53 protein-coding genes and 1 riboswitch (2 of these 54 running past the window's edge) are annotated in these 54,803 nt (G+C 66.3%); of the genes, 26 read left to right on the forward strand and 27 right to left on the reverse strand.

Annotation, left to right across the window (positions count from 1 at the left end; all coding sequences use genetic code 11):
- The 7 genes from ACYQ4T_RS20475 to ACYQ4T_RS20505 form a co-directional block, all read right to left on the reverse strand.
- Positions 1-423, reverse strand: the start of a protein-coding gene (locus ACYQ4T_RS20475; RefSeq protein WP_459858210.1) for an NAD(P)/FAD-dependent oxidoreductase. Its footprint begins 687 nt before the window's first position; the window shows 423 of its 1,110 coding nt (coding positions 1-423); the start codon lies at positions 421-423; its stop codon lies beyond the left edge, outside the window.
- Entirely contained in the window at positions 420-1,784 is a 1,365-nt protein-coding gene (locus ACYQ4T_RS20480) for an FAD/NAD(P)-dependent oxidoreductase (RefSeq protein WP_459858212.1), read from the reverse strand. Before ACYQ4T_RS20480 ends, ACYQ4T_RS20475 begins: the two co-directional genes overlap by 4 nt.
- Complete coding sequence (locus tag ACYQ4T_RS20485; protein WP_459858214.1) at positions 1,781-2,071, reverse strand: (2Fe-2S)-binding protein; 291 nt, start codon at positions 2,069-2,071, stop codon at positions 1,781-1,783. The genes ACYQ4T_RS20480 and ACYQ4T_RS20485 overlap by 4 nt, the downstream gene beginning before the upstream one ends.
- Entirely contained in the window at positions 2,068-2,778 is a 711-nt protein-coding gene (locus ACYQ4T_RS20490; RefSeq protein ID WP_459858216.1) for a gamma-glutamylcyclotransferase, read from the reverse strand. Before ACYQ4T_RS20490 ends, ACYQ4T_RS20485 begins: the two co-directional genes overlap by 4 nt.
- Before the next feature lie 73 nt (positions 2,779-2,851).
- Positions 2,852-3,853, reverse strand: coding sequence for a GNAT family acetyltransferase (locus ACYQ4T_RS20495; protein WP_459858218.1), 1,002 nt, complete (start codon positions 3,851-3,853; stop codon positions 2,852-2,854).
- The gene (gene sseA, locus ACYQ4T_RS20500; RefSeq protein ID WP_459858220.1) at positions 3,850-4,707 is read right to left on the reverse strand and encodes a 3-mercaptopyruvate sulfurtransferase; all 858 of its coding nucleotides are present in this window, start codon (positions 4,705-4,707) and stop codon (positions 3,850-3,852) included. Before sseA ends, ACYQ4T_RS20495 begins: the two co-directional genes overlap by 4 nt.
- A gap of 4 nt (positions 4,708-4,711) precedes the next feature.
- Positions 4,712-5,428, reverse strand: coding sequence for an alanyl-tRNA editing protein (locus ACYQ4T_RS20505; RefSeq protein ID WP_459858223.1), 717 nt, complete (start codon positions 5,426-5,428; stop codon positions 4,712-4,714).
- A 94-nt stretch (positions 5,429-5,522) separates the two neighbouring features.
- On the opposite strand from ACYQ4T_RS20505, the gene ACYQ4T_RS20510 reads away from it, so the two are divergent.
- Positions 5,523-6,158, forward strand: coding sequence for a glutathione S-transferase family protein (locus ACYQ4T_RS20510; RefSeq protein WP_459858226.1), 636 nt, complete (start codon positions 5,523-5,525; stop codon positions 6,156-6,158).
- Between the two features lie 212 nt (positions 6,159-6,370).
- Here ACYQ4T_RS20510 and ACYQ4T_RS20515 read toward each other — a convergent pair whose 3' ends face one another.
- The 3 genes from ACYQ4T_RS20515 to ACYQ4T_RS20525 form a co-directional block, all read right to left on the reverse strand.
- Entirely contained in the window at positions 6,371-7,369 is a 999-nt protein-coding gene (locus ACYQ4T_RS20515) for a cysteine synthase A (protein WP_459858229.1), read from the reverse strand.
- A 98-nt stretch (positions 7,370-7,467) separates the two neighbouring features.
- Complete coding sequence (locus ACYQ4T_RS20520; protein ID WP_459858232.1) at positions 7,468-8,937, reverse strand: M81 family metallopeptidase; 1,470 nt, start codon at positions 8,935-8,937, stop codon at positions 7,468-7,470.
- A gap of 10 nt (positions 8,938-8,947) precedes the next feature.
- Positions 8,948-9,544, reverse strand: coding sequence for an NUDIX domain-containing protein (locus ACYQ4T_RS20525; protein ID WP_459858235.1), 597 nt, complete (start codon positions 9,542-9,544; stop codon positions 8,948-8,950).
- Between the two features lie 85 nt (positions 9,545-9,629).
- On the opposite strand from ACYQ4T_RS20525, the gene ACYQ4T_RS20530 reads away from it, so the two are divergent.
- The 5 genes from ACYQ4T_RS20530 (at position 9,630) to ACYQ4T_RS20550 (ending at position 17,470) form a co-directional block, all read left to right on the forward strand.
- The gene (locus ACYQ4T_RS20530) at positions 9,630-11,696 is read left to right on the forward strand and encodes an oxidoreductase (protein ID WP_459858238.1); all 2,067 of its coding nucleotides are present in this window, start codon (positions 9,630-9,632) and stop codon (positions 11,694-11,696) included.
- A gap of 27 nt (positions 11,697-11,723) precedes the next feature.
- Positions 11,724-12,377 carry a pyridoxamine 5'-phosphate oxidase family protein gene (locus ACYQ4T_RS20535; RefSeq protein WP_459858241.1) on the forward strand — a complete coding sequence of 218 codons (654 nt, stop codon included), beginning with the start codon at positions 11,724-11,726 and terminating at the stop codon, positions 12,375-12,377.
- 109 nt (positions 12,378-12,486) lie between these two features.
- Positions 12,487-16,350 carry a PAS-domain containing protein gene (locus ACYQ4T_RS20540; protein WP_459858244.1) on the forward strand — a complete coding sequence of 1,288 codons (3,864 nt, stop codon included), beginning with the start codon at positions 12,487-12,489 and terminating at the stop codon, positions 16,348-16,350.
- Between the two features lie 92 nt (positions 16,351-16,442).
- The gene (locus ACYQ4T_RS20545) at positions 16,443-17,057 is read left to right on the forward strand and encodes a carbonic anhydrase (protein WP_459858247.1); all 615 of its coding nucleotides are present in this window, start codon (positions 16,443-16,445) and stop codon (positions 17,055-17,057) included.
- A 26-nt stretch (positions 17,058-17,083) separates the two neighbouring features.
- Positions 17,084-17,470 (forward strand): YciI family protein, encoded by a 387-nt coding sequence (locus tag ACYQ4T_RS20550; RefSeq protein WP_459858249.1) that lies wholly within the window; start codon positions 17,084-17,086, stop codon positions 17,468-17,470.
- Positions 17,471-17,473: 3 nt separating this feature from the next.
- Here ACYQ4T_RS20550 and ACYQ4T_RS20555 read toward each other — a convergent pair whose 3' ends face one another.
- From ACYQ4T_RS20555 to betI, 4 genes are all read right to left on the reverse strand, one after another.
- Complete coding sequence (locus ACYQ4T_RS20555) at positions 17,474-18,751, reverse strand: MFS transporter (protein ID WP_459858251.1); 1,278 nt, start codon at positions 18,749-18,751, stop codon at positions 17,474-17,476.
- A gap of 171 nt (positions 18,752-18,922) precedes the next feature.
- On the reverse strand, positions 18,923-20,101 hold the full coding sequence (locus ACYQ4T_RS20560) for an acyl-CoA dehydrogenase family protein (RefSeq protein WP_459858253.1): 1,179 nt from the start codon (positions 20,099-20,101) through the stop codon (positions 18,923-18,925).
- An 11-nt stretch (positions 20,102-20,112) separates the two neighbouring features.
- Entirely contained in the window at positions 20,113-21,288 is a 1,176-nt protein-coding gene (locus tag ACYQ4T_RS20565; RefSeq protein ID WP_459858255.1) for an aromatic ring-hydroxylating oxygenase subunit alpha, read from the reverse strand.
- Between the two features lie 11 nt (positions 21,289-21,299).
- Complete coding sequence (betI, locus tag ACYQ4T_RS20570; protein ID WP_459858258.1) at positions 21,300-21,920, reverse strand: transcriptional regulator BetI; 621 nt, start codon at positions 21,918-21,920, stop codon at positions 21,300-21,302.
- Positions 21,921-22,068: 148 nt separating this feature from the next.
- Between betI and ACYQ4T_RS20575 the strand changes: the two genes are divergently transcribed.
- A complete protein-coding gene (locus tag ACYQ4T_RS20575) occupies positions 22,069-23,235 on the forward strand; it encodes an acyl-CoA dehydrogenase family protein (RefSeq protein ID WP_459858260.1) in 1,167 nt (388 codons plus the stop codon).
- A 176-nt stretch (positions 23,236-23,411) separates the two neighbouring features.
- On the forward strand, positions 23,412-24,239 hold the full coding sequence (locus ACYQ4T_RS20580; protein ID WP_459858263.1) for an SDR family oxidoreductase: 828 nt from the start codon (positions 23,412-23,414) through the stop codon (positions 24,237-24,239).
- On the opposite strand, the gene ACYQ4T_RS20585 is transcribed toward ACYQ4T_RS20580, so the two are convergent.
- Positions 24,236-24,718: a hypothetical protein gene (locus ACYQ4T_RS20585; RefSeq protein ID WP_459858266.1), complete on the reverse strand. Its 483-nt coding sequence runs from the start codon at positions 24,716-24,718 to the stop codon at positions 24,236-24,238. The genes ACYQ4T_RS20580 and ACYQ4T_RS20585 overlap by 4 nt on opposite strands.
- A 133-nt stretch (positions 24,719-24,851) precedes the next feature.
- Positions 24,852-25,754 carry a diguanylate cyclase domain-containing protein gene (locus ACYQ4T_RS20590; RefSeq protein ID WP_459858269.1) on the reverse strand — a complete coding sequence of 301 codons (903 nt, stop codon included), beginning with the start codon at positions 25,752-25,754 and terminating at the stop codon, positions 24,852-24,854.
- 78 nt (positions 25,755-25,832) lie between these two features.
- Between ACYQ4T_RS20590 and ACYQ4T_RS20595 the strand changes: the two genes are divergently transcribed.
- Positions 25,833-26,714, forward strand: a complete 882-nt coding sequence (locus tag ACYQ4T_RS20595; RefSeq protein ID WP_459858271.1) for a choline/ethanolamine kinase family protein — start codon at positions 25,833-25,835, stop codon at positions 26,712-26,714.
- On the opposite strand, the gene ACYQ4T_RS20600 is transcribed toward ACYQ4T_RS20595, so the two are convergent.
- Entirely contained in the window at positions 26,711-27,292 is a 582-nt protein-coding gene (locus ACYQ4T_RS20600) for a histidine phosphatase family protein (protein ID WP_459858273.1), read from the reverse strand. The two genes, ACYQ4T_RS20595 and ACYQ4T_RS20600, sit on opposite strands and share 4 nt — an antisense overlap.
- A 125-nt stretch (positions 27,293-27,417) precedes the next feature.
- Positions 27,418-27,529, forward strand: a riboswitch (TPP riboswitch).
- A 52-nt stretch (positions 27,530-27,581) separates the two neighbouring features.
- Between ACYQ4T_RS20600 and thiB the strand changes: the two genes are divergently transcribed.
- The 3 genes from thiB to thiQ all read left to right on the forward strand — a co-directional run bounded on the left by thiB (position 27,582) and on the right by thiQ (position 30,973).
- Positions 27,582-28,586: a thiamine ABC transporter substrate binding subunit gene (gene thiB / locus ACYQ4T_RS20605; RefSeq protein ID WP_459858275.1), complete on the forward strand. Its 1,005-nt coding sequence runs from the start codon at positions 27,582-27,584 to the stop codon at positions 28,584-28,586.
- A 130-nt stretch (positions 28,587-28,716) separates the two neighbouring features.
- Positions 28,717-30,285: an ABC transporter permease family protein gene (locus tag ACYQ4T_RS20610; RefSeq protein ID WP_459858277.1), complete on the forward strand. Its 1,569-nt coding sequence runs from the start codon at positions 28,717-28,719 to the stop codon at positions 30,283-30,285.
- Entirely contained in the window at positions 30,272-30,973 is a 702-nt protein-coding gene (gene thiQ / locus ACYQ4T_RS20615; RefSeq protein ID WP_459858279.1) for a thiamine ABC transporter ATP-binding protein, read from the forward strand. Before ACYQ4T_RS20610 ends, thiQ begins: the two co-directional genes overlap by 14 nt.
- Positions 30,974-30,981: 8 nt before the next feature.
- On the opposite strand, the gene ACYQ4T_RS20620 is transcribed toward thiQ, so the two are convergent.
- Positions 30,982-32,424 carry an aldehyde dehydrogenase family protein gene (locus ACYQ4T_RS20620; protein WP_459858281.1) on the reverse strand — a complete coding sequence of 481 codons (1,443 nt, stop codon included), beginning with the start codon at positions 32,422-32,424 and terminating at the stop codon, positions 30,982-30,984.
- Positions 32,425-32,448: 24 nt separating this feature from the next.
- The gene (locus ACYQ4T_RS20625) at positions 32,449-33,450 is read right to left on the reverse strand and encodes an ABC transporter substrate-binding protein (RefSeq protein ID WP_459858283.1); all 1,002 of its coding nucleotides are present in this window, start codon (positions 33,448-33,450) and stop codon (positions 32,449-32,451) included.
- Positions 33,451-33,610: 160 nt separating this feature from the next.
- Here ACYQ4T_RS20625 and ACYQ4T_RS20630 point away from each other — a divergent pair, with 160 nt between their 5' ends.
- The gene (locus ACYQ4T_RS20630) at positions 33,611-34,798 is read left to right on the forward strand and encodes an acetyl-CoA C-acyltransferase (protein WP_459858286.1); all 1,188 of its coding nucleotides are present in this window, start codon (positions 33,611-33,613) and stop codon (positions 34,796-34,798) included.
- On the opposite strand, the gene ACYQ4T_RS20635 is transcribed toward ACYQ4T_RS20630, so the two are convergent.
- The 7 genes from ACYQ4T_RS20635 to ACYQ4T_RS20665 all read right to left on the reverse strand — a co-directional run bounded on the left by ACYQ4T_RS20635 (position 34,795) and on the right by ACYQ4T_RS20665 (position 37,849).
- On the reverse strand, positions 34,795-35,067 hold the full coding sequence (locus ACYQ4T_RS20635; RefSeq protein WP_459858288.1) for a DUF5985 family protein: 273 nt from the start codon (positions 35,065-35,067) through the stop codon (positions 34,795-34,797). The two genes, ACYQ4T_RS20630 and ACYQ4T_RS20635, sit on opposite strands and share 4 nt — an antisense overlap.
- Complete coding sequence (locus ACYQ4T_RS20640) at positions 35,064-35,324, reverse strand: DUF5985 family protein (protein ID WP_459858290.1); 261 nt, start codon at positions 35,322-35,324, stop codon at positions 35,064-35,066. Before ACYQ4T_RS20640 ends, ACYQ4T_RS20635 begins: the two co-directional genes overlap by 4 nt.
- The gene (locus ACYQ4T_RS20645; RefSeq protein ID WP_459858292.1) at positions 35,324-35,698 is read right to left on the reverse strand and encodes a hypothetical protein; all 375 of its coding nucleotides are present in this window, start codon (positions 35,696-35,698) and stop codon (positions 35,324-35,326) included. Before ACYQ4T_RS20645 ends, ACYQ4T_RS20640 begins: the two co-directional genes overlap by 1 nt.
- A gap of 102 nt (positions 35,699-35,800) precedes the next feature.
- Positions 35,801-36,169 carry a DUF3175 domain-containing protein gene (locus ACYQ4T_RS20650; RefSeq protein WP_459858294.1) on the reverse strand — a complete coding sequence of 123 codons (369 nt, stop codon included), beginning with the start codon at positions 36,167-36,169 and terminating at the stop codon, positions 35,801-35,803.
- Between the two features lie 55 nt (positions 36,170-36,224).
- Complete coding sequence (locus ACYQ4T_RS20655; protein ID WP_459858296.1) at positions 36,225-36,608, reverse strand: thiol-disulfide oxidoreductase DCC family protein; 384 nt, start codon at positions 36,606-36,608, stop codon at positions 36,225-36,227.
- Entirely contained in the window at positions 36,609-37,514 is a 906-nt protein-coding gene (locus tag ACYQ4T_RS20660) for an alpha/beta hydrolase (RefSeq protein WP_459858298.1), read from the reverse strand.
- Positions 37,511-37,849, reverse strand: coding sequence for a VOC family protein (locus tag ACYQ4T_RS20665; RefSeq protein WP_459858300.1), 339 nt, complete (start codon positions 37,847-37,849; stop codon positions 37,511-37,513). Before ACYQ4T_RS20665 ends, ACYQ4T_RS20660 begins: the two co-directional genes overlap by 4 nt.
- Before the next feature lie 233 nt (positions 37,850-38,082).
- Here ACYQ4T_RS20665 and ACYQ4T_RS20670 point away from each other — a divergent pair, with 233 nt between their 5' ends.
- The 8 genes from ACYQ4T_RS20670 to ACYQ4T_RS20705 all read left to right on the forward strand — a co-directional run bounded on the left by ACYQ4T_RS20670 (position 38,083) and on the right by ACYQ4T_RS20705 (position 48,807).
- Positions 38,083-39,696 carry a peptide ABC transporter substrate-binding protein gene (locus tag ACYQ4T_RS20670; protein WP_459858302.1) on the forward strand — a complete coding sequence of 538 codons (1,614 nt, stop codon included), beginning with the start codon at positions 38,083-38,085 and terminating at the stop codon, positions 39,694-39,696.
- Positions 39,697-39,758: 62 nt separating this feature from the next.
- Positions 39,759-40,679, forward strand: a complete 921-nt coding sequence (locus ACYQ4T_RS20675) for an ABC transporter permease (protein ID WP_459858304.1) — start codon at positions 39,759-39,761, stop codon at positions 40,677-40,679.
- Positions 40,672-41,631 (forward strand): ABC transporter permease, encoded by a 960-nt coding sequence (locus tag ACYQ4T_RS20680; protein WP_459858306.1) that lies wholly within the window; start codon positions 40,672-40,674, stop codon positions 41,629-41,631. Before ACYQ4T_RS20675 ends, ACYQ4T_RS20680 begins: the two co-directional genes overlap by 8 nt.
- A complete protein-coding gene (locus ACYQ4T_RS20685) occupies positions 41,621-42,613 on the forward strand; it encodes an ABC transporter ATP-binding protein (RefSeq protein WP_459858308.1) in 993 nt (330 codons plus the stop codon). The genes ACYQ4T_RS20680 and ACYQ4T_RS20685 overlap by 11 nt, the downstream gene beginning before the upstream one ends.
- A 1-nt stretch (position 42,614) precedes the next feature.
- Entirely contained in the window at positions 42,615-43,613 is a 999-nt protein-coding gene (locus ACYQ4T_RS20690) for an ABC transporter ATP-binding protein (RefSeq protein WP_459858310.1), read from the forward strand.
- A gap of 114 nt (positions 43,614-43,727) precedes the next feature.
- Positions 43,728-45,569, forward strand: coding sequence for a S9 family peptidase (locus ACYQ4T_RS20695; protein WP_459858312.1), 1,842 nt, complete (start codon positions 43,728-43,730; stop codon positions 45,567-45,569).
- Complete coding sequence (locus ACYQ4T_RS20700; protein ID WP_459858314.1) at positions 45,566-47,383, forward strand: S9 family peptidase; 1,818 nt, start codon at positions 45,566-45,568, stop codon at positions 47,381-47,383. Before ACYQ4T_RS20695 ends, ACYQ4T_RS20700 begins: the two co-directional genes overlap by 4 nt.
- Positions 47,384-47,385: 2 nt before the next feature.
- The gene (locus ACYQ4T_RS20705; protein WP_459858316.1) at positions 47,386-48,807 is read left to right on the forward strand and encodes a M20 family metallopeptidase; all 1,422 of its coding nucleotides are present in this window, start codon (positions 47,386-47,388) and stop codon (positions 48,805-48,807) included.
- On the opposite strand, the gene ACYQ4T_RS20710 is transcribed toward ACYQ4T_RS20705, so the two are convergent.
- Positions 48,804-50,033, reverse strand: coding sequence for an aminotransferase class V-fold PLP-dependent enzyme (locus tag ACYQ4T_RS20710; protein WP_459858318.1), 1,230 nt, complete (start codon positions 50,031-50,033; stop codon positions 48,804-48,806). The genes ACYQ4T_RS20705 and ACYQ4T_RS20710 overlap by 4 nt on opposite strands.
- Before the next feature lie 158 nt (positions 50,034-50,191).
- Here ACYQ4T_RS20710 and ACYQ4T_RS20715 point away from each other — a divergent pair, with 158 nt between their 5' ends.
- The 5 genes from ACYQ4T_RS20715 to ACYQ4T_RS20735 all read left to right on the forward strand — a co-directional run.
- Positions 50,192-51,301 (forward strand): ABC transporter substrate-binding protein, encoded by a 1,110-nt coding sequence (locus tag ACYQ4T_RS20715; RefSeq protein WP_459858320.1) that lies wholly within the window; start codon positions 50,192-50,194, stop codon positions 51,299-51,301.
- Between the two features lie 187 nt (positions 51,302-51,488).
- Positions 51,489-52,352 carry an ABC transporter permease gene (locus tag ACYQ4T_RS20720; protein WP_459858322.1) on the forward strand — a complete coding sequence of 288 codons (864 nt, stop codon included), beginning with the start codon at positions 51,489-51,491 and terminating at the stop codon, positions 52,350-52,352.
- Positions 52,349-53,155, forward strand: a complete 807-nt coding sequence (locus ACYQ4T_RS20725) for an ABC transporter permease (RefSeq protein ID WP_459858324.1) — start codon at positions 52,349-52,351, stop codon at positions 53,153-53,155. The genes ACYQ4T_RS20720 and ACYQ4T_RS20725 overlap by 4 nt, the downstream gene beginning before the upstream one ends.
- On the forward strand, positions 53,152-54,216 hold the full coding sequence (locus ACYQ4T_RS20730) for an ABC transporter ATP-binding protein (protein ID WP_459858326.1): 1,065 nt from the start codon (positions 53,152-53,154) through the stop codon (positions 54,214-54,216). Before ACYQ4T_RS20725 ends, ACYQ4T_RS20730 begins: the two co-directional genes overlap by 4 nt.
- 39 nt (positions 54,217-54,255) lie before the next feature.
- Positions 54,256-54,803, forward strand: partial view of a cysteine hydrolase family protein gene (locus tag ACYQ4T_RS20735; protein ID WP_459858328.1) — the 5' portion only. 37 nt of this gene lie beyond the right edge of the window; the window shows 548 of its 585 coding nt (coding positions 1-548); its start codon is at positions 54,256-54,258; its stop codon lies beyond the right edge, outside the window.

The raw sequence follows: 54,803 nt of genomic DNA on the forward strand, positions 1-54,803 counted from the left end.
GTCGCTCGGGCAATGGGTGCCGGCGATGATATGGGGGCCGAGCCAGGGGAAGCGGCGGTCGAGATCGGCCCGGTCGAGGAATTCGAGCTGCAATCCGTAGAGCGAGACCGCCTGCAAATGCAGCTGCAGCAGGTTGATGTCGGATTCCTTGCGGGCGAGGCGGAGATGGCCGGTTTGGGTGAACTCGCCGTCGGTGCCGATCAGGCTGGCGAGCTCGCTCCAGATCGCGCGCGAGCGGAAGGAGAGCGGAATCTCGGCGAGCGCCCGGCCATGCTGACGCACGCCGCCGAAATTGACGCCGCTGGCGCGGATCCCCGCCTGGTCGCGCTCCAGCAGGATGACGCTCTTGCCCTTGCGGGCGATGTGCAGGGCGGTCGAGCAGCCGACGATGCCGCCGCCGATGACGATCACGTCGGCTTTCAAGACGCGTCTCCGGCGAGTGCCTCGATCGGCACCGGCTTGACCGGCGGCTGGGCGCGCAGCCTCCCGACGGAATCGACGCTGACGCCGAGCCGTGCCGCCAGCACTTCCGCGCCGGCGATGCCGCAGACGCGGCCCTGGCAGCGGCCCATGCCGAGCCTTGTCGCGGCCTTCGCCCGGTTGATCTCGCGCAGGCCCTGGTCGGCGGCGGCGCGCAGTTCGCCCGCGGTCACGTTCTCGCAGCGGCAGAGGATGGTCGCGTCCGGCAGATCCTTGGCGAGATGCGACGGGAAAGGCATCGCCTGTTCCAGTGCCACGCGGAAGCGGTGCCAGCGCTTGAGGGCGGGGAGGTCTTCCGCATCCTGCAAGGCGATCCCCATGTCCTGAAGCAAGGCGCCCGCCGCGAGCCGGCCGCGCAGCTCGGCGGCATCGGCGCCCTGGATGCCGGCGCCGTCGCCGGCGAGGTAGAGGCCGGCGCGGCCGATCGCGCGGCCGTGTTCGTCGGTCTCCGGCAGCCACTGGTTCTGCACGCGGTCGAAGACGAAACGCGCGCCGGCGAGCTCGGCCAGCTGGCTCTCCGATTTGAGGCCGTAGCCGAGGGCGACGGCGTCGCAATCGATGTGGCGCAGCCGGCCATCGACCAGGACTTCGAGCCCGGCGACGCTGTCGCGGCCGAGGATGCGCGCCGGTGTCGCCGCGGCGATCAGCGGCACGCGCCAGGATTTGAGCTTGCCGAGATAGTAGGCGCCCTTCGCGGCGGTTCCGGTCTGCGCCGTGAGCCCGAACAGATTGGCGCCGAGGCCGAGCCAGGAGGCCGTGGTCACCACCGCGGCGACCGTGGCGCCGGCCTTGGCGTATTGATAGGCGGCGAGATAGAGCAGGGGACCGCTGCCGAGGAAGGCGACGCGATGGCCGATGGCGCAGCCCTGGTGCTTCAGCGCGATCTGCGCCCCGCCCAGGGTGGTGACGCCGGGCAGGGTCCAGCCGGGCAGCGGCATGACGCGGTCCATCGCACCGGTGGCAAGGATCAGGCGGTCGAAGCCGACCTCCTCGCGCTTGCCGTCGCACAGCAGGATCAGGCGATTGTCGCTGATGTCGAAGACGGTGCTGCCGGGGCGGTAATCGATCTCACCTTGGATCTGTTCGAAGGCGGCGTACAAGGTCTCCGCCTTCTTGGCCTCGAAGCCGAACAGCGTTTCGGCCTTGCGCCGAAAGCCGGGCACCGGGGGCGGCTGCTGGTAGATGCGGCCGCCGATGCGCGGCGCCTCATCCAGCAGGATGGGCGCGATGCCGTGCCGGACCAGGCGCTCGGCGGCGCGAATGCCGGCGGGACCGCCGCCGACGATGACGACACGCGTGTTCATCGCCGGGTCACGATCGCCATGCCTTCGGCGAGCGGGGTGGTGCAGGCGCGCAAGGATGCGCCGTCGGCGGTCGTAACCCAGCAATCCTGGCAGGCGCCCATCAGGCAGAAGCCGGCGCGTGGGCTTTCCGTGAACTCGGCGAGGCGGAGATGGCCGCGCTGGGTCAGGATCGCGGTCAGCACGCTGTCGCCTTCCAGCGCCTCCGTTTCCACGCCGTCGAGGATGAAGGCGATGCGGCGGCGCTCCCGCTCGGCGATGCGCCGGAACTGGCCTTGGTTGCGGGTCACGGTTTCGGCGGGGTCCGGTGCAGGCGCTGGATTTCCTCGGCGACCAGATGCTGCAGGCGCCAGAGATTGCGGTCGCGGATGCCGTGCTCCTCGAGCTTGGTGACGGTGTGGAACAGATACTCGGCGCCGGAGCCGGCATGGCCGCAGGCGCGGGCCAGGACCGCGGCGACCCGTTCGTGATCCTGCTTCTCGACCCGGAGCGGGCCCTTGATGCCGGCCCAGAAGGTCAGCGCCTGGACCTTGCCGTGCGGTGTTTCCACATGGATCCAGCGCGCGGCCTCCAGGCCTTCGCGGGAGGCGCTCTCGCGTTTCAGCAGCCGCACCATCTGCTCGTGGTGATCGGCATCGGGCAGGCGATAGGCGACGCCGATGCAGCAGCCGCCGGGCTCCAACACCATCATCAGGCCGGGCTGCTCCGGCGTGCCGCGCCAGCGCGGCAAATGCATGGTGAAGGCGCGGTGCCAGCCATGCGCCGCCGCGCGGCAATGCTCGACCGCGTCGTAAGCCGGCTTCCAAATCAGGGAACCGTAAGCAAACAGCCAGAGCGGGCCGGGTGCGCGCCGCTGCAGCAGGTCGGCGGCGAAATGCTCATAGTCCTGGTCGCGGATTTCGGTCAGGTAATCGGGCAGGCCGCGATCAGGCTCGTTGCGGTGGCAGAGGGCGACCAGTTCGGCGGTCAGCGCCATCTTGGATTGAGGTTTGGACAAACGCCACGACTCCGCCGTGTTCAGGCGGAACTCACCTTATCAAAGGCGGTGTCATTTCCGCCAGTGAGCATGATCACCCGGCGGAAACCTCCGGCAGGCGCGGGATGACGTGCATCGGCGCATAGCCTTCCAGCCGCGGGTCGAGCATCCGCTTGCTGACCTGTTTCACCGGGCGGAATCCGGCGCGCTGGTACTCGCCCATGGCGCGCGGGTGATCCAGCGAACAGGTATCGACGGTCAGGCGCTGCGGGCCGTAGGACCAGGCCTGATCGACCGCCCAGTTGAGGAGATACTTGCCCAGGCCCCGGCCGATGAACTCGTCCAGCAGGCCGAAATAGGCGAAGTTGATGTCGGGCATCGGCCGGCGGTCGAGCTCGACGAAGCCGGAAGGCTGCCCGCCAGTATAGAGCGCGTAGAGCTCGACCTCCGGGTGGTCGACCTGGGCGAGCAGCTGTTCGTCGGACATGCGGCGGCGGTCGGTCCAGAGCCATTGCTCGCCGACCGTATTGTAGAGGAAGCGGTAGAAGGAAATGGTCGGGTTCTCCACCCGGAGCAGCGCGTGCTTGCCCGGCGGCAGCGGCACGGTCGGGCGGGTGGGCGGCGCGGTCATCTCCATATAGGTGACGACCACGTCGATCTCCGCCGAGGCGAGGTCGACATCGCCCTTGTCAATCCAGCGGCCGAGCACCGCATGCCCCGCATTCTCGTAGCCGAGGTGATGGTAGAAATCCTGTGCCGCCGGATTCTCGGCGCGCACCATCAGATTGCATTTCGGCATGCCGCGGGCGACCAGCCAGGCTTCGGCGAATTGCACCAGCTTGCGGCCATAGCCCTTGCCGCGCAGATCTTCGGCAACTGCCAGCTTGTAGATCCAGCCGCGATAGCCGTCATGGCCGACCAGGACGCTGGCGGCGACGCGGTCATCTTCGCGGCCGACATAGAGCAGGCAGTTGTTGTTCTTCTGGATCCGTGCGATCTCGGCCTTCGGCTCGTTGTAGGGCTTGAAGATGCCGGTCTCGCGCCAGAGTGCGACGACCCCATCGAAGTCGCCCTCGGAATAAGGAAGGATGATCATGATTTCGGTTCGACCGGTGTATCGCCAGGCAGGCCCCATTCGGCCCAGGACCCGTCATAGACCGCGACATCGCGATGGCCGATCAGGTCGAGGCCGAGTGCCAGCACCGAAGCGGTGATGCCGGAGCCGCAGCTGGTCACCACCGGCTTCTTGGGGTCGACACCGGCGGCGGCGAACTTGGCGCGGAGCTGGTCGACCGGCAGGAACGTACCGTCGGGCCGCAGCAATTGCGTATAGGGCAAGTTCAGCGACCCTGGGATATGCCCGGCGCGGCGCCCGGGCCAGAGTTCGGGCTCGGTCGCGTTGAAGCGGCCGGCGGCGCGGGCATCCAGCACCTGCTCCCGTTTCGTTTCGATATTGGCGAGCAGCTGCGCCTTCGAGCGCACCATCGTGTTGTCGAAGCGCGGGGTGAAATGCCGCTCGCGGGGCGAGGGCGGCAAGTCCTCGAGCGGCCGATCTTCCGCCATCCATTTCATCAGCCCGCCGTCCAGCACCGCGACGTCGCGATGGCCGAAGATGCGGAAGGTCCACCAGACCCGGGGGGCGGCGATCCCGCCGTTGCCGTCATAGACCACGATCCGCGAGCCGTCGCCGATCCCGAGCTTCTTCATCCGCGAGCCGAACTTGTCGGCGGGGGGCAGCATATGCGGGAGGTCGGTTGTCCTGTCGCTGATCTCATCGACGTCGAAGAACACCGCGCCCGGGATGTGGCGCTGGTCGTATTCGGCCCGCGCACTCTTCTGCTGCATCGGCAGATAGTAGGTGGCATCGACGATCCTGAGATCGGGCTGGCCGAGATGGGCTTCCAGCCATTCGGTGCTGACCAGCGACTTGGTTTCCGCGTCGACTGCCATGTTCTCAAGCCTTGAATGCGAGGTTGATTCTGCGATTCATCTTGCCCTTGTTCTCGATCTTCACGCATTCAACCGCGCCGATCTCGGACGTCCGCGCGACATGGGTGCCGCCGCAGGGCTGCAGGTCGACGCCCTCGATCTCCAGCAGCCGCACGCGCCCGGCGCCCATGGGCGGCTTCACCGACATGGTGCGCACCAGTTCCGGCCGGGCCGTCATTTCTTCGTCGGTGATCCACTTGGTGCCGGTCGGATGGTCCTCGGTCACCAGGCGATTGAGTTCAGCGGTGATGTGATCTTTGTCCGGTGCGCCGTCGGGCAGGTTGAAATCGAGCCGGCCTTTGCCGTCGCTGACCTGGCCGCCGGTCACCTCGCCGGTGACGATCGAGGAGAGCAGGTGCAGGCAGGTGTGCATGCGCATGAGGCGATGCCGGCGCTCCCAGTCGAGCTCCGCGGTCACCTTCGTGCCGGCGGCCACGGCCGGCGCGCCTTCGGCCGGCACATGGACGATCTCACCCGGCGCCGCACCCTTCACCGTGTCGCGGATCTCGACGATCGTGCCGTCGGCGGCGCGCAGGCGCCCGATATCGCCGGGCTGGCCGCCGCCGGTCGGATAGAACACGGTGCGGTCGAGCCGGATGCCTTTCTCATCGACCGCGGTCACGACCGCCTCGCAGCTTTTCAGATAGGCGTCTTCGCGGAACAACTCGCCGGTCTTGTCCATGCACTTTTCTCCCTGGCCGGCATCATAATGGGGCGACCTTGATTTTCAAGGATGGCCCTCCTACCGTTTCCGCAGGAAAAACCGGGGAAATTCCATGGGTAAGCCGATCCTCTACGGCCCGAGTTACAGCGTCTACACGCGCGCGGTGCGGATGGCGCTGATCGAGAAGAAGGTCGCCTATGACCAGGTCCATGTCGAGATGGACGATGCGGAGCATCGTGCGCCGGCACATCTGCAGCGGCATCCCTTCGGCATGCTGCCGGCTTTCGAGCATAACGGCTTCATGATTTACGAGACCCTGCCGATCCTGATCTACATCGACGATGCCTTTCCCGGCACGCGGCTGATGCCCGGGGACATCCATCGCCGCACCCGCGCGCTGCAGATCCTGAGCGTGATCAATTCATACGCCTATCGGCCGCTGGTCTGGGGCATCTTCGTGCCGCGCACCTTCTCGAAGCCGGACCGCGTGGTGGACGAGGCGGCGATCGCCGAGGCGGTAAAGACCGGCGAGCATGCGCTGAAGGCAATCGAAGACTTGATGATGAACCCGGACCCGTTCCTGGTCGGGCGGCAGATCAGCCCGGCCGATCTGCTCTTGGAATCCGTGGTGCACTATCTCGCGACCACGGCGGAAGGGAAGGCGATGCTGGGACGCCTGCCGAAGATCGCCGCCTGGCACGCGGCGATGCAGGGGAGGCAGAGCGTGAAGGAGACGGTGCCGGTGTAGGAAAGCGGAGCGCTGGATCTTGAGCGCTCAGGCTGCATCAACCCCCTCCTAGCCTCCTCCCATCTTGGGAGGAGGGACTCTTATGAAGAGGCTGCAGGAGCAGATGGCTCTATCCATCTTCCCGCCCCCAAGATGGGGGCGGGTGAGGGTGGGGGTTGATGCAGCCGTGATGTTGCCGTTTGCGCGCCGATGCAAGATCCAGCGCTCTGCAACTAAAGCCAATCCGGCGCCGGCAAACCCTTGGACTTCAGGAATTCCGGGTTGAACAGCTTGCTCTGGTAGCGGGTGCCGAAGTCGCAGAGCAGCGTGACGATGGTGTGGCCGGGGCCGAGCTCCTTCGCCAGGCGGATGGCACCCGCGACGTTGATGCCGGTCGAGCCGCCGAGGCAGAGGCCTTCATGCTTCAGCAGGTCGAACACGATCGGCAGCGCTTCGCTGTCCGGGATCTGGAACGGAAAATCGATCGGCGTGCCCTCGACATTCTTGGTGATGCGGCCCTGGCCGATGCCTTCGGTAATCGAGCTGCCGGAGGACTTCAACTCGCCGGTCTTGAAATAGGAGTAGAGCGCGGCGCCTTCGGGATCGGCGAGGGCGATCTTCACCTTCGGGTTCTGCTCTTTCAGGAAAATCGCGCAGCCGGAAAGCGTGCCGCCGGTGCCGACCGCGCTGACGAAGCCGTCGACCTTGCCGTCGGTTTGTTTCCAGATTTCGGGGCCGGTGGTCATGTAGTGGCCCTGGCGATTGGCGACGTTGTCGAACTGGTTGGCCCAGATCACGCCGTTCGGGTTGCTGTCCTTGAGCTCATTGGCGATGCGCTCGGAGACCCGCACGTAGTTACCGGGATCCTTGTACGGGAGAGCCGGGACCTCCTTCAGCTCCGCGCCGGCGAGGCGGAGCATGTCTTTCTTTTCCTGGCTCTGCGTCTCCGGAATGACGATCAGCGTCTTGTAGCCGCGCGCATTGCCGACCAGCGCCAGGCCGATACCGGTGTTGCCGGCGGTGCCTTCGACGATCAGGCCGCCAGGCTTGATCTGCCCCTTCTTCTCCGCATCGGTGATGATGGCGAGCGCCGCACGGTCCTTGACCGAGCCGCCGGGGTTGAGGAATTCCGCCTTGCCGAGAATGGTGCAGCCGGTCAGCTCCGACGCCTTCTTGAGCTTGATCAGCGGCGTGTTGCCGATCGTGTCGATGAAACCCTGGCGAAAATCCATAATTGCTTCCGGCGGTGTGAAATTCAGAGGGGCTTAGGGTAGGGCAGCGCTTGCTTCCCAATCAACCCCTTCTCCATGGGGCCAGAATACGAAAAAGCCTACTGATTCAGAGGATATAGCGACTTTGGCGCATGCTTGAACCGGTAGTGGCGGAGATTCGAGGCCGCCGGCCCCGGGCAATCGACATCGACGATCGCACGCGTCAGCGGCGTAAAACCCGCACGGAAGTGGTTCTTCGCCTTCACGCAGAGCAGCCCGACCTTGTCGAGGTCGATCCCGTGCAGTGCGAAATAGCCGGGATCGTTCGGCGTCTGGCAGCGCTCGGTGACGATCAGCTGGATCCCTTTCACCTCGAGCAAGGCGGTCTGGCCGATATCGACCGGCAGGTTGTGCTCCATCGGCCCGAGGTTGCGGAACTTGCCGTCGGTGAGCTTCAGGACGCGTGCCTTCACGGGAATGGCCGGGCCGAATGCATCCGTGATGCGACCGCCGAGCTTGGCATCGAGCGTGGCGCCTTCGCCCTCGCGATGGGCGCGGGCGACCAGGGCGGGATCGAAGAAGAAGCCGAACACGGTCGGCACCTTCGGCTTGGCATCGAGCAAAGCGCGGAAGAGCGCGGGTGTATCGCCGATGCCGCCGGAGAGCGGATTGTCCGCCGGATCGACCACGGCGGCGGGGCCGTGGCCCGGTGCGGCCAGCGCTTTGGCGATGCCTTCCGCGGCCGATGGAAGTGTCACCGTGAAGCGGTCGCGGCGCGCGGCGATCTCGCGCGCGAGTTCCTGTGCGGCGTCCTCAGCGAGTGCGCGTTCGCCGTCGGCGGTGACCAGCGCGCTGGCCCCGGCGAAGGGGGAGTCGCCATAGGCGAAGCCGCCGAACACCGAGGCGTCGAGAATGCCGTCGCGGCGGCGCCATTCGCCGGCGAGCTCCGCCAGTTCCTGCATCGGGCCATCGGTGGTGCGCATGTTGAAGCTGGTGAGGATCGCCGGCACCTTGGCCAGCGCGCAGACCGGCCGGATCCGGCCTTCGACCGTCTCGACCGCCAGCGCCACCGCGCGCGCGCCGACCTCGGCCATGTCGATATGCGGATAGGTCTTGTAGCCGATCGCGATGTCGACGAGATCGATCATCGCCGGCCCGAGATTGGCGTGGAGATCGAAAGTGACGGCGAGCGGCGTGCGCCCGATCACATGGCGCACCGCCTGCAGCAGTTCCAGCTCCGGCGTCGGCGTGGTCTCGGTGACGGTGGCGCCGTGCAGCGAGAGATAGACCGCGTCCCATTGGTCGCGGCCGAGGCCGTCGAGGATGGTATCGCGGATCATCGCGAAGGCGTCTTGCGCCATCGGCCCGCCGGGCGGCGCCGCGGCGCAGAGCAGGAACTCCACCGACCAGTCGCGGCTGCGCTCGGCGAAATCGACCACCGCGCCGATCTCGGTCTTGGTGCCGCGATAGAAATCCTTGGCCGCGTTGCCGTCGAAGAACTCCCGCGCCTCGAACACCGACAGCTCCGTCGGGATCGGCGAAAAGGAATTGCCTTCGTACCAAAGGCGGGCGACGGCGAGCTTTCTCATGATCCGCAGCTCATGACCACAGCTTGCGCAGGCGTTCGCGGTTGGCCTGCATCCAATAGAGCGCCAAGGTCAGCGGGCCGTTGCCGGTCGTGCCGTGCTCGATCAGGCCCGGTATCTCCTTTGCGTCGTGGAGCGTCGAGCGGATGTCTTCATGCTCGGTGGCGAGGCCGTGCACGCCGCCCGCCTGACTGGAATCCATGCGGCCGCAATAGAGGATCAGCGTCTCGTTGCTCATGCCGGGGCTGAGCAGGAATCGCGTCATCTCGACCAGATCGGTGATCTTGCAATTGGCTTCCTCGATCGCCTCGCGGCGGGCGAGTTCTTCGGGCGTCTCGTCCTTGTCGGAGATCCCGGCAATCACCTCGCGCTGCCAGGCCGGCATGCCGGCGAGATGGGCGGCGAGGCGGAACTGCTCGATCAACAGGATCTTGTCGGCGATCGGGTCATAGGGGAGTACACCGACGGCGGTGGTGCGCAGCACGATTTCGCGCGTGAAGGGACCGATCATCCCGCCGCCGAAGCGTTCGTGCTGCACGGTGAATTTCGCCAGCTTCATGAAGCCCTGGGAAAGCCATTCCTGGCCCAGGACTTCGATTTTTCCATCCATGCTTGCCTGCTGTTCCATTGGGGTTGCGGCACTATACAGCGCCGGGGCGGGAAAGCTAGATTGCCGCCCGACAAGGAGAGACCACATGCCGCGCGATCCACGTTACGACATCCTGTTCGAGCCGGTGAAGATCGGTCCGGTCACCGCGAAGAACCGATTCTTCCAGGTGCCGCATTGCAACGGCATGGGGCATTACAATCCCGAAGGCCATGCGGCGATGCGCGGCGTGAAGGCGGAAGGCGGCTGGGCCGTGGTCGCGACAGAAGAGGTCGAGATCCACCCGAGCGGCGACGTCTCGCCCTATATCGAAGGCCGGCTCTGGGACGACAAGGACATACCCGGCCATGCGCTGATGTGCGAGGCGGTGCATAAGCATGGCGGGCTGGCCGCGATCGAGCTCACGCATAACGGCACCTCGGTCTCCAATCTCTCCAGCCGCGACGTGGCGATCGGGCCCTCGCACCAGATGACCAACTACTGGCCCTGGCAGGCGCGCGCGATGGACCTGCAGGATATCCGCGACTACCGCCGCTGGCATCGCGAAGCCGCCTTGCGCTCGAAGAAGGCCGGCTTCGACATCGTCTATGTCTATGCCGCGCATGACCTCAGCCTGGCTCTGCATTTCCTGCTGAAGCGGCGCAACCACCGCAGCGACGAATACGGCGGCTCGTTCGAGAATCGCATCCGCCTGTTCCGCGAACTGATCGAGGACGCCAAGGACGCGATCGGCGACACCTGCGCCATCGCCGTGCGCTTCGGCGTCGATGAGAAGATGGGTGCCGACGGCCTGCTGCATGACGGCGAGAGCCGCGACGTGATCGCCAGCCTGGCCGAGCTGCCCGATCTCTGGGACGTGAATATCAGTCCCTGGCGCCATGACTCCGCGGTCTCGCGCTTCGCGGAGGAGGGACATCAGGACTCCTACATCAGCTTCGTGAAGCAGCTTACCACCAAGCCGGTGGTGGGGGTCGGACGCTACACCTCGCCCGACCGCATGGTGAGCCTGGTGAAGAAGGGCGTGCTCGACTTCATCGGGGCGGCGCGGCCCTCGATCGCCGATCCCTTCCTGCCGAAGAAGATCGAGGAGGGGCGTCCCGACGACATCCGCGAATGCATCGGCTGCAACATCTGTGTCTCCGGCGATATGACCATGTCGGCGATCCGCTGCACGCAGAACCCGACCATGGGCGAGGAATGGCGCAAGGGCTGGCATCCGGAGATCATTCCGGCGAAGCAATCCAGCGATCGCATCCTGGTGGTCGGCGCCGGGCCGGCCGGGCTCGAAGCGGCGCGGGCCCTGGGACAGCGCGGCTATGAGGTGCACCTTGCCGAGGCCACCGCCGAACTCGGCGGGCGGGTATCGCGAGAATCGAAGCTGCCGGGTCTCGCGGCCTGGGGGCGGGTGCGCGACTATCGACTGACCCAGCTCGACAAGCTTTCCAATGTCGAGATCTATCGCGACAGCCGGCTCAGTGCCGAGCAGATCCGCGAGTTCGGCTTTGAACGGGTGGTGCTGGCGACGGGCGCGCGCTGGCGCCGCGACGGCGTCGGGCGCAGCCACTGGAATCCGATTTCTGGACTGAGTGGCCCGCAGGTCTTCTCGCCCGACGACATCATGGAAGGAAGGCTGCCGGCGCAGGGGCCGGTCGTGGTCTTCGACGATGAGCATTACTACATGGGCAGCGTCATCGCCGAGCGCCTGGCGATGGCGGGACTGAGCGTCACCCTGGTCACCACCGGCGACGTGGCCGCGAGCTGGACCGCGCACACGCTGGAGCTCATGCCGATCAACCAGCAGCTTCGCAAACTCGGCGTCGCCGTGGTGACCGCGCATGACGTGGCCGGCTTCGACGGCAGCGCCGTGAGGTTGGCGAGCAACTACGGCGATCCGCCCCGCACCCTTCCTGCAAGCGCCGTGGTGCCGGTGACCTCGCGCTTGCCGGAAGAAGCCTTGTACGCGGCATTGCAGGGGGAGCCCGAGGCCTTGCGCGAGGCCGGGATCAAGACGGTGACCCGGATCGGCGACTGCCTGGCGCCGGGCTTCATCGCCCATGCGGTCTATGGCGGCCACCGCTATGCACGGGAACTCGACGCGCAGGCCCAAGGCGAAGTATCGTTCAAGCGGGTAGTCTGGGCGCCTGCCAATCCTTGAAACAAGATGGACCAAGGAGCGCGTGGAATGACAATCGAGGAAAAGCAGTTCGTCACCAGCCTGGCGGAGCTCGATGCCCTGGTGCCGCCGGCGACCGGGGCGGCGGCCGGCAAGACCATGCCGCGGATCGAACGCTATGCCCGGCAGTTCATCGATCTCTCGCCGTTCTGCTGTCTCGCGACCAGCGACGGTAAGGGCCATGCCGACGTGACGCCGCGGGGCGACAAGCCGGGCTTCGTGCGGGTGATCGACGAGAAGACGCTGCTGGTCCCCGAGCGGCCCGGCAACAACCGCATGGATTCGCTGCGCAACATCATCCAGAATCCGTCGCTCGGGCTGCTGTTCTTCATCCCCGGTTTCGAAGACACGCTGCGGGTGAATGGCCGGGGGCGGGTGACCCGGGATCCCGGCCTGCTCGCGGCTTCGGCGGTCGATGGCAAGCTGCCCAAGTTCGGGGTCGTGGTTGCGGTGGACGAGGCCTTCTTCCACTGCGCCAAGGCATTTCGCAGGTCGCGACTGTGGGATCCGGCCGCCCAGCTGCCCCGCAACACCATGCCGACCCTGGCCCGGATGATCATGGATCAGATGGCCGAAGCGGCGAATGAGGCGCTCCCCGCGCAGGCCGAGGTCTCGGCGGTGGATGCCGACATCGAAGAGAACTACCGAACCGAGCTCTATTGAGGCCAAAGTCACACCTTAGGGTGTTTCAGGCCCCTGGGGTTAACCCAGCATTCAGGACTTGAACCTAGTCTGGCGGCTTGCGTAACAGCCCCGGACTCGCCTTGTCCCAATGGATTTGAAGGCCTTTCTCAGCAACCCCAAGCAAGCACCCCTGGCCGCCGTCCTGGCGCTGGGCGCGCTGGGCTATTTCGGCGCCGCCGAGCTCGGCCTGGTGCTGGCCAGTCTCAACCCGCATGCCGCACCCGTGGCGCCGGCGGCCGGAATCGGCGTTGCCCTGCTCATGGTTTTCGGCCGACGGGTGTGGCCGGCCATTACCCTGGGCGCGCTGGCCGCCCATGGCCTGGCCGGGGGCGGAATCGGCATCGCCGGCACGGTCGCGGTGGGCGAGACCCTGGCGGCCCTGGCCGGGCAGCTGGTGCTCTCGCGCAATCTCACCTGGCATGGCGAGAAGCTGCCGCTCGGCACCACCTTGGGCTATGCCGCGGCTTCGCTGCTGGCATCCGTCATCTCCGCCAGCATCGGTCTCCAGAGCCTGCATCTTGCGGACACGCTCGGCCGCACCTCCGGCGCCGAGGTCTGGCTGACCTGGTGGACCGGCCATGCGCTGGGCGTGTTCCTGCTGGTCCCGGCGCTGCTTTCCCTGGCCGAAGCGGACTGGCGACGGCCGCGCTGGAGCCGCGCGTGGAAGGGTGCCGCGCTGGTCGCGATCACCCTGGCCGTCAACCTGTTCGCCTTCATCGACTGGCGCACCGGCGTGGCGATCTTCGCGAGCTTCCCGCTGATGCTGGCTGCCTTCCGCTGGTTCTCGGTCCGCCTTGGCCTCTGGCTGGCCTGTCTCGTCGTCGCGGTCTGGGTCGCGGCGACGGCGTTGGGCTTCGGTCCTTTCGCCAGCGCTTCTGAGAATGCCGACCTGCTCAATGCGCAGATCCTGGCCGCGGCCCTGGCTTTCGCCGCGGTGGCGCTGGCCGATTTCGGCACCGGCGGATCGCGCTGGATCGGCATCGTCTTCACCAGCGGCGCCGCGATCGCCGCGCTGGTGTTCTTCGCCAGCGATCTCAACCGCCGTTCGCACGACATCCGGCAGTTCGACGAGCTGATTCAAGGCGCCACGGAAGAGCTGCAGAAGCGCATCGGCACCTACACCGACATCCTGCGCGGCGGCGCCAGCATGTTCGCCGCCTCGGACGGCATCACCCGCTCGGAATGGGAGGTCTATGTCAGTTCGATCGACCTGCTCGGCCGCTATCCCGGGGTTTACAGCATGGGTCTGGTGGTTCCGGTCAAGCACGCCGATCTCAGTGCCTTCAAGGATGCCATGCGCGACGACGGCCTGCCGCTCCTCAACGTGCGGCCGGTGCCTGGCGGCGCGCGCGACGTCGACGAGCATTTCCTGGTCATCCGGGCGGGACCGGAGAGCGCGATGCGCTCGCCGGTCGGCCTCGATCTCGGCTCGGAGCCGAGGCGCCGTTCCGCGGCGATGGCCGCCCGCGATTTCGGCGTTCCGACCATGACCCATTCCCTGACGCTGGCCGCGGATGGAGGCCCGCGTCAGGGCTTCGTCCTGTTCGTGCCGAGCTATTGGGCGCATCGCCCGGTCGGGACCGTCGCCGAGCGTCGCGCCGCCTTTCGCGGCTGGATCAATGCGCCGGTCGCGGCCGACCTGTTCTTCACCGCCGCCTTCAAGCGGTTCGGCGGCGCAATCCAGGCCGAGGTGTTCAACGGGGTCGGCACCCATGAGCCGGCGGTCTTCAGCAGCTTCGGGCCGCCGGAGCGCAATCCGGCCGGACCGGCGGGCCGCGAAACCCTGATGATGCTGAGCGGCCATGCCTTCCAGATCGCCTGGCAGCCGGGCCCGGCCTTCGCCAGCGCGCCGCGCAGCGAGCCGCCGCTGCTCTCCGCGGCGGTCATCCTGATCGCCACCATCTTCAGCGCCCTGGTGGCCAACCTGCAATCGACCGGCGCGCGCGCGACCGCGATCGCCAACCGCATCACCGCCGACCTCGCCGCCAGCAACGAGCGCTTCAGCCTGACCGAGGCGCGGCTCAAGGCCGCGATCGAGGCGATGGACAGCGGATTCGCGCTGTTCGACGCCGACGATCGCCTGATCCTGCACAACCGCACCTTCATCGACGCGCAGACCCAGGCTGCCTTCGGCGATCCGATCGGCCATAGCTTCGAGGAGTTCGTGCGCTTCAACATCCACTCGCACAGCGCCTTGGTCGAGACCGGACCGGATATCGAGGCCTGGGTGGCGCGGCGCATGGAGCAGCACCGCAACCCATCCGATGCGCCGTTCGAGATGCGGCTTTCCACCGGACAATGGCTGCAGGTGACCGAGCGGCGGACCGCCGACGGCGGCTATATGGGCATCTGGACCGACGTCACCAGCATCAAACAGGCCCAGGAGCGCCTGACCAACGCGATCAACGCGATGAGCGACGGCTTCGTGCTCTACGACCGCGATTTGAAAGTGGTGCTCTGCAACCAGCCTTGGGCCGACTACGTGGGGCACGAATCGCCTGAGTCGATCATCGGCCGCCCGGCGCTGGAACTGCTGCACGACTTCGCGCATGGCGACGTGACCGACGTATCGGCGAAGGCCGATCCCGAAGCCTTCATGGCACGCGTCATCGACCAGCACATCAACCCGCGGGAGGAGGCGCAGGAGCGCGTCCTGACCGACGGGCGCCGCTTCAGCGTGGTGATGCGCCGGACCTCGGACGGCGGCCGGGTCGGCATCTTCAGCGACGTGACCGCGTTGCGCGCCGCCGAGACCCGGTTGCGCGACGCCATCGAGAGCATCAACGAGGGCTTCGCGCTGTTCGACGCCGACCTGCGCTACGTCCAGTTCAACCGCCGCCTGCTCGAGCTCTATCCGAAATCCGCGCCGGCCATCAAGGTGGGCGCGAAGCTGGAAGACGTGCTGCGCTACGGCGCGGAGCGCGGCGAGTTCATCGACTTCGGTGACCGCAAGGACATCGACACCTTCGTCTGCGACTGGGTGAAATGCTTCCAGCGCCGCGAGCCCTTCGTCGGCGAGGAGATCCTCGCCGACGGACGCTGGGTGCTGATCAGTCACCGCCCGACCGCGGATGGCGGCTTCGTCAGCATCCGCTCCGACATCACCGCGCAGAAGAACCGCGAGATCGACCTGGAGGCGGCGAAGACCCAGCTCGAGGGGCTCACGGAGTCGCTGATCGCCACCACCGGCGACCTCCGCGCCGCGCGCGAGCGGGCCGAGGAGGCGAACCGCTTCAAGTCGAACTTCCTGGCGCAGATGACCCACGAGCTCAGGACGCCGTTGAACGCCGTGATCGGCTTCTCCGACCTGATCCAGCAGGAGATCTTCGGCGCGATCGAGCCGCCGCGCTATCGCGAATATGTCGGGCTGATCAGCGACAGCGGCAAGCATCTGCTGTCGCTGATCAACGACGTGCTCGATCTTTCCAAGATCGAGGCCGGCCGCATGGAGCTGAGCCTGGAACGCCTCGACGCCGCGGCGCTGGCGCATGGCGCCGCCGCCATGTTCGGCAAGATGGCGGTGGATCGCGGCCTCAAGCTGGAATGCCGGGCGGTGGCGCCCTGCCGCGAGATGCACGGCGACGAGCGCATCACCAACCAGATCATCTACAACCTGCTGTCCAACGCGGTGAAGTTCACGCCCGAGGGCGGACGGGTCGAGCTCGAGTTCGTGGAGAGCGGTTCCGGCGTCGATATCGTCGTGCGCGACACCGGCATCGGCATGAGCGAGGCGGAGATCACCAAGGCGATGCGGCCCTACGGCCAGATCGGCTCGGCGCTGGTGAAGAACGCGGAGGGGACCGGCCTCGGCCTGCCGCTGGTGAAGTCGCTGATCGAGCTGCACGGCGGCACCTTCCGGATCGCCAGCATCAAGGGTAAGGGCACGACGATGACCGTGCATTTCCCCTGGCAGCAGGCGCTCGAGGAGCAGCCGAAGCGCGCCGCCAGCTAGCCTCCAGCCTTCCTGACAGGAATCGTCAGGAGGCCGGGGCAAGGTCCGCTTCCGTCTTGCCGTCGGCTGCGGTTCCCGCTATGAGCGTTGGCATGCTGGAATACCTGAAAGACAAGAATCGTGCCTGGGCGGCGCGCAAGGTCGCGGCGGATGCCGGGTTTTTCAAGCGTTTGGAAGCCCAGCAGGCACCCGAATATCTCTGGATCGGCTGTTCCGACAGCCGGGTGCCGGCCAATGAGATCGTCGATCTCGATCCGGGCGAGCTGTTCGTCCACCGCAATGTCGCCAACCTGGCGCCGCCGCAGGACGCGAACTACCTCTCGGTCCTGCAATTCGCGATCGACGTGCTCAAGGTGAAGCATGTCATGGTGGTCGGGCATTACGGCTGCGGCGGCGTGCGGGCCGCGGTCGACGGCCAGCGGCGCGGCCTGGTCGATCACTGGCTGCACCCGATCCGGGAGGTCCACCACAACCACCGCCACGAGCTCGAGGCGATCGGCGACGAGGTCCAGCGCCTGAACCGGCTCTGCGAATTGAACGTGATCCGCCAGGTGAAGAACGTCGCCTCCGACGTTTTCGTACAGGAGGCCTGGGCGCGCGGCCAGGAAGTGAACGTCCACGGCTGGGTCTATTCGATCTCGACCGGCCATATCAACGATCTCAACGTCACCACCAGCCGCCCGGACGAGATCGAGCGTCTCGGCTGAAGCCGGCGGAGCAAGGGAGTTCGCCGATGCTCTACGCGATCATCTGCTACAACGACGAGAAGCTGGTCACCGCCTGGTCCAAGGCCGAGGACGACGCGGTGATGGCGCGGCTCGGCGCCATCACCGGCAAGCTCGCCGCCGCCGGCAAGCTCGGCCCCTGCGCGCGCCTGGTGCCGACGACGCAGGCGAAGGTGCTGCGCAAGGGCAAGGACGGCCCGGTCGTCACCGACGGGCCTTTCGCCGAGACCAAGGAGCACCTGCTCGGCTTCTACCTGATCGACTGCAGGGACATCGACGAGGCGGTCGCGATCGCCAAGGAGCTGCAGGCGGCCAACATGGGCCCGAGCGCCTATGACATCCGCCCGGTGCTGTTCTATGCGCCCAGCAGCCAGCTGCAGAACGCCGCCGAATAGGCGCTAATCCGCATACTCCGCCGGGGCCGCGGGCGCCGGCATGTGCGGCTTGTACTCGCCGCGCGGGTCAAGCTCGGGCGCGCCGTAGGTGCCCTGGGTCAGCGGCACGGCGACGTAGTCGCTCTGCTCTTCCGGCGTCTTGGCGCGGCGCCTGAGCGCGCGATAGGTGGTGAAGAGTGCCACCGCCAGGAAGCAGCCCGCCGCGAACAGCAGCAGCCCCTGCGGCCCCGAGGCATGCATCACCGCGCCGGCGATCGCCGGGCCGAAGCAGGAGCCGAGGCCCCAGGCGAACAGCAGGCCGCTTGAAGCCGCGACGAACTCGGACTTCTCGACGTAATCCGTGGTCTGGCCGACGCCCAAGGCATAGAGCGGGGATTCGAAGGCGGTCAGGATGAAGAACAGCACCACCATCCAGGTGAAGGTGATCCCGGGCAGCGCGTAAAGCAGCAGCGCCATGCCCGTGGAGACCAGCATGATCCCGATGATGATCGGGCGCCGGCCGAAATGGTCGGAGATGAATCCGATCGGGTACTGCGTCACCAGCGCCGCGACTGTGGTGATGGAGTAGAGCAGGCTCAGCTCCTTCTCGCCGAAGCCGTGGTCCTTGATATAGGCGGGGAACAGGCCGTAGAGGCCGGCATTCATCATGCCCGAGCCGAAGGCGCAGACCACGCCCGTCGGCGAGGCGCGGAACAGCCGCGAGAGCGGCAGGTGCTGGTGCTCGTCGATATTGGGATTGCCGACCTTGGTGACAGCCAGGGGGATCATCGCCGCGGAGAGCCCGATCGTCACCAGCACGAACAGCAGGATGCCGTTGGGCTCGTCGAAATTCAGCAGCAGCGGCGAGACGCCGGAGGCGGCCCAGCTCGCCGTCGTGTACATGGCGAAGACCCGGCCGCGATTCTCCTCCTGAGCCTTGTCGGTCATCCAGGATTCGATCACCACGAAGGCGCCGGCCAGCGCATAGCCGGCGCAACCGCGCAGCAGGATCCAGAAGGTGGGATCGTTGAGCACGGTGAACAGGATCGCGGCATTCGAGGCGCAGACCGCGAAGACGCCGAAGGCGCGGATATGGCCGACGCGCCGGATCATGCGCTGGCAGGTGAGGGTGCCCAAGAGGAAGCCGACGAAATAGGCCGAAGCCGCCGCGCCGACGACGAAGGTCGAAGCGCCGGTGGACGCCAGGCGGAAGCCGATCAACGGCGAGAGGATGCCGAGCGCGGCCTCCATCAGGATCACCGTCAGCAGCACCGGCGCCACCGGCTGTATGCTCTTCCACATCGTAAGCCCCCATACACGCGGCGAGTGCCTGTTGCACAGGCTGGTGCCACCCCCTCGATCGTCATGCCGGGACTTGGTCCCGGCATCCACGCCCTTTCGTCGTGCGGCACCCAAGGCGTGGATACCGCGACCTAGTCGCGGGATGACGGTGAATGGGTCGCGACGCTCTGTCTATTCAATTAGCGCCGCCTGGCCGCGCTTGTAGAGGCCGTTGGCGATTATCAGGCGCTGGATCTCGCTGGCGCCTTCCCAGATGCGGTCGACCCGGAGCTCGCGGTAGAAGCGTTCGGCGACGTTCTCCCGCATATAGCCGCGGCCGCCGAAGATCTGCACCGCGCGATCGGCCACGCGGTTGGCCATCTCCGATGCATACAACTTGGCCATCGAGGCCTGGCCGTGGCTGACCTTGACGTCTTCGCCGGCATCAATGGCTTCCGCCGTTCGGTAGGTCATCAGGCGCGCCGCCCAGAGCTCGGTCAGGCTGTCCGCCAGCATGAACTGCACCGCCTGTTTCTCGCTCAGCATCTCGCCGGACATCGGGCGTTCGCGGGCGAAGCGGGTCGCCTCGTCGATCAGCCGCGCCGCGGCGCCGCAGCAGCGCGCGGCGATCATCAGCCGTTCGTAGCGGAACCAGTCATAGGTGAAGGCCATGCCGCCGCCTTCCTCGCCGATCCGGTTCTCGACCGGCACCTTGACGTTGGTGAACTTCACGATCGGGTGGTGGGCCCGGTAGGTGTGCGAATAGGCCGGCGTGCGCACGACCTCGACACCCGGCGCATCGCGATCGACGAAGAACAGGCAGTGGCTGCCGACCTTGTCGCCGTCGGTCAGCTTGGCCTGGAAGATGATGTAATGGGCGAGGTTGAAGCTGGTGACATGCCACTTCTCGCCATTGAGCACGTAGCTGCTGTTGCCCTCGCGCCGCGCCGTCGCCTTGATCGCATCGACGTCGGAACCGGCATCGGGCTCGGTGATCGCATAGCATTCATGCCATTCGGCGCGGATCAGCGGCTTGATCCACTTCTCGATCTGCGCGGGTGAGCAGGCCTTCAGCATCCAGCTCTGCGGATTGTTGCCGCACCAGCCGAGCGCGTTGGTGACCCGGCCGAGTTCCTCCTGCGTCACCGCCTGCTCCAGCATCGAGAGACCCTGGCCGCCATGCGCGACCGGGATATCCATGTTGTAGAGGCCGGCCGCCTGCGCCCCGGCCTGATGTCGCTTCAGCACCTCGGGCGGTACCTGGCCGTCGTTCATCTCGGCATGGACTTCCCAGGGGATCAGCTCCTGGGTCACGAACTTGCGGACGCGTTCCTGGATTTCCCGGGCGCGGGGCGGAAGGGGGTAGGACATGAAAGGTCTTTCTAGGCTGCGAGATCGTGATGGAGCTTGGCGTTGACGGCGGCCAGCGTGCCGGGTTCCGGAGGTTCGGCGAGGCGCGCCACCGGCAATGCCCGCCGCACCATTTCGTGCAATTGCCGGAGTGCCGCTTCCTTCTCCGACAGGATGCCGAAGGAATAGCCGCGCGACTTCAGGCCCTGCTGCACCGAAGCGACCAGTTCTTCGTCTTCGCGCTGCACCTGGCTGTTGATGCGATAGTTGAGGTAGTGCGCCGCGCGATACTGGCGGTCCGGGTTGGGCAGGATCCAGCGCCGGGCGCGCAGCCGGCATTTGCCGGGCCCCATGGGCAGAACCTCGAAGCTGGTGGTCTTCTCCGGATAGAAGTCGAGCGCCATGTTGGGCAGCAAGGTGTAGTAGCACCAGGCGCGTCGCCGCGATTCCGGCAGATGTTCCGGCTGCGGCGCCACGCGCTGGTACATCCGCTCGCTCCAGTTCTCCGAGAGTCGATCACGAATGATGCCGATCTGGCGCGAGACGCCGGTCGGCTGCGCCTCGGCGCTGTAGGAGGCGCCGAACATGCGTTGCAGGCCGGGATGGCCGGTCGGGACGTGATAGCCTTCGAGATAGTTGTCGATCAGGTTCTTCCAATCGACCGCGATGTCGCAATACCAGCCGGTCCCGCGCGAGACCATCTCCGCCGTGCGATAGGCCTCCATCTCCGCGCGGTAGGGGGCAAACCGCTCGGCGACGCTCATGCCGCCGCCCGGCTTGAAGCGGACGAAGACGAAGCCCAAGAATACCTCGATCTCGATCGCCTTCAGGCCGAACTCCGCCTTGTCGATCGCCGGGAAGGTCTTCTCCGCCGGGATCGCCTTCAAACTGCCATCGTAGTTGTAGCTCCAGCCGTGATAGGGGCAGCGGATCGCATGGCCGCAGGAGCCGCTATCCCCGCTGACCAGCGCATGGGCGCGGTGCCGGCAGGTGTTGTAGAAGCCGCGCAGCGCCCCATCCTCGCCGCGCACGACCAGGCCGCGCTCGCCGCAATTCTCGACCGCGAGGAAATCGCCCGGTGCCTTCAGGTCGCTGACATGACCGGCGAGCGCCCAGCTCGAGAGCAGCAGATGCTCGCGTTCCAGCGCGAAGAACTCGGCATTGTCATAGGTCCAGCCGGGCAGGGTCTCGTCGCGGGCATTGCGCATGATCGGACTCCTCAGGCAGCGGAGGTCGAAACTTCGGCCGTGTCGGCGGCGAAGTGGTCGGGAAACAATCCGTGCAGGAACCGGCGCACCACGCAGCGCGCCACGTCGCGGTCGGTCTCCTTCGGGTTGATCAGCATGTCGAGCCAGAGTCCGTCACTCATGGCGCTGAAGCCTTTCGCGACCAGCATCGCGTCCGGCGTGCCCAGCTCGGCAAAGAGCGCCGTGGCGACGCTCTGGAACTCGCGGTTCAAATCCTGGCAGACCGCCATGAAATCCGGTCGCCAGCGCGTCTCGCCCCAGAAGGCATACCAGACGGTGACCGCCTTGCGGCTGGCGACCAGGCGCTGGAAATCGCCCTCCAGCATCGCGGCGATCTTCGCGGCGGGCGAGGGCGGAGCGGCGTCGATGCTGGCACGCCAGCGCTTGCGATACTCGCCGACCATGCTCTGCAGCGTCGCGTTCAGGAGTGCGTCCTTGCTCTTGAAGTAGAAGTTCACGATGCCGGTCGAGAGCTTCGCCGTCTCCGCCACCTCGGCCAGGGTCAGCTCGGAGAAACCCTTGCGCGCGATCACGTCGATCGTCGCCTCGATGAGCTGCTCCCGGCGGATTTCCTTGATTGCATCACGAGCCATCGGCAGCCCCAGTCTCCTGTTATCAAGGTGATAATTAGCATTCGTTGAATGATCATTCAATCAAAATAGGAAGTAATTATACGATCGTAAAACAAGCTTTGCGCGATTGCTGCGGGACGCTATGCTGCTGCAAACCTGGAGGAATCCCATGCCGTTCGATTTCCAGCAGACCGACGAGCAGCGCATGCTGGTCGAGACCGTGCGCGGTTTCATCGAGACCGAGCTCTATCCGCATGAGCGCACCGTCGACAAATTGGGGCATGTGCCGCCGGAGCTGGGGCAGGAGATCAAGGACAAGGCGAAGGCGTTGGGGCTCTATTCCGCGAACATGCCGGAGGAGGTTGGCGGCGGCGGGCTCGACGTCATGTCGCAGATGCTGTTCGAGCGCGAGCTCGGCAAGGTGAACTGGGCGGTGCAGAAGTTCGTCGGTCGCCCTTCCGCGATCCTGATGGCCTGCAAGGGTGAGCAGATCGAGAAATACCTGCTGCCCACCGTGCGCGGCGACAAGATGGAGGTCTTCGCGCTGACCGAGCCGGGCTCGGGTTCCGACGCGATGTCGATCTCGACCCGGGCCGAGGCCGACGGCGACGACTTCGTCATCAAGGGCCAGAAGCATTTCATCAGCGGCGTCGGCGTCCCGGATTTCGCCATCGTCTTCACGGTGACCGGCGTCGAGGAAACCAAGCGCGGTCCGCGCAAGCAAGTGACGGCGTTCCTGATCGACAAGGACACGCCCGGCTTCACCATGCGGCGCGGCCCCCGGGCGGTCTCCTATCGCGCCTATGACAACTACGAGCTCTTCTTCGACAATGTGCGGGTCAACAAGCGGCAGATCCTGGGCGAGCTGCACAAGGGCTTCGTCCATGCCGAGGAATGGCTGGTCGGCGGCCGGGTGTTCATCGCCGCCAATTGCTGCGGCAAGGCCGAGCGGGCGATGGAGCTGGCGCTGAACTGGGCCGCCACCCGCAAGCAGTTCGGCCAGGCGATCGGCAAGTTCCAGGGCGTTTCCTTCAAGCTCGCCGATATGAAGACCGAGCTGGCCGCCGCGGACGCGCTGGTGGCCTATGTCTGCTGGAAGCTGCAGAACGGCAGCATGACCAACGGCGATGCGGCGATGGCCAAGCTCTATGCCAGCGAGATGCTGGGGCGCGTCACCGACCAGGCGATCCAGATCTTCGGCGGCATGGGGCTGATGGAGGAACTGCCGCTCGAGATGATGTGGCGCGACGCCCGCATCGAGCGCATCTGGGAAGGGACATCGGAGATCCAGCGCCATATCATCTCCCGCGAGATGCTGCGGCCTTTGGAAGGTTGAGCGAGTATTCTTCACGCGGCTTCCTAGCCTTCCCCCATCTTGCGGGAAGGGACCTTGTGAAGAGGCTGCATTGAGTATGCGCGATGGCTGGCGGGGATCGCGAAGGCTCTCACCATCTTTCCCGCCCCCAGGATGGGGGCGGGCCACGACCCTGGTTGCAACGAGAAGGCCGCTAGATGTTTCGAAACGACCTGCTGAAAGGCAAGCGCATCCTGATCACCGGGGGCGGCACCGGGCTCGGTTTCGCCATGGGCCAGCGCTTCCATGAACTCGGGGCGAAGATCGTGATTTGCGGCCGACGCGAAGAGGTCTTGCGCGAGGCGGCGGCGAAGCTCGGCGGCGAGTATCACGTCTGCGATATCCGCGACACGGCGCAGGTCGATGCGATGCTGGGATCGATCTGGCAGAACGGCCCGCTCGACGCGCTGGTGAACAACGCCGCCGGCAATTTCATCGCCAAGAGCGAGGATCTCTCGCCGCGCGCGGTCGATGCCGTGCTCGGCATCGTGCTGCACGGCACCGCCTATGTCACGCTCGGCTGCGGCAAGCGCTGGCTGGCGGCGAAGCAGCCGGCATCGGTGCTTTCAATCGTCACCACCTATGCCTGGACGGGCTCGGCCTATGTGGTGCCCTCGGCCATGGCGAAGGCCGGCGTGCTGGCGATGACGCGGAGCCTGGCGGTGGAGTGGGGCGGCCGCGGGATCCGCCTCAATGCGATCGCGCCGGGGCCGTTTCCGACGCCGGGCGCCTGGGAGCGACTGGTGCCGCGGCCCGAACTCGCCGAGACCTTCGAGACCCGGAATCCCCTGGGCCGCGCCGGCAAGCATGAGGAACTGGCCAACCTCGCCGCCTTCCTGATGGCGGAGGAGACCGGCTATGTGAACGGCGAGGTCGTCACCATCGACGGCGGCGAATGGCTGCAGGGCGCCGGCCAGTTCAACTTTCTCGGCGCCGCGATGAGCGATGCCGATTGGGCGGCGATGAAGCCGAAGAAGAAAGGCTAGTCGCGATCGCGCTTCAGGCCCTCGAGCGCGAGGTCGCCGGTCTGGATCGCGTGGCGTAGATTCTCCAGCGCGCGCTCAACTTCCTCATACATGAACCGCGCGCGCTCAAGGTAACGGATGTCGGATTCCGAGATCGGCCCATGCTCGGTGCTGGTGAGGTCGAGGGCCTGGGCGAAATAGCGGCCCTTCAGCTTGGCGGCGAGGCGAGCCAGGCGCTGCACCTCGGCCGGCGTCGCACCGACGACGGTGCCGCTGATCTCGGTCCGGGTGAAGCTGCGAATGTCCGAGGCGAGGTGCACGAGATACTGGCCGACGGTTGGCGGGTTTTCCAAGCGCGCCTTGGCCGAGGAGGCGGGTGCGCGCAGGGTTGGTCCGGCGGGGGCGGGCCCGTTGGCGTTGGCGGGCCGGGTGGCGACGACCGGCGCCGTTCCGGGCTTCACGGGCTTCGGCTCTTCGCCACGACCGAACATTGACAGCATCGACATACTCCCCGTCTGCAGGCGGACTGTTTGCGGGGATTCTGAATGCAACTCTCGTGCCGGGGTGGTTCACCGCTAACGATATGAAATCGCCGGATTTCTGGTCGGGAGATGGGCGGCAGGAATTGCCAGTTCAGGCGAAGACGAAGGCGCCTTTGCCGCGTCCCTTGGCCCCGGCCAGGGCTTCGAAGGCCTTGCCGATCAGCATGTCGGCATTGTCGGCACTGGTCGGGAACAGAGAGATCCCGAGGTTGACCGGGAACCTGTGCTCGAGATCGCCGAGCGGGAAGGGCTTGCTCAGTTCCTGGACGATCTTCTCGGCGACGATCTGGATGTCTTCGACCCGCGGCATGGATTCCACCAGGATCGCGAGCTGGTGATGCTCGAACCGCGAGACCGTGTCGCTGGCCCGGAGCACATGCGAGACCCGCTCGGCCGCGACCTGCATCACGATGTCGCCGATCGCGTCGCCGGCTTCCTGCGGCAGGTCGGCGACCTCGAGCAGGAGGAGGGCGAAGAAGTCCTTGTTGCGTTTGGCGCGCCGCGCGGCAAGGCCAAGGATCTCCCAGAACAGGAACTGGCTGGCCAGCCCGGTCGAGGGATCGAACAGCCGCGGCAGCCCGCGCTTCTGGCCGGCGGCGCCGGTGGCGATCACGGTACGGATGGCGCGGCGCAGGGCGCGCGCGTTCATCTCGTCGTCGAACAGGCAATCGGCGGCGCCGGCGCGTTTCAGCGATTGCTCGGTGGGGCGGTCGAGCTTGCCGGTCAGCGCGATCAGCGGGCCGCGCGAGGAGACGCTGGCGACGGTGCCTTCCGCCTTGCTCGTCCCGCCGCCCAGGAGCGGCTGCAGGTCCAGCAGGATCACGTCGTAGGCCGCATCGCCCTCGAGGGCTTCGGACGAGGTCGCGGCGCGGCGCACGACATAGCGGTCTTCGCCGAAGCTTTCGCACAGCCGGTCGATGGCCGCGAACACGGCCGGCGATTCGGAAATCACCAGCAATCGCACGATGCGGGGAAGTTCGTTACCGGCCATCATTCCTATCCGGGCGGAGGGTTGGCTTTGAACCTGCCATTTGGGGTTTAAGAAAATCTTAAACACGGTTACGACGCTGCCATGACGATCGACCCGATGCTGCAAGACCTTTTGGCTTCAGTGCCGTTGCTGGCCGAGCGCCCGGCCGCGCAATGGATGGTGCATCCGCTGGCCGGCATGACCAACCGGAGCTGGCGGGTGGCTGCCGCGGACCGGGATTTCGTGCTGCGGGCGCCGGGTGCTTCCTCGCAGCGCTACCTGTCCCGCGCCCAGGAATTTCACAATGTCGCGATCGCCGCCGAACTCGGCATCGCCCCGGCGCTGCTCTACGCCGATGCGCAGACCGGGGTCACGCTGCAGCCCTTCCTTGCCGATGCCAGGGCGCTGACGCCGGAGGATTTCGCGGCGCCGGAGATCGCCCGCAAGATCGGCGCGCTGCTCGGGCGGCTGCACCGCTCCGGCCGGGCCTTTCAGGGCGAGATGCGGGCCTTTCCGATCATCGACACCTATCTAGACCTTGCTGCCGACGACCGGCTGCGGCGCTTGCGCTATCGCGCCGAGCCGATCCGCGTCGCGTTGGAGGCGCATCCGGTCGCACCGGTGCCGAGCCATATCGATCCCAATCCCGCCAACTTCCTGCTGCGCACCGACGGCATGCTGCAGCTGATCGACTGGGAGTTTTCGGCGATGTGCGATCCGGCCTGGGATCTTGCCGCGATCGTCATGGGCGGCCGGATCGATCGCCCCGCCTTCGCGCAAGGCTATGGTGCGCTGCCGGGCGAAAGCCGGCTCTGGCTGATGCGTGCCGCCTTGCACCTGGTGGCGGGGAGCTGGACTTACGCGGAGATCGCCGGAGGCAATGCGGCACCCGGCCTGGATGCCATGCTGGAGCGGTATCTCAGCGACCTGGAGCGGATGCTGGACCATCCGGCTTTGAAACGGCACCTCGCGGCGCTGCGCTAGGCCCGCAGCAATTCCCGCGCGGCGTTGAGATCCCATTCTGCGCGCTCGCAATTCGCAAGATGGCGGCCGATCAGGCGGCGGAAGAAATCGCCATGGCCGACCACGGCGATGCGCTCTTCCGGGCGCGCGGCGATCAAAGCCGTGAACGCCTGCACGCGCTCCTGGAGATGCGCCTCGGTCTCCTGCGGGAAGCCGAGCGGGCAGGCGGGAAGATCGTGCCGCCACCAGGGGTCGTCGAGTGCGCTGAAATCGAGATGCGGAAAGTCGGCGCTGAGCGCCGCGACCTCGCGGCCGATGTCGCAGCTGCTGATCTGCCATTCGCGGTGCACGGCGCAGATCTCGATCGGGATGTCGCGGTCGCCGAAGATGCCATGCGCGGTCTGGATCGCGCGGGTCAGCGGCGAGGCCAGCACGATGTCGTAGTCGCGGTCCCGGTAGCGGTCCCGCGCCGCCGTCACCTGCTGTTCGCCCAGCGTCGTCAGCCTGGCGTCGTAGTGCATCGGATCCTGGCCGGTCGCCTCGTAATGGGCGTTGAAGGTGGACTGGCCGTGGCGAATCAGGTCGACGGATCGGGGCATGGTCTCTCTCGGGTTTTCGCGCGCATGTTGTTCTAAAGGGTCATAACGGAAAGTTAAACCCGGCCGGCTGCATGGCAGGGTTCCGCTACCCGCTTGACATTGTCCCGACTTCGACCGAAGGATGGCGCCACTCAACGGGGTGCCCCTGATAGGGGGCTGAGAGATGCGACGGATCGCCTCAACCCGATGAACCTGATCCGGTTAGCACCGGCGGAGGGACATGAGTCAGCGATCCGAATCCCACATTCGCTGCTTCCTGTGCCCGCTGTCGGCAGAGGAGGTCTTCGCCATGCGTCTCTCGGCCCGTCTCGCATTCATCGCTTTCGCGTCTTTCACCGGCATCGCGTCCGCCGCGGCGGACGTGCCCAAGCTCACGGTCTATACCTACAGCTCCTTCGTCGCGGAATGGGGGCCGGGCCCGAAGATCACGCCGGTCTTCGAGCAGCAATGCGGCTGCAAGATCGAATGGGTCGGGGTCGGCGACGGCGCCGGCCTGCTGGCCAAGCTGAAGCTCGAAGGCGAGAAATCGCCGGCCGACATCCTGCTCGGCCTCGACACCAGCCTGACCGCCGAGGCGGCGGCGACCGGCCTCATTGCGCCGCACGGCATCGATGCGAGCGCGCTGAAACTGCCGGTCGCCTGGGACGACAAGGACTTCGTGCCCTATGACTATGGCTATTTCGCCTTCATGTGGGACACACAGCAGCTCAAGGAGCCGCCGCAGAGCCTCGCCGATCTCACGAAACCGGGCACCGAGCCGAAGCTCCTGCTGGAAGATCCGCGCACCAGCACGCCGGGCCTCGGGCTGATGCTCTGGCTGAAGTCGGTCTATGGCGACAAGGCCGCGGATGCCTGGAAGGGCATAGCGCCGAAGATCCTCACCGTCTCCAAGAGCTGGGACGAGGCCTATGGCCTCTTCACCAAGGGCGAGGCGCCGCTGGTGCTCTCCTATACGACGTCGCAGGCCTATCACGTGATGGCGGAGCAGACCGACCGCTACAAGGCGCTGGTTTTCCCCGAGGGCAACTATATGCAGATCGAAGTCGCCGGCATGCTGAAGACCTCCAAGCATCCGGAACTCGCAAAGCAGTTCCTGCAATTCCTGGTCTCCAAGGATTTCCAGTCGGTCATCCCGACCACCAACTGGATGCTGCCGGTGATCGACGGCGCGACGCCGCCCGAGTTCGCTACCGCTGTGCCCAAGCCGGAGAAGGCTTTGCTGCTGCCGGCGGAGGAGGTGGCGAAACATCGCGCGGCCTGGGTCCAGGAATGGCTGGAGGCGGTGGGGCAGTGAACCAGCTTTCGTCATGCCCGGGCACAGCGGACGAATGTCCGCATTCGCGGACGGTCCGGGCATCTTTCGCCGACTTGTGGGCCTTCGGCACGAGATCCCCGGGTCAAGCCCGGGGAAGACGATCAGACCCATGACCCTCCCGCGCATCGGTCTCCTTATCGCCGCGCTGATCACCGCGGCGATCCTGGCGGATTATGCGGCGCTGCTCTCCGGCGCGACGGCGGCGGACCTGCGGGACCTTGCGGGCGATCTCTATCTCCGCCGCGTGATCGGATTCACCTTCTTGCAGGCGACATCGTCGTCGCTGCTGGCGGTGGCCGCCGCGATCCCGGCGACGCGGGCGCTGGCGCGGCAAAGCGACTTCCCCGGCCGGAGTCTGATCCTGCAATTCTGCGCTTTGCCGTTGGTGATGCCTTCGGTGGCGGCGATCTTCGGCATCGTCGCGATCTACGGGCGGTCGGGCTATCTCGCCGAGCTTACCGGCTGGCGGCCGTCGATCTATGGCCTCACCGGCATCCTGATCGCCCATGTCTTCTTCAACCTGCCACTGGCGATCCGGCTGCTGCTGCCGGCCTGGAGCACCGTGCCGGCGGAGACTTGGCGGCTGACGGCGCAGCTTGGCATGTCGTCGGGCCAGGTGTTCCGGCTGATCGAACTGCCCCTGCTCCGGCAATATGCGCCGGCGGCGCTCGCCTTCATCTTCGTGCTTTGCTTCCTGAGCTTTGCGGTGGTGCTGACCCTGGGCGGCGGGCCGCGGGCGACCACGCTCGAAGTCGCGATCTACCAGGCGCTGCGCGCGGAGGTCGATCTGCCGCGCGGCGGCGCCTTGGCCTTGTTGCAGACCGCGGCCTGCCTGGTGATGGTCGCGATCGCCTGGGCCATGGGGCGACGGCTCGATTTCGGCCGCGGTACGCGTCTCGTCGGGGGCCGCTTCGACGGCATGAGTGTCGGCGCGCGTTTCCGCGACTTCGCGGTGATTGCGCTGGCGATCGGCTTCGTCGCCTTGCCGGTGGGTGCGCTGGTATTCGACGGCCTGCGCGGGCTGCTCATCGCGCAGCAGAATCTGTCATCTCTGCTCAAGGCGGCCTTGATCACGCTTGCACTCGGTGTGCCTTCGGGGCTGATCGCGACCTTGCTCGGTTATCCGATTGCCGTCGCTTCGGATCGCCTGCGCGCTTCGGCGCCCGCGGTGATCCTCATCGGCATTGCGGGATTGGCCGGTGTGATCGCCTCGCCGATGGCGATCGGTGCGGGCATCACTCTCGCGCTGACCGGTCGGGTCGATCTCTATGCGATCGCGCCGGCCGGCGTGATCGCCATGAACGCGCTGCTGATGCTGCCTTTCGCTGTCGGTGTGTTGCGGCCGGCGGTGGCGCGCAGCCATGCTCAGTATGACCGGCTCTGCACCGGTCTCGGCATCGCCGGCTGGAACCGCTTTCGCGTGGTGGATTGGCCGATGCTGCGCAAGGCGTTCGGCCTGGCTTTGGGCCTCACCACCGCGGCGGCGATGGGCGATCTCGCGGCAATCGCCTTGTTCGGCAACCAGAATCTCACCAATCTCACGCTTCTGCTCTACAATCAAATCTCGGCCTATCGCATGGACTCCGCCGCGGGCACGGCACTGGTGCTGCTGGCGCTCTGCCTCGCGAGCTTCGCGGTCATTGAACGGGGCGTGGGAGGCAGACGTGGCGTTTCTTGAGATCGACGGCCTCGCCTTCACCTACGAAGACCTGATGATGCGCTTCGACCTCGCGGTCGAGGCGGGGGAATGCGTCGGCATCGTCGGCCCGTCCGGCGCGGGCAAGTCGACCTTGCTCTCGCTGATCGGCGGCTTCGAGCAGCCGATCGGCGGCACGATACGGGTCGGCGGCGTCGACATCACGCGGCTGCCGCCGGCGGAACGGCCGGTCACCACTTTGTTCCAGGACTTCAACCTGTTCCCGCACCTGAGCGTTGCGCAGAATGTCGGCCTCGGCCGCAATCCCGGACTGAAGCTCGACGCGACCGATCGGGAGCAGGTCGCCTGGGCGCTGCACGAGGTCGGACTCGACGGCTTCGAGGCCCGGCTGCCGGGCCAGCTCTCCGGCGGCGAGCGCCAGCGCGTGGCACTCGCGCGCAGCCTGATCCGGCATCGGCCGCTGCTCCTGCTGGATGAGCCCTTCGCCGCCTTAGGGCCGGCGCTCCGGATCGAGATGCTGGAACTCACCGACACGCTGAGGCGGGCACAGGGCCTGACCGTGCTGCTGGTCACGCATGATCCAAGCGAGGCGGCGCGGATCGCCGACCGCACCGCCTTCATCGCGGCGGGAAAGGTGGTGATGGTCGGGCCGACCCGCGAAGTGCTCGCATCGGATCGGCCCGAAGTCAGGGACTATCTCGGCCGCTAGGCAGCCGCTTACTCGGCTGCCTTGGCCGGCTCGTAGCCGATGACGGCCTTCACTTCGAGGAAGTCGTGGATGCCCCAGTCGGCATATTCGCGGCCGTTGCCCGACTGCTTGTAGCCGCCGAAGGGCGCGAAGGTGTCCCAGGCCGGATAGTTGATCTTCACCTGGCCGGCGCGGATCTGGCGCGCGACCCTTGCGGCATGCTCGATGTCCTTGGACTCCACATTCGCCGAGAGGCCGTAGACCGTGTCGTTGGCGATGGCGATCGCCTCTTCCTCGGTCTTGTAGGGCAGGATGGCGATGACCGGGCCGAAGATTTCTTCCCGCGCGATGGTCATGTCGTTGCGGACATTGCCGAACACCGTCGGGCGCACATAGTAGCCGCGGTTGAGGCCGTCGGGGCGGCCGGTGCCGCCAGTCACGAGCGTGGCACCTTCCTTGATGCCGGCCTCGATCAATCCCTGGATCTTCTTGAACTGGGCCTCGCTCACCACCGGCCCGAGCATGGTCTCTTCCGACTTCGGGTCGCCGACCTTGTGCTTCTCCGCCGCGGCCTTGGCGATGACCAGCGCCTCGTCGTGGCGATCGAGCGGCACCAGCATGCGGGTCGGGGCGTTGCAGGACTGGCCGCTGTTGTTGAAGCAGGCGTAGATGCCCTTCTTCACGGCGGGCTCGAAATCGGCATCCGGCAGGATCAGGTTCGGCGACTTGCCGCCCAATTCCTGCGAGACGCGCTTCACCGTGTCGGCGGCCGCTTTCGCGACCAGGATCCCGGCGCGGGTCGAGCCGGTGAAAGACATCATGTCGATGCCGGGATGCGCCGACATCGGCGCGCCGACCGACGGACCGTCGCCGTTGATCAGGTTGAAGACGCCGGCCGGGACGCCGGCTTCATCCATCACCTCGGCGAAGATGATGCCGGTGATGGGGGCGATCTCGCTGGGTTTGAGGATCATGGTGCAGCCGGCGGCGATCGCGGGGCCGACCTTGCAGGCGATCTGGTTCAACGGCCAGTTCCAGGGCGTGATCAGCCCGACCACGCCGATGCCCTCGCGCACCACGCGGGTGATGCCGCGCTGCTCCTCGAACTCCATCTGCTCGAGCGCTTTCAGGGTGGATTCGAGATGCGCCTTGCCGGCGGCGGCCTGGGAATGGCGCGCCATGGCGATCGGTGCGCCCATCTCGGCCGAGACCGCCTGGGCGATGTCCTCGGCGCGCTTGTCGTAGGCGGCGATGATCTTCTTCAAGAGCGCGACGCGCTCGGCCTTGCTGGTCCGCGAGAAGGCGGGGAAGGCGGCGCGGGCGGCGGCGACGGCCTTGTCGACATCCGCCGCGGAGCCGGCGGAGATCTTGGTGAAGGCTTCCTCGGTCGCCGGGTTGACGACGTCGATGGTCGCCGGCTTCACGGGATCGACCCATTGGCCGTTGATGTAGAATTTCAGATGGTTGGACATTTTCGGTTCCTTGGCGGAGAAATTCTAGGGAGCGAGCAATGCCTGCAGCTGCGCGTCGGTGAGGGCGAGGCGATAATAGTTGCGATAGAAGCCGCGCACGTCGGCAGCAAGGTCGCGCTTCGGCTCCTGGGGATAGAGCAAGGCCGAGAGCCATTCAAGCCCGATCAGCCGGTTGACGCCGGGCGGCGCGCCGAGCCAGCCCCAGGGCAGCCCGGGCTCGGCAAAGACCCGCCCCGCCGCGACCGCCGGGACCGCGCGCCATTTCGGATCGGCCGCGATCATCCGGGCGATTTCCGCCGTCGAGGCGATGACGACGTCGGGGTTGAAATCCGCGACTTGGCCGGGTGTGACGTTTCCATGACCGCTGGCCGAATGCTCGCCCTTAAAACCGACCGCGCCGAGCGTCGCCAGGATGGCCGGGTCGATCCCGCGTAGGTTCCCCGAGGACGCATCGCGGCTTTGCGCATAGTAGACACGGCCCGGGCGGATTGCGGCACTTGCCCGCGCGGCGATGTCGTCCAGCATCGACGTGGTCTGCAGGGTGAGCAGGTCGCCGCGCATCCCGGCGCCCAAAAGCTCGGTCAATTGCGCGTAGAGCGCCGGCATCTGCGCAATGCCGCCATCCAGCACGACATAGGGAATGCCGGTCTCGCTCTGGATCCTGTCGGCGCGTTCCCGATATTGCGGTTCCAGGTCGCCGATATCGACGATGAGATCGGGCTTCAGCGCCTTGACCGCGGCGGCATCGAGATCGGTCTCCTTGCCGGTCAGGCGGCCGGCGACCGGCAGGCTGCGATATGTTTCGCCGATGAATTCTTTCTGCTCGTCGGCCAGGGGCTCCGCCCAGCCGATCATCTTCTCCGGCGCGAGCGTGTAGATCGCCACCGCCGCCGGCGGCCCGGCCGGGAGGACGCGCGCGACCGAATCCGGCAACGTCACCGTGCGGCCGAGGGAGTCGGTGAACTCGCCGGCCTTCGCCGGCGCCAGCCGGGCGATGACCGCGAGCGCGACAAGCGCTAAAACCATTACTCGGCGCATGGGGGCTTCCGCAAGGACCGCTCGATATGGCGTCTGAAATATATCGCGGCGCCGCGGCCGACCACAAGGTCGGCAAAGCCGTTACTATCATGTTGAAAGTCAGTATCGGGCGATACTATATCCAGACCCCAGCCGAAGGAGAGAGCGCATGGCCGTCGCAGATCCCGTCGTCATCGTTTCCGCCGTCCGCACGCCGCTCGGGCGCTTCCTGGGCGATTTGTCGCCGGTGACCGGTCCCGCGCTCGGCGCCCGGGCGATCAGGGCGGCGCTCGACCGCGCGGGTCTCGGCGGCGACAAGATCGATGAAGTGCTGATGGGTTGCGTGCTGCCGGCGGGGCAGGGCCAGGCGCCGGCGCGCCAGGCCGCGCGTGCCGCCGGCTTGCCCGATGCCGTCGGGGCCACGACGGTCAACAAGGTCTGCGGCTCCGGCATGAAGGCGACCATGCTGGGCCACGACCTGCTGCGCGCGGGATCGGCGGGCATCGTCGTCTCGGGCGGCATGGAGTCGATGACCAACGCGCCCTATTTGCTGGCCAAGGCGCGGGGCGGCTATCGGGTCGGCCATGACCGCATCCTCGATCACATTATGTTGGACGGTCTCGAAGACGCCTATGAGCAGGGCGTGCCGATGGGCGAGTTCGGCGAACGCGCGGTGCAGGCCTTCCAGTTCAGCCGCGCCGACCAGGATGCCTATGCGGTCGAGACCCTCACGCGCGCCCGCAAGGCGATCACCGAGGGCGCCTTCAAGGCGGAGATCGTGCCGGTCGCGGTTCCGGCGAAAGGCGCCACGCAGTCGATCGAGAACGACGAGCATGCGATGAAGGTTTCGCCGGAGAAGATTCCGAGCCTGCGGCCCGCCTTCCGCGCCGACGGCACCATCACCGCGGCCAGCGCTTCCGCCAATGCGGATGGCGCCGCGGCGCTGGTGCTGACCACACGCTCGCGTGCCGAGAAGGAGGGTTTGCCGATCCTGGCCGAGATCAAGGGCCATGCGACCCATGCTCAGGAGCCGGCCTGGTATACGACGGCGCCGATCCCGGCGATTCGCAAGGTCCTGGAGAAGAGCGGCTGGTCGGTCGGCGATGTCGATCTCTTCGAGATCAACGAAGCCTTTGCCGTGGTGGCGATGGCCGCCGCCAAGGACCTCGCCATTCCGCGCGAGAAGCTCAACATCCATGGCGGCGCCTGCGCGCTCGGCCACCCGATCGGCGCCACGGGCGCGCGCATCATCGTCACCCTGCTGCATGCCTTGCAGCGCTACGACCTGAAGCGCGGCGTCGCCTCGCTCTGCATCGGCGGCGGCGAGGCGACGGCGGTGGCGATCGAGCGGGCCTAGCCCACCTTCCCCGGCCGGTTCTTGCGGATGATCGCGATGATGATCGAGGCGAAGCCGACCGCCCGCGCCAGATAGATCAGCGGCTCGGTCTCCTCGGAGAGGTGGCCGAGCCCGAGCAGCAGGCGCATGGCTGCGTCCACGGCAAACGAAAAGGCGAAGAACAGGAAGAAGGAGTCCTGGGTCTGGCGCCAGAAGCGCAGGAAGAACAGCATCGCCACGAAGGAGGCCATGGCGACGGTACCGTTCAGGACCGGTGCTAGGTTGCTCATGAGTTGGAATCCCAGATGAGGCCGAACAGCAGGATGATCATCGAGACGAGCGCGACCAGCGTGCGCGCGATCGAGAGGTCGTCGCCCGGCAGCGCCACCTTGTCGATCACCAGCAGCAGGTTGTTGACGGTCAGGCCGGCGAAGCAGAGCCCGCTCCAGAGCAGCAGCCGGTAGCGGCTGCGCCGGTAGCCCCGGAGCAGCAGGATGGCGCATCCGAGGGCGGTTAAAGCGCAGAGGCTGTAGATGATCGCGGACATTACTTGTCTCTCTTGATCTTGAAAGCTTCGGCGAAGGCGCGGATGCCGCGCGGCTTGGCATGAATGAGATTGGTGATCGGAATGAGCTGCCGGGCATAAGCCTCGGCCAGCTGGTCGACGATCGGGCTCTGCCTGCCTGCCCGATCGTAGCGATAGGACTCGTCCTGCGCGACGGCGAAGTCTTGGGCGACCAGATGGGCGAAGATTGCCGCTGCCTCGGCCTCGTTGACATAGAGCCGCCGGGCCAGCTGCGCGACATCCCAGGCCTTCTCCGGGTCGGCGCGCAGCAGCAGCAGGGCCTCGAGCTGGCCCACGGAATCGATGCTCCTGACAATGAAATCCCGCAGCTCGGCGGGAATTCCGTCGTCGGTCATTTACCCAGAACTCCCCGACGGCGCCGGCGAGGCGCCGATTCAGCACCAATGCGTCAGCGGGGCGAGGGTTCCCTGCGACGATCGGCGCGGGGGATCCGGGGATCAGTGCGTGGACTTTGGTACGCGGCCGAAGGCTTCGCGGAGCTTGTCCTTGGCGCGTTCGAGGGTCTTGAGGCGCGCGGCGCTCAAGTTCTTGCCGGCGCGGTTGATGTAGAAGGTCAGCATCGACATGGCCGAGCGGAATGGCGGGGATTTCCGCCGATGGCTGCGCTCGGCCGAGCTTTTCAGCGACCGGGCGATGGCGGTCGGGCTGCGCTGCTTGAAGACGCTGTCCTCGAGCGTCATGGCATCGCTGCGCTCGGTGACGCGAGCCGACCATTTGCGGGTCCCGGTCGTCTTTCGGGTCGTCTTGCGCGCGGTCTTGCGACGCGTCGTCTTGTTGCGGGCGGTTTTGCTTCTCGAAGCGGCCATGGCTGCCTCCATTTTCGTTCTCCGGAGCCAACGCCCGCGCCGGTGCGGCGTTGCATCACCAACGGCCCTTCCGGCGATTCCAGGCATAGAGCAGGTCGGCGAAGCGATCGTAACCGAAGCGCGAAAGCTGGATCAGGCCGGGCAGGCCGAAAAGCCGTCCAAGCCAGGTTTCACCCGGCGTCCTGAGCCAGATCGCGACCGCGCAATCGGCCCCGACAAGGAGCCGGCCCTCGGCATCGACCGCATGCAGGCGCCGCCGCACATCCTCAAGTCCGGCGCCGAAGCGGGCGAGGGCGTCGGGTTCGAAGTTGATGTCGCGAAACTCGATCGCGCCCGCCCGTGCCGCTTGCAGCAGGCGATTGCGCTGCCGGTCGATCCCGGCGTTACAGACCGGACACTTGGTGTTGTACCAGACGGTGAGCTTGGGAAGGCTGGTCATTCATCGACCCGGCGTATGGGCACGCAGGAACGCAACTATCGTCGGGATGATATCCGCTGCGAGCGGCAGGTCGACGGCACCATAGGTCGCGATGTTGGCGGCCAGGTCGCCGCTCGCCACGCGCTTCAGCACATGATTGGCGTCGGGGATGATGCGGAGTTCCGCATCCGGCTTCGCGGCTTTGAGGCGCTTGGCGTCGCTCATCGGTACCTGCAAGTCGCAGGCGCCTTGCAGAATCAGCAATGGCTTCGAACAGGTCGCGACGAGAGCCGCGGGATCATAGCTGAAGGCGTCGATCAGGAAGCCCTGCACCTTTGGCCTGAACAGCGCCTGCAGGGCGGGGTTCAGGCTCGCGCCATCCACCCGCTCGCCTGCCTCCAGCCGATCGATCGCCTTCTCGGCCTCGGTGAGAATTGGCGCGTTGGCCGGATTTGCGCGCAGCTGCTGGCGGAGGACTGCGCCTAACGGCTGACCCGGCACCGCGATCAGGATCAGGCCGCAAATATCGGGGGCGCGCTGCGCAGCGGCCAAGGCAGTGAGGCCGCCCTCGCTGTGGCCGAGCAGCCAGACGGCGGAGATGCCGGTTTGCCGACGCAAGACTTCCCTCCATGCATGCACGTCATCGGCATAGTCGCGGATGGTGACGGCATCGGCATCAGGGATGGCCGCGGCGCTGCCGAACAGGCCGCGCTTGTCGATGCGGAGCGACGCGATGCCTTCCGCGGCCAGGCCCTGGGCCAGCAGCCGGTATGTCGAAGCGCGCACGCCCATCGTATTGTTGCCGTCGCGGTCGGTCGGGCCGGAGCCGGGGATGATCAGAACCGGCGGCGATGTCGCGCCATCGGGGGCGAGCAAGGTGCCGCGCAGCGGGCCATTCGGTCCGGGGGCTTCAAGCTCGACCATCATCTCCTGCTCGAGATCTGAAACGCGTTGTCGTCCGGATCCTTGCCATCGCAAAAATCGAAGGTGCCGGCCGAGAGGATCTTGCCCATCTTGGCGCCGCGGCGGGTGAGTGTCGCGCACGCGGCCGCGACGTCCGCGGCGTAGAAAGCGAGCTTCGGCGGCCGGTTGCCGACTTTCGACCGGCCTTCATGCAGGGCAATGGCGCAGCCGCCGGCGCGATACTCGCGCCAGCCCTTTTCGCTGTTGGCCAGCTCGAGGCCGAGCACCTCGCCATAGAAGCGGCTCAGCGCTTCCAGGTCGGCGGTGAAGAGAATGATTCGTCGCAGTTCCAGCTTCATCGGATTCGCTTTCGTCAGGCTGCTGACGCGACCGCAACACGGACCTTTTTTATGCGCAAGCCTCGGCTGCGCGCCTTGACAGCTTCGCCGGATCAATGGCTTAATCACACTACCGAGCTGTATACAGCATGCCGGCATTGTCGTTTGGCCGACTGTCGGCATAGGCTCGGGAAAAACAGGCGGCCCGCACCAACCGGGACCGGAAACAGGGTTGAAAATCAGGGAGAGGGTTCATGGAATTGACGAGAAGGACCGCTTTGTCGGTCGCATTGGCGGCTGCCGCAAGCTTCGCCGTTGCAAGCGCGGCCATGCCCGCCTCGGCGGAGACGGTTCTCAAGCGCGGCATCGGCGCCACCATCGGCACGCTCGATCCGCAGGTCAATTTCCTCGCCTATGAAGGCTGGATACAGGACGACATGTATGAGGGGTTGATCACGGCGGGGGCCGATGGCGAGCCGACGCCGGGCGCCGCCGAGAAGTGGGACATCTCCGACGATGGCCTCACCTACACCTTCCATCTGCGCGACGGCCTCAAATGGTCCGACGGCTCGCCGCTGGCGGCGCAGGCTTTCGTCGACGCGGTCGCGCGGACGCTCTTGCCGGAGACCGCCTCGGAGAAGAACTACATCTTCACCTCGACCATCTCGGTCGCCGGAGCTTCCGCCTATACCGACCCTGAGAACAAGGATGCGCGCGATCCGAAGACCCTCGGCATCAGCGCGCCCGACGACAAGACCGTCGTCATCAAGCTTGATAAGCCGGCGCCCTACATGCTGTATCTGATGAACAGCTTCTACATGGCGCCGCTGCACAAGCCGAGCTTCGAGAAATTCGGCAAGGATTTCATCAAGCCGGAGAACATCGTCTCCAACGGTCCCTATCACATGGTCGAGAACGTGCCGCAGTCGCACGTGACCCTGGTGAAGAATCCGAACTATTGGAACGCGGCCAACGTCAAGATCGACAAAGTCACCTACATCATCACCGAGAACGACGCGACCGCAATCAAGCTGTTCAAGACCGGCGAGCAGGACATCACCTACGACATCCCAAGCGACCAGCTCGATGGGCTGAAGCAGGAACTCGGCGACCAGGTCCGCACCACCAACAGCACCGAGACGGTCTATTTCAGCTTCAACCTCACCAAGCCGCCGTTCGACAACATCAAGGTACGCCAGGCGCTCTCGATGGCGATCGATCGCGACACCATGGTCAACAAGGTGGTGAAGGGCGGTTACGTGCTGAATTGCGGCTACGTGATTCCGGTCCCGGGCTATGATGCGCCGAAAGTGCCGGAATGCGGCATGGACAAGGCAGCGCGCGTGGAGCAGGCCAAGAAGCTCTTCGCCGAAGGCATGGCCGAGGCGAAGATGGACAAGCTCAACTTCAAGATCGAGGCATCCAACAACGCCGCGATGAGCAAGTTCGCCGAGACCGCGGCGGTGATGTGGAAGCAGACCCTCGGCGTCAACGCTACGGTCAACGCCCAGGACCGCGACGCCTGGCTCTCCGCCTTCACCGCAGGCGGCTGGGACGTGTTCATGGATGATCTGGTCGGCGACTTCGCCGGGCCGGAGACCTTCCTGGCCTACATGGATCCCCGCGCCGAAGCCGGCTACAACTGGAAGAGCGAGGAGTTCGAGAAGCTCTACGACAAGGCGGTCGCAATCACCGACCAGGCCGAGCGCTACAAGGTGCTGGCCCAGGCGGAGAAGGTGCTGCTCGATTCCTACCTGACCGCGCCGATCGCGGCGGCACCGCAGCGCAACCTGGTCCGCTCCAACGTCAAGGGCTGGGTTGACAACCCGACCGGCTGGCACGGCACGCAGTTCATGTCGCTCGAATAATGCGAATCCGGGAGCAGGGCGTGGATGCCGCCACGCCCTGTTTCGTTTCTAGGCCCGCCTGAATGTGGAGCTATGCGTTTCGCCGTGCGATCGGCAGCGTGCCGACGCTGTTCGCGCTGGCGGTCATCACCTTCTTCATGATGCGCGTCGCGCCCGGCGGTCCGTTCTCCGGCAACCGCCGGGTCTCGCCGGAATTCGTGAAGATGGTCGAGGATGCCTACCATCTCAACGATCCGCTCTGGGAGCAGTTCTGGCGCTGGTTCGTCGGGGTGCTGCAGTTCGATTTCGGGCCGTCGCTGAAGCTCAAGGACTACAACGTCGCCGAGCTGATCGCGATCGGTTTCCCGACCTCGCTGGAGGTCGGCGCCTGGGCGATGCTGCTCTCGACGGTCGTCGGCATCGCGCTCGGCATCGCCGGTGCGCTCCGCCGCAACGGGCCCATCGACTATTCCGCCGGCGCTGTCGCGATGGTCGGCGTCGCGGTGCCGATCTTCGTGATCGGCCCATTGCTGCAGATCGTGTTCGGCCTGCAGCTCCATTGGCTGCCGGTGGCGCGCTGGGACGACAGCTGGCAATGCCGCGTCTTGCCGGTGCTGACGCTCGCCTTGCCCAACATCGCCTACGTCTCGCGGCTGATGCGCAGCTCCATGATCGAGACTGCACGCACCAACTACGTCCGCACCGCGCGGGCCAAGGGCATCGGCGAAAGGCGCACGATCATCAAGCACGCGCTGCGCGGCGCCATCATGCCGGTCGTCGCCTATCTCGGACCCGCGACCGCGGTGACCATAACCGGCTCGGTCGTGGTCGAGAACATCTTCAGCATTCCCGGGATCGGCCGCTATTTCGTGCAGGGCGCCGAAGGCCGCGATTACCCGCTGATCATGGGCGTGACCCTGTTCTACGGCGCGATCGTCATCCTGGCCAACCTGGTGACCGACATCGCGCGCGGCCTCTTGGACCCGAAGGTGAGCTATGAATGATCTCACCTTCAATCCCGGCGGGCTGCCGGGAACACCGCCGCTGAGCCCGACGGACGAGGCCATGCCGGTCGGGATCAGCCCGTTCAAGGCGTCGGCGCGGCGCTTCGCCAAGAATCATCTGGCGGTGCTGAGCTGCGTCATCCTGCTCGTGATCGTGCTTGCGTGTTATGTGGGACCGTTCTTCTTTCCCTTCACCAGCGAGGACGCGGATTTCGAGAACATCTCGGCGCCGGTCGATCTCTTCACCGCGCATCCCTTCGGCACCGACGATCTCGGCCGCGACCTGCTGCTCCGCACGCTCGACGGCGGCAAGGTCTCGCTGGCGCTGGGCTTCTTCGGCGCCATGGTCTCGGTGTTGATCAGCGTCATCTACGGCGCCACCGCCGGCTATGTCGGCGGCTGGCTCGACGACATCATGATGCGCGCGGTCGATATCCTGCTCTCGCTGCCGTTCATCTTCCTGGCGATCCTGATCAAGGTCGTGCTGCAGGATTCCGGCCTGCATCTGGGGCCGATTCCGCTCGACAGCCCGAACATCTCGCTGTTCATCGCCGTCGTGTTCACGCTCTGGCTCACCCCCGCGGTGATCGCCCGCGGCCAGGCGGTCAGCCTGCGCAGCCGCGAGTTTGTCGAGGCGGCGCGGGCCGGGGGCATGAATGCCTGGCAGATCATCACCCAGCATATCGCGCCCAATTCGGTGAACGTGGTGATCGTCTATTCGAGCCTGCTGGTGCTGGAGGCGATCCTAACCGAATCCTTCCTTTCCTATCTCGGCATCGGCGTGGCGCCGCCTTTCGCCAGCTGGGGCTCGCTGATCAACGAGGGAGCCGACAAGATCGAGACCGACATCCGGCTGCTGATGGTGCCGGGCGGCTTCCTGGCCGCGGTGCTGTTCTGCCTCAACTACATTACCGATGGCTTGCGCGATGCCTTCGACCCCAATGAGCGCTGAACGCGCCGCAGCGACCGACGCCGGCCGGCCGATCTTGTCGGTCGCGGAGATGTCGGTGCAGTTCAAGCTGCCGCAAGGCTGGATCACCGCGGTCGATCGCGTGAGCTTCGATCTCAAGCAGGGCGAGATCGTCGGCATCGTCGGCGAATCCGGATCGGGCAAGAGCCAGATCCTGCTCTCGCTGATGGGCCTCTTGGCCAGCAACGGGCGCTGCTCGGGCAGTGCGGTGTTCGAAGGCCAGCAGCTGCTGAATCGAGCGCCGAAAGAGTTGGACGCGATCCGCGGCTCGGCGATGTCGATGATCTTCCAGGACCCGATGACCTCGCTCAATCCCTATATGCGGGTCTCGGACCAGCTGACCGAGGTGCTGATCGCGCACCAGGGTAAGTCGAAGGCGCAAGCCGAGGAAGTCGCGATCGAGATGCTCGACCGGGTGCGCATCCCGGAGGCGCGGCGGCGCATCCGCATGTATCCGCACGAATTCTCCGGCGGCATGCGGCAGCGGGTGATGATCGCGATGGCTTTGCTCTGCCGGCCCGAGGTGCTGCTCGCCGACGAGCCGACCACCGCGCTCGACGTGACGGTGCAGGCGCAGATCCTGGAGCTGATGGCCGAGCTCGCGCGCGACATGAAGACCGCGGTTGCGATCGTGACCCACGATCTCGGCGTGATCGCCCGGCTTTGCGACCGGGTCATCGTGCTCTATGGCGGGCGTATCATGGAGCAGGGGAGCGTGGATGAGATCTTCTACGATCCGAAGCATCCCTACACCAGGGGCCTGCTCGCTTCGACACCACGGCTGGACGAGAAGGTGCATGGCGCGCTGAAGACCATTGCCGGCCAGCCGCGCGCCGCCATGGGCGAGATTCCCGGCTGCCCCTTCGAGCCGCGCTGCACGCTGAAGACCGAGCGCTGCAAGGTGGAGATGCCGGCGCTCCTCGGCCAGGGTCGCGCCGTCGCCTGTCATGAGAGCAAGGTGTGAGATGGCGGCCCCTGTGATTCAAAGGGATGCGCTCCTTTCCGTCGAGGACCTGAAGGTTCATTTCCCGATCAAGGGCGGCGTGCTCGGCACCACCTTCGCGCATGTGCGCGCCGTGGACGGGGTCAGTTTCGCGCTCAAGCCCGGCGAGACCTTGGGCATCGTCGGCGAATCCGGCTGCGGCAAGTCGACGCTCGGCCGCGCGGTCTTGCGGCTGATCAAGAGCACCGAGGGCCGCGTGGTCTGGGCCGGGCGCGACCTGTTCGAGCTCGGCGCCAGGGCGCTGCGCAACGAGCGGCGGCAGATGCAGATCATCTTTCAGGACCCGCTGGCCTCGCTGGACCCACGCATGTCGGTCGAGGCAATCATCGCCAAGCCGTTGCGGATTTTCCATCCCGAGATTGGCCGCGCCGAGGTCCGCCAGCGCGTGTTCGAGACCATGAACCAGGTCGGCCTCGCGGCCTCCATGGCCAACCGCTATCCGCATGAATTCTCCGGCGGGCAGTGCCAGCGCATCGGCATCGCCCGGGCGATCATCCTGAAACCGAAGCTGATCGTCTGCGACGAGCCGGTCTCGGCGCTGGACGTCTCGATCCAGGCGCAGATCATCAACCTGCTGATGGAGCTGCAGCGCGAGCTGGGTGTCTCGCTGCTCTTCATCTCGCACAATCTCGCGGTGGTGCGGCATATCAGCCATCGGGTGATGGTGCTCTATCTCGGCAAGGTGATGGAGATCGCCGAGCGCGACGATTTCTACGCGCGGCCGCTGCATCCCTATTCGCAGGCGCTGATCTCCGCGGTGCCGATCGCCGATCCGAAAGTGGAGCGGGGCCGGCCGCGGGTGCTGCTGCAGGGCGACATCCCATCGCCGATCAACCCGCCGAGCGGTTGTCGCTTTCGTACCCGCTGCCCGAAGGCGACGCCGATCTGCGCCACGCAGGAGCCGGCGATGCGCGACTACGGCAGCGGGCATTTCGCGGCTTGCCATCACATAGGGGAATGATTCCACAGCCGTCATCCCCGGGCTTGACCCGGGGATCTGTCAGACTAGAAACAACGGCACGAGATGCCCGGGTCCCGTCCGCGAAGCCCGGGCATGACGCCCAAAAGAATGAACATGCCCATCGATTTCTCCCCATACGACGCCTTCCTCGACCGGCTGTTGAAAGTGCCGCAGCTTTACGGCGCGAAGATCTCGCCGGATGGAAAATCCGTGGCCTGGATCTGGGCGGGGCTGGCGGAGACGACGCAGCTCTGGGTCACCGCGGCGAGCGGCGCGGAGACCCCGCGTTGCCTGGTCGCCGACGAATGGGATTGCGATTCCTTCCGCTGGGCGCCGGACAGCGCCGGCATCGTCTACGCGCGCAGCCAGGACGGCGACGAGCGCGTCGGGTTGCACCAGGTGTTCCTCGACGGGCGACCGACCGTCGCGCTGACCGAGGATCGGCCGGATTATTACATCCATGGCGGCCAGCTGGCGAAGGACGGGCGGACCCTGCTGTTCTCAGCCAATGTCGATGAAGACGGCCGCGAAATCGAGCCGACCCTGGTCTATGTACAGGACGGGCCGAAGGGGAAGCGCCGGGTGCTGGCGCGGCCGCAACGCGCGCATTACGGCTGGCCCTTGCTTTCGCCCGACGATCGGCATGTGCTCTACGACCGCAACGACCCGCATCCCTCCGGCAGCCAGCTCTGGCTGACCGACCTCGCCGGCAGCTTCGACCGCGAGATCGTCAATGTCGGACCCGAGAAGAAGGCCGACGGTGCCTGGTCGCCCGACGGGAAGTGCATTCTCGTCGTGGCCGAGGCGGAGACGCATCGCCGGATCGGCCGCTGGACCCTCGCCGATGGCAGGCTCGACTGGCTGGTCGACGATCCGAGACGGGCGGTGGCCAATGCCGACTGGCCGAAGCGCTCGACCGAGATCGTGGTCGATGAAACCCAGGATGCACGCCCGAAGAGCACGCTGCTCGATCCGGTCTCGAAGCGCGAGCGGCTGTTCGGTCCCTTCACCGACGGCGCGCTGACCCCGGTCGGGCCGCTGGCGGATGGTCTCTGGCTCGCCTGGCATTACAGTGCCCGGGTGCCGGCGCGGCTGGTGCGCGTCGCGCTCGAGGCCGGCGGCCCGCGGATCCTCGGCGCGATCTCCACGCATCCCAGCGCTGCGATCCCGGCGCCGGACGAACTGGTCGCGGCGGAAGACTTCCGTTGGACCTCGGAGGACGGGCTGCCGATCCAGGGCTGGCTCTACCGCGCGCGCGGCGAAGCGATCGGCACGATCCTCGATGTCCACGGCGGACCGACCGCGCATGACGAGGATGCCTTCGGAATCGACCCGCAATATTTCGCGCGCTGCGGCTTCCATGTGCTGCAGACCAACTACCGCGGCTCGACCGGCTTCAGTTTCGCGTTCCAGGAATCGATCAAGCTGCAGGGTTGGGGCGGGGCCGAGCAGATCGACATCCGCACCGGCGCCGAGGCGCTGATCCGCGCCGGCATTGCCGCGCCGGGCAAGGTCGGCATCACCGGCACGTCTTATGGCGGCTACTCCTCCTGGTGGGCGATCACCCATTTCCCCACGGAGATCATCGCCGCCGCCGCGCCGATCTGCGGCATGACCGATCTCGTGGTCGACTACGAGACCACGCGGCCCGACATCCGGCCGTATTCCGAGGAGATGATGGGCGGCTCGCCCAGCGCGGTGCCGGAGCGCTATTACGAGCGTTCGCCGATCAACTTCATCGACGATATCCAGGGCAGGCTGCTGATCGTGCAGGGTGCCAACGACCCCAATGTGACGCCGGAGAACGTCGCCGAGGTCAGGAAGCGGCTCGACGCCGCGGGCAAGAAATACGAGGTGCTGGTGTTCGACGACGAAGGCCATGGCATCGGCCGGCCGGCCAACCGCCGGGTTTTGCTGAAGCGTTTGGCGGAATTCTTTGCTGCGGCTTTCGCATGAAGGTCGATGATCTCGCCCGCAGCTGGGCGCGCTATCCGATCCTGTGGTCGCCGCGGGTCTCCGGCGACGGCAAGTGGCTGGCCTGGACCTGGACCGGCATCACCGAGACCGGCGAGGTCTGGATCGCCCCGACCGACGGGTCCAAGGCGCCGGAGCGGCTGACTCAGGGCAAGGACCATTTCTATGTCCGCAGCCTGTCGCAGGACGGCGGCCAGCTGATCCTCGCGCAGTCGATCGGCAGCAACGAGCATGACCGGTTGTTCCGCCTCGACCGTAGCAACCGGGTGCTCGAGGCGCTGACGCCGCTGCAATCCACCGGCTATGTCTTCGGCGGCGCGCTGACCGAGGACGGCGGCTCGGTCGTCTACGCCTCCGACCTCGAGGACGGCCGGGCGATCGAGGGCAGCCGGATCCAGCTCCTCGATCTCGCGACCGGCCGCACCCACGTGCTGGCGCATGCGCAAAGCTTCTACGACATGGAACCGGAAATCTCGCCCGACGGCGATCTCGTGCTCTACGGCACCTACGACGCCGATCCGGGCGGCAACCAGATGTGGGTGGTCGGCATCGACGGCACCGGCAATCGCGAAGTGCTGAATGCCGGCGCGCGGTTCAAGACCCGGGCGCATTGGCTGGGCCAAGGGTCCCAAGGGGGGAGCCGGCTGCTGGTCCAGGCCGAGGCCGAGAGCCACGAGCGGGTCGGCCTGCTGGACCTCGAGACCGGCGCGCTGCGCTGGCTGATCGACGACCCGCGCCGCAACATCGACGCCGTCGTGGCGGGCCAGGACGGGCGCAGCGCCATGATCCTCGAATACGAGGACGGCCGGTTGATGGCGAAATGGCTCGATGTCGAGACCGGGCTGGAGCAGCTCTTCGTTCTGCCGGAATCCAGCCTGAAGCCGATCGCGCAGCTGCCGGGCGGCGACTGGATCTGCGAGCGCTACAGTTCGGCGCGCGGGGCCGACCTGGTGCGGATCGAGCCGGTCACCATGCGCGTCACCAATCTCACCCGCAGCAGCGAGCATTTCCAGGGCAGTCATCATCGGGCCCGCGACTTCCGCTGGACCTCGCGCGATGGTCTGCCGATCCAGGGCTGGCTCTACGAGCCGGAGGGCGAGTCCCGCGGCCTGGTCGTCAACGTGCATGGCGGGCCGACCTGGCACAGCGAGGATTGGCCGACCCCGACCATCCAGTTCCTGGTCGCGGCCGGCTTCACCGTGCTCGACCCGAACTACCGCGGCTCGACCGGCTTCGGCCGCGCCTTTCGCGAGGCGATCAAACGGGACGGCTGGGGCGGGGCCGAGCAGGACGACATCCGCACCGGCATCGAGGCGCTGATCGCCGCCGGCAAGGCGGAGCGCGGCAGGATCGGCGTCATGGGCCTTTCCTATGGCGGCTACTCATCCTGGATCGCCATCACGCGCTTCGCCGACCTGGTCGATGCCGCGGTGCCGATCTGCGGCATGTATGCGCTCGACGTGGACTACCACGCGACCGAGATGCCGCATGGCCGCGCCTATTCGATCGAGATGATGGGCGGCACGCCGGAGCAGGTGCCGGACCGCTATTTCCGCGCCTCGCCGCGGAACTTCATCAAGAACATCAAGGGCAAGCTGCTGATCGTGCATGGACTGGCCGACAGCAACGTGTCACCGGAGAACACCAGGCTCGCCTGCCGCGACCTGATGGCGGCGAAGATCCCCTTCGACCTCATGACCTTTGATGATGAGGGCCATGGCATCTATAAGGCAGGCAACCGCGAGAAGCTGCTGCTCCGTATTGAGCGGTTCTTCTCCAAGGCATTCAGGGTTTGAACATGAATCAAGAGAGACTGGCGCAGTTCATCGGCGGGATCTGGGACGCTGAGGTCATTCCGCTGCTCTGCGACTACATCAGGATCCCAAACAAGTCGCCCGACTTCGACCATGACTGGGAGAAGCACGGCTACATGGACCAGGCGGTCGACCTGCTCGCCGGCTGGGCGCGGCAGAAGATCGCGGCGATGCCAGGTGCGACGCTCGAGGTGCTGCGGTTGCCCGGCCGGACGCCGCTGATCGTGATCGATATTCCGGGCCAGGGCCGCGACCAGGATCCGGTGCTGATGTATGGCCATCTCGACAAGCAGCCGGAGATGGTCGGCTGGGCCGAGGGTTTCGGGCCGTGGATACCGGTCTTGAAGGGCGACAAGCTCTATGGCCGCGGCGGCGCCGACGACGGCTATGCGATCTTCTCGGCGATCACCGCCATCATGGGCTTGCGCGAGCAGGGCATCCCGCATGCGCGCTGCGTGGTGCTGATCGAGGCCTGCGAGGAATCCGGCAGCCCGGACCTGCCGGTCTATATCGACCATATTGCGCAGCGGCTCGGCACGCCGTCGCTGGTCGTCTGCCTCGATTCCGGTTGCGGCAACTACGACCAGCTCTGGCTCACCACCTCGCTGCGGGGGCTTTGGAACGGCACGGTGACGGTGCGGGTGCTGGAGGAGGGGGTCCATTCCGGTGCCGCCTCCGGCATCGTGCCGTCGAGCTTCCGCATCCTGCGCCAGCTGATCTCGCGCATCGAGGACGAGGCGACCGGCGCGGTCCTGCCGCCGGAGCTCTATGCGCAGATCCCGGCCGATCGCATCGCCCAGGCGCGCGACGTGGCCAGGGTGCTGGGCGAGGCGGTCAGGACCACCTATCCCTTTGCCGGCGCCACCAAGCCGGTGGCCGACGATTCCGTCGAGCTGATCCTGAACCGCGCCTGGCGCCCTCAGCTCGCGGTGACCGGGATGAGCGGCCTGCCACAGCCGGAGAATGCCGGCAACGTGATGCTGCCCTTCACCACGGCGACCTTGAGCCTGCGCCTGCCGCCCTCACTGGACGCAAAAGGCGCCGATGTCCTGCTGCGGAAGTTGCTGACAGACGCGGTGCCTTATGGCGCCGAGGTCGAGCTCTCCGTCAGAGGCGTCGGCAGCGGCTGGAACGCGCCGAGCCTTTCGCCCTGGCTGGAGAAGTCGGTGGCCGAGGCCTCGCAGGCGACCTTCGGCAAGCCACCGGCCTATTTCGGCGAAGGCGGCACGATCCCCTTCATGGGCATGCTGGGCGAGAAATTCCCCAAGGCGCAGTTCATGATCACCGGCGCACTCGGCCCGCATTCGAATGCGCATGGACCGAACGAGTTCCTGCACATCCCGGCGGCGAAGAAGGTGACCGCCGCGGTGTCGATGGTGCTCAAGGATCACCTGACGGCGGCCTAACCCAGCAGCTGCCGCGCCTTCATCAACTCCTCCGCCAGCCGATCGATCTCGCCGGCGTGGGAATGCACGGCGAAGGAGGCGCGGACGGTGCCTTGGATGCCGAGCCGTTCCATCAGCGGCTGGGCGCAGTGGTGGCCGGTGCGGACGCAGATACCGGCGGAGCCCAGCAGCGTGCCGATATCGTGTGGGTGGATGCCGTCGAGCACGAAGGAGACAATGCCGGCGCGGTGCTTCGGCATGCCGATCAGCTTCAGGCCGGGAATCTCGCCGAGCTTGCCCACGGCATATTCGGCAAGCGCCCGGTCATGGGCGCCGATCCGGTCGAAGCCGATGCCCTCGATGAAATCGAGCGCGGTCGCCAGGCCGATCGCGGCGCCGATCGGCGGCGTGCCGGCCTCGAAGCGGCGCGGGGATTCGGCGAACAGCGTCTTTTCGAAGGTGACGGTGCGGATCATGTCGCCGCCGGTCTGCCAGGGCGGCATCCGGTCCAGCAGCTCGGCCTTGCCGTAGAGCACGCCGATCCCGTCCGGGCCATAGACCTTGTGGCCGGTGAAGGCGAGGAAGTCGCAACCGAGCGCTCCGACATCGAGCTGCAGGTGCGGCGCCCCTTGCGCGCCATCGACCATCACCCGCGCGCCGGCCCGGTTGGCGAGGGCGATGATTTCCTTCAAAGGCGTCACGGTCCCAAGCGTGTTGGCAACGGCGGTGACACAGACCAGCTTCGCGCCGTCGAGCTGGCGGCGATAGGCGTCGAGGTCGAGGTCGCCGCTGCCGTCGATCGGGATCACGTCGAGCAAGGTGCCGCGCCGGTCGCGCAGCTGCTGCCAGGGTACGATATTGGCGTGATGCTCGAGCGCCGAGACCAGAACCTTGTCGCCGGGCTGCAGGAAGTGTTCGCCGAAGCTGTAGGCGACCAGGTTGATCGCCTCCGTGGCGCCGCGGGTGAAGACGATTTCCTCGGGGCGAGCGTGTAGGAACCGGGCGACCCGCTCGCGCGCGCCTTCATAGGCTTCGGTCGCGCGTTCGCTCAGCGGATAGACCCCGCGATGGATGTTGGCGTAGTCGCGCGTGTAGAAGTCGCGCAACCGGTCCAGCACCACGGCCGGCTTCTGGGCGCTGGCGGCGCTGTCCAGATAGGTGACAGGATTTCCCTCCGCTTTGGCGCGGGCGAGCAGGGGAAAGTCGTCAGGATCGACCAGGGGATCGGGATTCATGATGGGCGGCATGACGAAGATCAGATGGGATTATGTCAAGCTTGGCGGCGGAAGGCGGCGTGCATGCTATGCTGAACTTGACAGGCGGTGCGGCGATAGAGATCATTTGTACACAAACAAATTTGCCGAACAGGCTTGCTCGAACACAGCGGAACCCAGGGAGGGTGAAAATGACTGAAGCTTCGAAGTTCCGGTCTTTCGGCCGGAGCAACCGCCGGCAGTTTCTGGCCGGCGCGACGGCGTTGGGTGTCGGCGCCACGGTGCTCGGCGCGCCACGGATCGCCCGCGCGGCCGGCGACGTGAAGGTGCTGAACTGGCAGGGCTACGGCACCGACGAGGCCTGGTCGGTCGATGCCTTCCATAAGGCGACCGGCAATACGGTGACGCACGACTACTACAATTCCGAATCCGAGATGATCACCAAGATGCGGACCAATCCGGGCGGTTACGACGTGGTCGTGACCAACTGCGCCTGGAACAGCATCGCGTCGAAGGAAGGGCTGATCCAGCCGGTCGATACGGCGAAGATCCCGCATTGGGGCGATCTCAACCCCGCGTTCCGCGATTCCCCGCTGCTGAACGACGGCGGCAAGCCGTTCGGCGTCGCCTGGGTCTGGGGTATCACCGCCATCGCCTACAGCACGGATGTCTTCAAGGAATCCCCGGCGACCTTGGCGAAGCTCTGGGACCCGGCGCTGAAGAAGCGCGTCGCCCTGCGTGACGACGGGATCGAGAATGTCGGTTTCGGCGCGATGGCGAGCGGCCAGGACATGAACCATCCGGCGGATCTCGCCAAGGTGAAGGCGAAGCTGCTGGAGCTGAAGGAGAACGTGGCGCTGCTTTGGTCCTCGGAAGACGAGTGGAACAAGCAATTCGCCGCCAAGGCCTTCGACATCTCGGTCTACTGGAGCGGCTCGGCCTTGCGCAGCAAGACCGCGTTCAAGCTGCCGGTGGGCTATTACGTGCCGCAGGAAGGCGGCATCGGCTGGTTCGACGGTCTCGCCGTGGTGAAGGATTCGCCCAATCCCGAGGGCGCCCATGCCTTCATCAACTGGATGGTCGATCCCAAGTTCTACGTCGAATGGGCGACCAAGGTCGGCGCCCCGGCCTCCGCCAACCCGAAGGCGATGGAAGCTCTGCCCGACAGCGACCCGTCGAAGGCCTTCTACGCCGACCAGGAAGCGATCAAGCGCCTGCAATTCATGGCGCCGCTCTCGGACGACGAGAAGCAGAAGTATTCCGACCTCTGGGCCGAGGTGAAGACCGCGTTCGCGGGGTAAGGGCACCGCGTAGCGGCCCCGTCAACGCCCTACCTAGCCTCCCCCCATCTTGGGGGGAGGGACTCTTTTGAAGATGCTGCGGCATGTGACGGTTCTATCCGTCCCCCGCCCCCAAGATGGGGGCGGTTTGGGGTGGGGTTGACGCCTCCGGAAGCTCGGTTTCAACAGTAGAGGACACAACGCAACCATGTCGCCACACCAGCGGCAAATGTGGTCGATCTTCGGGCTGACCGGGCCGGCTTATGCCTGGCTGGCGGTCACGATCTTCCTGCCGCTTTCGGCGATGCTCTATTGCAGCGTGCTCGACGTCTCGCCGCTGGTGCCGAGGCCGGCGAGCTTCACGCTGGCGAACTACGCCGCCTTCTTCCAGAAATCCTTCTATCTGCCGTTGACCTGGTGGTCGATCCTGCTCGGCTTCTGGACCACCTTGTTCTGCTTCCTGGTCGGCTATCCGGCCGCCTATGCGCTGGCCAAGCGCGTCAAGGGCCGGTGGCGCGAGGCCCTGTTCCTGCTGATCGTGCTGCCGTTCTGGAGTAACGCGCTGGTCCGCGTCTTCTCCTGGACCATGGTGCTGCGCCAGGGCGGTTTCCTCGATATGGCGCTGCATTCGGTCTTCCCCGACGCGCCGGCGATCAACCTGCTGTTCACCTATCCGGCCGTGGTGATCGGCCTGGTGCATTCCTATCTGCCCTACATGATCCTCACCTGCTACGTCTCGCTGCAGGCGATCGATGACTCGCTGATGGAAGCGGCGCGCAGCCTCGGGGCGGAGAGTTGGACCGTGTTCCGCCGCGTGGTCTTCCCGCTGAGCCTGCCCGGGGTCATCTCCGGCGCGGTGCTGATCTTCGTGCCGGTGATCGGCTCCTTCATGGAGCCGCGCATCCTCGGCGGCGCGAAAGGCGCGACACTCGGCATGAACATCGAGGAGCAATTCACCGTGACGGCGAACTGGCCGCTGGGCGCCGCACTTTCCTTCACCATGCTGGCGATCGTGCTGGTGATCTTCGCCGTGCTCTATCCGATCCTGAAGCGGCGCGGGGTGTGGGGATGAACCGCAAGCTCGACATCGGCACCGGCATCGCCAAGACCTATCTGGCGCTGGTCCTGCTTTTCCTCTATGTGCCGATCCTAGTGATGGCGCTGCTCGCCTTCAACCGCTCGCCGCTCTACCAGATGCCGTTCGAGTTCGACCTGGTCTGGTTCAAGGCGCTGGCCGAGAACGACCGGCTGCTGAATGCCGGGCGCAACAGCGTGGTGATCGCCCTGGTGAACACCGTGATCGCGACCGCGCTCGGCACCGCGGCGGCGCTCGCCTTCTCGCGCTACCAGTTCCGCGGCCGGAACCTGATGCAGCTCCTGCTGCTGCCGCCGATCACCATTCCCTGGCTGGTGATCGGCACGGCGATGCTGGTGTTCTTCTACTGGACCTTCCCCGCCATCGGCCTGAAGCCGCGTGGGCTGCACGCGATCCTGCTCGGCCATGTCGCCTTGTCGCTGCCTTACGTGATCATCGTGGTGGGCGCGCGGCTGGCGGATTTCCCGAAATCGGTGGAGGAGGCGGCGGCGACCCTCGGCGCGACACCTTGGCAGACCTTCTGGCGGGTCTCGGCGCCGATCATCGCGCCCGGCGTGGTGGCGGCGGCCTTGTTCGCCTTCGCCACCTCCTTCGACCAGTTCGTGATCTCCTATTTCCTGGCGCCGCCGGGCGTGACCACCCTGCCGGTCGAGATCTACACCTCGATCCGCAAGGGCTTCACGCCGGAGATCAACGCCATTTCCACCATCATCATCGTGGTTTCCATGGGCATCATGCTGATCACCGCACGCTTCTACAAATTCGGCGGTGAGCGATGAGCACGGTCGAAGTCGTCGGCTGCACCAAGCGCTATGGCACCGTCGCCGCGCTGGACGAGGTTTCGCTGAAGTTCAAAGAGGGTGAGCTGTTCGGCCTGCTGGGGCCGAGCGGCAGCGGCAAGACCACCTTGCTGCGCGCGATCGCCGGCTTCATCGACCTCGATCACGGCCAGGTGCTGCTGGACGGCGAAGACATCCGCCCGGTGCCGGTGCACAAGCGCGACATCGGCATGGTGTTCCAGAACTATGCCCTGTTTCCGCATATGACGGTGTTCGACAACGTCGCCTTCGGTCTCTCGGTCAGGAAGGTGCCGGCGGGCGAGATCAAGGGGCGGGTCGATGAGATCCTCGGCCTGGTGCGCCTAGGCGGCTTGCAGGAGCGCAAGCCGAAGCAGCTTTCCGGCGGCCAGCAGCAGCGGGTGGCACTCGCGCGCGCCCTGGTGACGAGACCGAAGGTGCTGCTGCTGGATGAGCCGCTCGGCGCGCTCGACAAGCATCTGCGAGAAGAGATGCAGGTGGAGCTGCGGCGGATCCAGCGCGAGGTCGGGATCACCACGCTCTTCGTCACCCATGACCAGGAAGAGGCGATGACGCTCTGCGACCGCATCGCCATCATGAACCAGGGCCAGATCGTGCAGCTCGGGCCGCCGCTCGAGGTCTATGAGCATCCGATCAACCGCTTTGCGGCCGGCTTCCTCGGCGTCGCCAATTTCCTGGAGGGGAGGGTCGCTTCGATCTCCGGCAGCGAGGCGCGGATCGATCTCAAGCTCGGCGGCGAGGCGCTGGCGCCGGCCGGCGGTTATCGCGCCGGCGATGCGGCGCTGCTGGCGGTGCGGCCGGAGAAGATCGGCGTCGAGCCGGGGAGCGCGGTCGGCGTCAACCGGCTCTCCGGGACCGTGATCGGCGCCGTCTTCTCGGGCAGCAGCACGACCTATCGCGTGCAGGTCGGCGACCAGGTGGTGTCGGTCTTCCAGCAGAACAGCGTTCCCCGCCGCCACGAGATCGACGACAAGGTAACCCTGCACTGGTCGCCGGAGCATAATGTGCCGGTCGCCCCCTGATTCGAAACCGGGCAGGGTGAGGGCAGGATGGAGGCTGGGATGCCGGATCTCGCGCGCGCCATGCACGTCGTCATCGACATGCAGCGACTGTTCGCCGACCACCCCGACTGGGCGGTGAAGGATATCGGCCGCATCCGCCAGTCCGTGACCTGGCTCGCGGAGCACAAGCCCGGCCGCACCTTCTGGACCCGCTTCGTGCCCGCGCAGAATCCCGCCGCGGCGCCGGGCGCCTGGCGGAAATACTATGAGCAATGGCCAAGCGCGACCTTGGACGGCGGCGGCGCCGACTATGTCGACCTGCTGCTCGAGCATCGGACGCTGGCCGGCAAGGCGGCGATCTTCGACAAGAGCACCTTCTCCGCCTTCGGCAATGCGAAATTCGGCGCGGCACTGCAGGCGGCCGGCACCGACACCGTGATCCTCTCCGGCGTCGAAACGGACGTCTGCGTCTGGGCCACCGCCTTGGATGCGGTCGATCTCGGCTACTTCGTCGTGCTGGCCCGCGACGCGCTGACCAGCGGCACGCCGGCGGCGCATCAAGCTGTGCTCGACATCATCGCGCCGCGCTTCGTGCCGCAGGTCTGGGT

This window comes from Dongia sp. agr-C8, from assembly GCF_054658695.1.

Coding starts and splice junctions, on each gene's coding strand:
- ACYQ4T_RS20480 (WP_459858212.1), bottom strand. CDS start 1,784: ATGAACACGCGTGTCGTCATCGTCGGCGGCGGTCCCGCCGGCATTCGC.
- ACYQ4T_RS20495 (WP_459858218.1), bottom strand. CDS start 3,853: ATGATCATCCTTCCTTATTCCGAGGGCGACTTCGATGGGGTCGTCGCA.
- sseA (WP_459858220.1), bottom strand. CDS start 4,707: ATGGCAGTCGACGCGGAAACCAAGTCGCTGGTCAGCACCGAATGGCTG.
- ACYQ4T_RS20505 (WP_459858223.1), bottom strand. CDS start 5,428: ATGGACAAGACCGGCGAGTTGTTCCGCGAAGACGCCTATCTGAAAAGC.
- ACYQ4T_RS20510 (WP_459858226.1), top strand. CDS start 5,523: ATGGGTAAGCCGATCCTCTACGGCCCGAGTTACAGCGTCTACACGCGC.
- ACYQ4T_RS20515 (WP_459858229.1), bottom strand. CDS start 7,369: ATGGATTTTCGCCAGGGTTTCATCGACACGATCGGCAACACGCCGCTG.
- ACYQ4T_RS20520 (WP_459858232.1), bottom strand. CDS start 8,937: ATGAGAAAGCTCGCCGTCGCCCGCCTTTGGTACGAAGGCAATTCCTTT.
- ACYQ4T_RS20525 (WP_459858235.1), bottom strand. CDS start 9,544: ATGGATGGAAAAATCGAAGTCCTGGGCCAGGAATGGCTTTCCCAGGGC.
- ACYQ4T_RS20530 (WP_459858238.1), top strand. CDS start 9,630: ATGCCGCGCGATCCACGTTACGACATCCTGTTCGAGCCGGTGAAGATC.
- ACYQ4T_RS20535 (WP_459858241.1), top strand. CDS start 11,724: ATGACAATCGAGGAAAAGCAGTTCGTCACCAGCCTGGCGGAGCTCGAT.
- ACYQ4T_RS20540 (WP_459858244.1), top strand. CDS start 12,487: ATGGATTTGAAGGCCTTTCTCAGCAACCCCAAGCAAGCACCCCTGGCC.
- ACYQ4T_RS20545 (WP_459858247.1), top strand. CDS start 16,443: ATGCTGGAATACCTGAAAGACAAGAATCGTGCCTGGGCGGCGCGCAAG.
- ACYQ4T_RS20550 (WP_459858249.1), top strand. CDS start 17,084: ATGCTCTACGCGATCATCTGCTACAACGACGAGAAGCTGGTCACCGCC.
- ACYQ4T_RS20555 (WP_459858251.1), bottom strand. CDS start 18,751: ATGTGGAAGAGCATACAGCCGGTGGCGCCGGTGCTGCTGACGGTGATC.
- ACYQ4T_RS20560 (WP_459858253.1), bottom strand. CDS start 20,101: ATGTCCTACCCCCTTCCGCCCCGCGCCCGGGAAATCCAGGAACGCGTC.
- ACYQ4T_RS20565 (WP_459858255.1), bottom strand. CDS start 21,288: ATGCGCAATGCCCGCGACGAGACCCTGCCCGGCTGGACCTATGACAAT.
- betI (WP_459858258.1), bottom strand. CDS start 21,920: ATGGCTCGTGATGCAATCAAGGAAATCCGCCGGGAGCAGCTCATCGAG.
- ACYQ4T_RS20575 (WP_459858260.1), top strand. CDS start 22,069: ATGCCGTTCGATTTCCAGCAGACCGACGAGCAGCGCATGCTGGTCGAG.
- ACYQ4T_RS20580 (WP_459858263.1), top strand. CDS start 23,412: ATGTTTCGAAACGACCTGCTGAAAGGCAAGCGCATCCTGATCACCGGG.
- ACYQ4T_RS20585 (WP_459858266.1), bottom strand. CDS start 24,718: ATGCTGTCAATGTTCGGTCGTGGCGAAGAGCCGAAGCCCGTGAAGCCC.
- ACYQ4T_RS20590 (WP_459858269.1), bottom strand. CDS start 25,754: ATGATGGCCGGTAACGAACTTCCCCGCATCGTGCGATTGCTGGTGATT.
- ACYQ4T_RS20595 (WP_459858271.1), top strand. CDS start 25,833: ATGACGATCGACCCGATGCTGCAAGACCTTTTGGCTTCAGTGCCGTTG.
- ACYQ4T_RS20600 (WP_459858273.1), bottom strand. CDS start 27,292: ATGCCCCGATCCGTCGACCTGATTCGCCACGGCCAGTCCACCTTCAAC.
- thiB (WP_459858275.1), top strand. CDS start 27,582: ATGCGTCTCTCGGCCCGTCTCGCATTCATCGCTTTCGCGTCTTTCACC.
- ACYQ4T_RS20610 (WP_459858277.1), top strand. CDS start 28,717: ATGACCCTCCCGCGCATCGGTCTCCTTATCGCCGCGCTGATCACCGCG.
- ACYQ4T_RS20620 (WP_459858281.1), bottom strand. CDS start 32,424: ATGTCCAACCATCTGAAATTCTACATCAACGGCCAATGGGTCGATCCC.
- ACYQ4T_RS20625 (WP_459858283.1), bottom strand. CDS start 33,450: ATGGTTTTAGCGCTTGTCGCGCTCGCGGTCATCGCCCGGCTGGCGCCG.
- ACYQ4T_RS20630 (WP_459858286.1), top strand. CDS start 33,611: ATGGCCGTCGCAGATCCCGTCGTCATCGTTTCCGCCGTCCGCACGCCG.
- ACYQ4T_RS20635 (WP_459858288.1), bottom strand. CDS start 35,067: ATGAGCAACCTAGCACCGGTCCTGAACGGTACCGTCGCCATGGCCTCC.
- ACYQ4T_RS20640 (WP_459858290.1), bottom strand. CDS start 35,324: ATGTCCGCGATCATCTACAGCCTCTGCGCTTTAACCGCCCTCGGATGC.
- ACYQ4T_RS20645 (WP_459858292.1), bottom strand. CDS start 35,698: ATGACCGACGACGGAATTCCCGCCGAGCTGCGGGATTTCATTGTCAGG.
- ACYQ4T_RS20650 (WP_459858294.1), bottom strand. CDS start 36,169: ATGGCCGCTTCGAGAAGCAAAACCGCCCGCAACAAGACGACGCGTCGC.
- ACYQ4T_RS20655 (WP_459858296.1), bottom strand. CDS start 36,608: ATGACCAGCCTTCCCAAGCTCACCGTCTGGTACAACACCAAGTGTCCG.
- ACYQ4T_RS20660 (WP_459858298.1), bottom strand. CDS start 37,514: ATGATGGTCGAGCTTGAAGCCCCCGGACCGAATGGCCCGCTGCGCGGC.
- ACYQ4T_RS20665 (WP_459858300.1), bottom strand. CDS start 37,849: ATGAAGCTGGAACTGCGACGAATCATTCTCTTCACCGCCGACCTGGAA.
- ACYQ4T_RS20670 (WP_459858302.1), top strand. CDS start 38,083: ATGGAATTGACGAGAAGGACCGCTTTGTCGGTCGCATTGGCGGCTGCC.
- ACYQ4T_RS20675 (WP_459858304.1), top strand. CDS start 39,759: ATGTGGAGCTATGCGTTTCGCCGTGCGATCGGCAGCGTGCCGACGCTG.
- ACYQ4T_RS20680 (WP_459858306.1), top strand. CDS start 40,672: ATGAATGATCTCACCTTCAATCCCGGCGGGCTGCCGGGAACACCGCCG.
- ACYQ4T_RS20685 (WP_459858308.1), top strand. CDS start 41,621: ATGAGCGCTGAACGCGCCGCAGCGACCGACGCCGGCCGGCCGATCTTG.
- ACYQ4T_RS20690 (WP_459858310.1), top strand. CDS start 42,615: ATGGCGGCCCCTGTGATTCAAAGGGATGCGCTCCTTTCCGTCGAGGAC.
- ACYQ4T_RS20695 (WP_459858312.1), top strand. CDS start 43,728: ATGCCCATCGATTTCTCCCCATACGACGCCTTCCTCGACCGGCTGTTG.
- ACYQ4T_RS20700 (WP_459858314.1), top strand. CDS start 45,566: ATGAAGGTCGATGATCTCGCCCGCAGCTGGGCGCGCTATCCGATCCTG.
- ACYQ4T_RS20705 (WP_459858316.1), top strand. CDS start 47,386: ATGAATCAAGAGAGACTGGCGCAGTTCATCGGCGGGATCTGGGACGCT.
- ACYQ4T_RS20710 (WP_459858318.1), bottom strand. CDS start 50,033: ATGCCGCCCATCATGAATCCCGATCCCCTGGTCGATCCTGACGACTTT.
- ACYQ4T_RS20715 (WP_459858320.1), top strand. CDS start 50,192: ATGACTGAAGCTTCGAAGTTCCGGTCTTTCGGCCGGAGCAACCGCCGG.
- ACYQ4T_RS20720 (WP_459858322.1), top strand. CDS start 51,489: ATGTCGCCACACCAGCGGCAAATGTGGTCGATCTTCGGGCTGACCGGG.
- ACYQ4T_RS20725 (WP_459858324.1), top strand. CDS start 52,349: ATGAACCGCAAGCTCGACATCGGCACCGGCATCGCCAAGACCTATCTG.
- ACYQ4T_RS20730 (WP_459858326.1), top strand. CDS start 53,152: ATGAGCACGGTCGAAGTCGTCGGCTGCACCAAGCGCTATGGCACCGTC.